Source organism: Pseudohaliea sp. (assembly GCF_054552115.1).
In genome coordinates, this window is record NZ_JBTOLW010000007.1 from 54524 (window position 1) to 110245 (window position 55722).

Genomic DNA, 55722 nt, shown 5'->3' on the forward strand with positions numbered 1-55722 from the left:
CAGCCTCGCCCTGGCCCTGGCCCGGCAGCTGCCCGAAGCGGTCGAACTCGTGCTCGTTGAGGGTTTTCCGCTGCCGGAAGGCGGTGCCGGCACCTACCACCCTTCCTTCGACGCCCGCTCCACGGCGCTCAGCTACAGCACGCGGCGGGTGTTCGAGACCCTGGACGCCTGGGGCCCGCTCGCTCCCGGTGCCTGCCCCATCGAGCATATCCATGTATCCAGCCGCGGCCACTTCGGCTCCTCCCGCCTGCACTCCGCGGAGCAGGGCTGGCCCGCGCTGGGCTGGGTGGTGGAGAACGCCTGGCTCGGCCGGGTACTCGCCGAGCGTCTGCGGGCCACGCCCCGGGTGCGCGTGCTCTCGCCGGCCCGCTGCCTCGGCGCGCGGCCGGATGGCGGCGGGCTGCGGGTCAGCCTCGAGAGCGAGGGGGAGTCCGAGCTCGCGGCCGACCTGCTGGTGATCGCCGACGGTGCCCGCTCGGGCCTGCGCGATGCCCTTGGCCTCGGCGCCACGGAAAAGCGCTACGGCCAGGATGCGCTGGTCGCCAACGTGGCCTTCGCCGAGGACCCGGCCGGCCGCGCCTTCGAACGCTTCACGGCCAGCGGCCCCCTCGCCCTGCTGCCCCTGCTCCCGGCGGAGGGCACCCACCGGGCCGCCCTGGTCTGGACCCTGCCCCCGGCGCGCGCCGCCGACTTGCTGGCGGCCCCTGCCGGGGCCTTTCTCGCGGCCCTGCGGGATGCCTTCGGCTACCGCCTGGGCCGCCCCCTGGCCGTGGGTGAACGGCACAGCTACCCGCTGGCGCTCGTCGAGGCCCGGGAGACGGTGCGCCGGCACGTGGTGGTGGTCGGCAATGCCGCCCACGCCCTGCACCCGGTGGCCGGCCAGGGCTTCAACCTCGCCCTGCGCGACGTGCATGCGCTCGCGGACGAGATCGCCCGCGGGGTGGCGGCGGGGGCCGGCCCCGGGGACCTCGCGGTCCTCGAAGCCTATCGGGACCGGCAGGCCGGCGACCAGCAGCGCACGATCGCCGCCAGTGACCTCCTGCCGGGCCTGTTCATGCAGGCGGACCCGCTGATCGGCATCGCCCGGGATTTCGCCCTTGCCGGCCTGGATGTCGCACGCACGCTCAAGGACAGCTTCGTGCGCCACGCCGCGGGCATGGCCGCCCTGGAGACCCCCCGTGGCTGAGCACACCGTCGATATCACCATCGTCGGCGCCGGCATTGCCGGTTCCGCCCTCGCCGCCGCGCTCACCGGCCACGGTCTGTCCATCGCGCTGGTGGAGGCCCGGCCGCTGCCCGCGGGGCGGAGCGAACCGGCGCCGGGGCTCGACGGCTTCGACCCCCGGGTCAGCGCCCTGACGCCGCGGTCCCAGGCCTTCCTCGAGCGCCTCGACGCCTGGGCCGGCGTGACCGCCGTGCGCGCCTGCCCCTACCGGCACATGAGCGTCTGGGACGCGGAGGGCACGGGCGCCATCGAGTTCGACGTCGACGAGGTCGGCGCGCCGGCCCTGGGCACGATCGTCGAGAACCGGGTGCTGGTGGAGGCGCTGGTGGAGCGCTTCGCCGGTGCCCCCGATGTCACCGTTCGCGCCCCCGAGAGCGTGGAGCGGGTACTCCGTGAAGGCAGCCAGGTTGCCCTGGGGCTGGCCGGCGGCGACACGCTGCGCTCGAAGCTCGTGGTGGCGGCCGACGGGGCCCTCTCGCCACTGCGCGAGGCGCTGGGCTTTCGCACCCGCGAGTGGGATTACGGCCACCGCGCCATCGTGGCGACCGTGCAGCTGGAGCGTCCGCACGCTGCCACGGCCTGGCAGCGCTTCCTGCCCACGGGTCCGCTGGCGCTGCTGCCGCTCCCCGATGGCGAGGATGGCAGCCATCGCTGTTCCATCGTCTGGTCCATCGAGGAGGCGCAGGCGGAGGCGCTGCTGGCTCTCGATGACGCGGGCTTCTGCGCGGCGCTCGGCGCTGCGTCCGAGCACCGGCTCGGGGCCGTGCTGGCCAGCACCCGGCGCCTGGCCTTTCCCCTGCGGCAGCGCCACGCCGTCGATTACATCGCCCCGGGCGTCGCCCTGGTTGCCGACGCGGCGCATACCATTCATCCCCTCGCGGGCCAGGGCATCAACCTGGGCCTCGCGGACGTCGAGGTGCTGGCGGCGGAGGTACTGCGTGCGGCCGGGCGCGGCCTCGATCCGGGCCGCCTCGATGTCCTGCGGCGCTACCAGCGTGAGCGCAAGGGCGACAACCTGCTGATGATGGCGGCCATGGAGGGTTTCAAACGCCTGTTCGGCGCCCGCGCCCTGCCGGTCCGCTGGCTGCGCAACAGCGGCCTGCGCCTGGTCGACGGCGCGGTGCCGCTGAAGCGGGAGCTGATCCGCCAGGCGATGGGGGTCGCGCGCTGAATGCTTGTGCCCCTTTCCGGGGCGCCGCTACAATCGCGGTTTTCCGACCTTATCCAGGAGCGCCGATGAGCCAGGCACCCGAGGAACTCAAGTACGCGAAGAGCCACGAATGGGCGCGCCTCGAGGAGGATGGCACCGTCACCGTCGGCATCAGTGACCACGCGCAGGATGCGCTCGGCGACGTGGTTTTCGTCGAACTGCCGGAAGAGGGAGCCGAACTCGCCGCCGGCGACGAGGCCGGTGTAGTCGAGTCAGTGAAGGCCGCCTCGGACATCTATGCACCCGTGGGCGGCACGGTGATCGCCGTCAACGGCGAGCTCGAGGAAACCCCGGAAACGGTCAACAGCGACCCCTACAACGACGGCTGGTTCTTCAGGCTCAAGCCCGCGGGCAACGACGACCTGGCGCAGCTGCTCGACGCCGAGGCCTACCGGCAGCACTGCAGCGAAGACGGCTGAGAAGGCGTTTGACGGGCCCTAGCCGCGCAGGCTGATGATCTGCCAGCCCGCGGCCGCGGCCCGGGCGGCGAGTTCCGGGTCCGGGTCCACCGCGACCGGGTAATCCACGCGCTTCAGCAGCGGCAGATCGTTGTGCGAGTCGCTGTAGAAGGTGGCTCCGGCCAGCGTTTCATCGGGCCGCGCCTCGAGCCAGGCGTGCAGCCGGTCCACCTTGCCCTCGCGGTAGCTCGGCACCCCCAGCGGCTCGCCGGTGTAGACCCCGTCCACCACTTCCACGCCGCAGCCGATGAGGTGCTCCACGCCGAGGGCATCGGCGATCGGCCGGGTGACCACCTCGTTGGTCGCGGTGATCACCAGGAGCGTGTCGCCATTGGCGCGGTGTCCGCCGATCAGCGCCTGTGCCGCAGGCAGCATGATCGGTGCGATGCAGTCGGCGAGGAAGCGCTGCTGCCAACCGGCCACCTCCGAAACGCTGCGCCCGCGCAGGGGCGCCAGGGCGAAGGCGAGGTAGGCGTGAATGTCCAGCGTGCCGGCGCGGTAGTCGGCATAGAATTGCGCGTTCCGGTCGGCGAAAGTCCCGGCGTCGACGATGCCCTCGGCGCACAGCCACTCGCCCCAGAGGTGGTCGCTGTCGCCGGCGATGAGGGTGTTGTCCAGGTCGAAGATCGCCAGTGCCATGGGGAGTGCTGCCTGCCTCGGGGACCGCTCGGGAAAAGGGCCGCCAGCTTAGCGGCAGCCGGCCCGGGGTACAATTTCTCAGCCTGCATAAAGTGTGGAACAATGGCCGGTCCGCCAGCAAGGCAGCACTGTCATGGCAGCAGGGGCATGATCGACGCACAGGGATTCCGGCCGAATGTCGGCATCGTGATCGCCAACGATCACGGGCAGCTCCTGTGGGCCCGGCGTGTCGGCGGCCGTGATGCCTGGCAGTTTCCCCAGGGCGGTATCAACCGCGGCGAGAAGCCGGAACAGGCCCTCTACCGGGAACTCGAGGAGGAGGTGGGTCTCGGGCCGGAGGCCGTGGAGATCATGGCCTGCACCCGCGGCTGGCTCCGCTACCGGCTGCCGAAGCGTTTCATCCGCAAGCACCAGGACCCGGTCTGCATCGGCCAGAAGCAGAAGTGGTACCTGCTGCGGCTGGTCGCCGACGAGAGCGCCATCCGCCTCGACCACAATGCCAGGCCGGAGTTCGACCACTGGCAGTGGGTGAGCTACTGGTATCCGCTCGGCCAGGTGGTGTACTTCAAGCGCGATGTCTATCGCCGCGCCCTCCACGAGCTCGCGCCGACCCTGGGTGAGCGGCTGCCGCCGGACGGGGAGCTTGCGGCCGATGCTTGAAGTCCTGCGCGGCATCGTCCAGGAGGTCAACGCCGCCGAGAGCCTCGACGACGCGCTCGGGATCATCGTCAGCCGCGTGCGCGCCGCCCTCGGCACGGAGGTCTGCAGCGTCTACATGCGGGACCGGGGCGGCGAACGCTACGTGTTCCGCGCCACCGAGGGCCTGAACCCGGCCCAGGTCGGCCGGGTGAGCCTGGGCCTGGGCGAGGGCCTCGTGGGGCTGGTCGCCGAGCGCGAGGAGCCGGTCAACCTCGACAGTGCCGAGACGCATCCCAATTTCCGCTTCCTGCCGGACATCGGCGAGGAGCCTTTCCATTCCTTCCTGGGCGTCCCCATCATTCACCAGCGCGCCGTGCTCGGCGTGCTGATCGTGCAGCAGAAGGCGCGGCGGCGCTTCGACGAGAGCGAGGAGGCCTTCCTGGTGACGATGTCGGCGCAGCTCGCCGGCGCGATCGCCCACGCCCAGGTCACCGGCGACGTGCCCCACGCCGCCGTGCCCGGCCTGTCCACCAAGATCACCGGCGTTCCCGGCGCGCCGGGCATCGCCATCGGCGCCGTGCGCGTGGTGTCGCCGGTCGCCGACCTGTACACGGTACCGCGCCGGGCGGCCCGGGACCGGCGCGCCGAGCTGCGCGCCTTCAAGCGCGCCCTCGACCAGGTGCGCCAGGATGTGCGGGCCGTGGCCGACAACCTCCGCGACGAACTCTCGGCGGAGGACCACGCCCTCTTCGATGTCTACCTCGGTATCCTCGACGACTCCACCATCGGCGGCGAGGTGGCGGCGCGCATCAAGGCCGGCGAGTGGGCCCAGGGTGCCCTCAGCCAGGTCATGATCGAGCACATCCGCCACTTCGAGCGCATGGAGCACAGCTACCTCCGGGAACGCGCGGTCGACGTGAAGGACCTGGGTACGCGCGTCCTTGCCTACCTGCAGGCGGAGGGCCGGGAGGAGGCGGAGTATCCGGAGCAGACGGTGCTGGTGAGCGAGGAACTCACCGCCTCCATGCTCGGCGAGATCCCCCGCAAGCGCCTCGCCGGGCTGGTGTCCGTGCGCGGTTCCAGCAACTCCCATGTGGCCATCCTCGCCCGCGCCATGGGCGTGCCCACGGTGATGGGAGCGGTGGACCTGCCCTACACGCGCCTGCGCGACATGCAGGCGATCGTCGACGGCTACAGCGGTGTGGTGCACCTGAACCCCTCCGAGGAGCTGATCGAGCGCTACCAGGACCTCGCCGAGCAGGATGTCGCGCTGAACCGGGACCTGGAGGCGCTGCGCGACGAGCCCTGCGAGACCCTCGACGGTCACCGCCTGGCGCTCTGGGTGAACACGGGGCTCATGGCCGACGTTTCCCGCTCCCTCGAGCGGGGCGCCGAGGGCGTGGGCCTGTATCGCACGGAAGTGCCGTTCCTCCTCGGCGAGCGTTTTCCAAGCGAGGAGGAGCAGCGGCGAATCTACCGCGACCAGCTCGAGGCCTTTGCGCCGAAGCCGGTCACCATGCGCACCCTCGACGTGGGCGGCGACAAGGCGCTGCCCTACTTCCCCATCGAAGAGGAGAACCCCTTCCTCGGCTGGCGCGGCATCCGCGTCACCCTGGATCACCCGGAGATTCTCCTCGCGCAGGTGCGCGCGATGCTCAAGGCCAATGCGGGCCTCGGCAACCTGCGCATCATGCTGCCCATGGTGACCAACGTGGCAGAGCTCGACGAGGCCCTGGGGCTGATGCGCCGCAGCCAGCGGGAGGTAGAGCAGGAGGGCCTCGAGTCGCCCATGCCGCCGGTGGGGGTCATGGTGGAGGTGCCGGCGGCGGTCTACCAGGCCGCGGCGCTTGCCCGGCGCGTCGATTTCCTCTCCGTCGGCAGCAACGACCTGACCCAGTACCTGCTCGCCGTGGATCGCAATAATCCCCGGGTCTCGGACCTCTACCACGCCCTGCATCCGGCGGTGCTGGCCGCGCTGGAGGCGGTGGTGCACGGTGGCCACAGCGAGGGCAAGCAGGTCAGCATCTGCGGCGAGCTCGCCGGCGATCCGCTGGCGGCGCTGCTGCTGCTCGGCATGGGCTTCGACGTACTCTCCATGAACGCCACCAGCCTGCCCCGGGTCAAGAAGGCCCTGCGCAGCGTGACCCGGGCCGAGGCCGAGGCGCTGGTGAACGAGGTGCGCGGCCTCGATGACAGCCGCCAGGTCCGGCAGCGCCTGGAGTGTCTGCTGAATGATCGCGGGCTCGGCCAGTTCGTTCCTCCGCCCCTGGAGTAGTGCCGTGCTCAGCTATCCCGAGATCGACCCGGTGGCCATCGCCATCGGCCCGCTCAAGGTCCACTGGTACGGCCTCGCCTACCTCGCCGGCCTAGGCTTCGCCTGGTGGCTCGCGCTCCGGCGCAGCCGCGCGCCGGGTGCGCCGCTCGACCGGCGCCAGGTCGACGACCTCATCTTCTTCGGCGCCCTCGGCGTCGTTCTCGGCGGGCGCATCGGCTACGCGCTCTTCTACGGCGGCGAGCGCCTGGCCGAGGACCCGACCTGGCTCCTTCGCGTCTGGGAGGGGGGCATGGCCTTCCACGGCGGCTTCCTCGGCGTGGTCCTCGCCGGCTGGTTCCTGGCCCGCCGCGAGCAGATTGCCTTCGGCCGCGTGCTCGACTTCGTCGCGCCGCTGGCGCCGCTGGGGCTCGCTCTCGGGCGCCTTGGCAATTTCATCGGCCAGGAACTCTGGGGCCGGCCGGCGGACGTACCCTGGGCCATGGTGTTCCCGAACGATCCGCTGCAGCTTCCCCGGCACCCCTCGCAGCTCTACCAGTTCGCCCTCGAGGGCATGCTCCTGTTCGCGGTGCTGCTCTGGTTCACGCGCCGGCCGCGCCCGACCTGGGCCGCCTCGGGCGTCTTCGCGCTGGGCTATGGCCTCCTGCGCAGCTTCGCCGAGTTCTTCCGCGAGCCGGATGCGCACCTCGGCTTCCAGGCCTTCGGCTGGGTGACCCGCGGCCAGCTGCTCTGCCTGCCCATGATCGCCGTGGGCCTTTTCCTGCTGTGGCTGGCCTACGGCCGCGGCCGCGCGGCGGAGGGCGCGCTCCGATGAAACCCTACCTCGAGCTGCTCCGCGACATCCTCGACAACGGTGTCGAGAAGGGCGACCGCACCGGCACCGGGACTCTCTCGGTCTTCGGGCGCCAGTACCGGCACGACCTGGCCGACGGCTTCCCGCTGCTCACGACCAAGAAGCTGCATTTCCGCAGCATTGCCAATGAGCTTCTCTGGTTCCTCCGCGGCGACACCAACACCCGCTGGCTGAACGACAACGGCGTCAGCATCTGGGACGAGTGGGCGACGGAAGCAGGGGACCTCGGCCCGATCTACGGGGCCCAGTGGACGGCCTGGCCTACGGAGCAGGGCCCGGTGAACCAGGTCGACTACGTGGTCGATACGCTGCGCAACAACCCCGACAGCCGCCGCATTCTCTTCCACGGCTGGAACGTGGGCTACCTGCCGGACGAATCCAGGAGCCCCCAGGAGAACGTGCGCGCCGGGCGCATGGCGCTGCCGCCCTGCCACCTGCTGTACCAGTTCTACGTCGCCGGCGGGCGCCTGTCCTCGCAGCTGTACATCCGCTCGTCGGACAGCTTCCTGGGCCTGCCCTACAATACCGCCAGCCTCGCGCTGCTCACGCACATGCTGGCCCAGCAGTGCGACCTCGAGCCCGGAGAGATCATCGTCACCACCGGGGACTCGCACATCTACCTGAACCACCTCGAGCAGGTGCGCACGCAGCTCGCCCGCGAGCCGCGGCCCCTGCCGACGCTGCATATCGCGCGGCGCCCGCCGACGATCTACGACTACCGCTTCGAGGATTTCGAGGTGCGCGGCTACGATCCGCACCCGCACATCCCGGCGCCGGTGGCCGTCTGATGGCGCGCCTCGCCATGATCGTCGCCGCTGCACAGAATGACGTGATCGGCCGCGACAACGCCCTGCCCTGGCGGCTGCCGGAAGATCTTCGCTATTTCCGCCGGGTCACCATGGGCAAGCCCGTCATCATGGGCCGGCGCACCTTCGACAGCATCGGCCGGCCCCTGCCGGGCCGCTGCAATATCGTGGTCACGACCAACCCGGCCTTCGAGGCCGAGGGCGTGCGCGTCGTCCACGGTCTCGAAGAGGCGCTTGCCGTCGCCGCGGAAGTGGCCGAAGCCGATGGCGTCGAGGAGGTGATGCTCATCGGCGGCGCCCGGCTCTACGCGCTGGCGTTGCCGCGGGTCGAGCGGATCTACCTCACCCGCGTTCACGGCGACATCCCCGGGGACGTCGTCCTGCCGCCCGTGGACTGGGCACAGTTCCGGGAGGTGGCCCGGGAGGAGCACGCGGCCTGCGGGGAGAATCCCTGGGCCTACAGTTTCCTGGTTTACGATCGCGAGGGCGTTACGGATGGAGCTGGGCGTGTGTAGAAACGTAACACTCCCGTTCACACTGCGGCCCATGATCCCCTCCTTTTTGAAGAGGTTTGAAATTGAGAGACGTATCTGCTTAGATTCGACGCTCACACAGAAGACGCTGTCTGTTTCTACTAAAAGCGCAACCGGGTCTCTCCCCCATCAGTTCAGAAACTTATGTTGGCTATAGGAAGCACTATTCCCATGAATACCTATCGACTGAAGAATGTGCTGCTGCCGCTGCTGACCGCTTCCGCCCTGCTGGGTGGTGCCGTCATCGCGCAGTCGGCGACGCTTGAAGAGGTCCTCGACGTCAGCGAGGAAAAGAACGAAGCAGCCCGCCAGTCGCAGGCGAAGATCGACCGCCTTGCGGAAGAGACCCGGGACCTGCTCGAAGACTACAAGGCGGTCAACAAGCAGATTGACGGCCTCAAGGTCTACAACGACCGGCTGCGGCGCCAGATCTCCAACCAGGAGAAGCGCATCGCCGACATCGAGTCGTCCATTGACGAGGTCCAGATCACCCAGCGGCAGATGCCGGCCCTGGTGGTGCGCATGATCGACGGCCTCGAGCAGTTCGTCGAGATGGACGTGCCGTTCAACCTCGACGAGCGCCAGCGGCGCATCGAGTTCCTGCGTGACAACGTCGACCGCTCCGACCTGACCGTCGCCGAGAAATTCCGCCAGGTTCTCGAGGCCTACAACATCGAGCTGCAGTACGGCCGCGGCTTTGAGACCTACAGCGATACGATCGAGCTGAACGGCGTCACCCGCGACGTCGACTTCCTGCGCATCGGCCGCATCGCGCTCGTTTATCAGACCACCGACGGCTCCGAAGCCGGCGTCTGGAACAACGAAACCCGTGCCTGGGACCCGCTCCCGGCCGGTGAATACGGCAATGCCATCCGCAAGGGCGTTCGCATCGCCAAGAAGCAGGCTGCCATCGAACTCCTCAACATGCCCGTCGCTGCACCGGAGGCTGAATAATGGATCTGTTCAACAAGCTGATTACCGCCGTTGCCCTCGGCGGTTTCATCACCGTGGCCGGTGTCGCCAACGCCCAGGATGACGCGGCGGCCGGTGAAGCCCCGGTTGAGCCGGCAGTCGACAAGCGCGCCGAAGCCGCCAAGAGCCTGGAAGAACTCCTCGAGTTCGTGAAGCGCGGCCAGGTCGCCGAGCAGCAGGAGAACCGCGAGCGCGAACAGCGCTTCGCCCGGGACAAGGCCAACCAGGCGCAGCTGCTGAAGGAAGCCGAAGCCGAGCGCGCCCGCCAGGAGCGCATCTCCGCGCAGCTCGAGGACCAGTTTGAAGAGAACGAGCTGCTCATCGCCGACAAGCAGGCCCAGCTCAAGGAGCGCCTCGGCGCCCTCACCGAGCTGTTCGGTCACCTGACCGCCGCCGCCGGCGACCTGAAGTCCAACCTGGAAGTGTCCCTGGTCTCGGCCCAGTACCCGAACCGCGGCGACTTCCTGACCGATCTCATCGACAAGATGAGCACGTCCGATACGCTGCCGAAGATCTCCGAGATCGAGCGCGTCTGGTACGAGATGCTGCGCGAGATCAGCGAGACCGGCAACGTCGTTCGCTTTAACACGGAAGTGGCGACGGCCAGCGGCGAGCGCGCCGAGCGTGAAGTGGTCCGGATCGGCGCCTTCAACGTCGTCGACATGGATGGCAACTACCTGTCCTACAACAACGATCACCTGAGCGTGCTGCCGCGGCAGCCCGGTGGCGGCTACAACAGCTGGGCGAAGGAGCTCGCCAACGCCAGCAGCGGCTTCCACAAGTTCGGTATCGACCCGACCGGCCCGACCGGCGGCTCCTTCCTGGCGGCGATCATCGACAGCCCGACCATCGAGGAGCGCTGGCACCAGGGCGGCTACGTGGGCTACGCGATCACCGCGATCGGTGTCTTCGCACTGCTGCTTGCCATCTTCCGCCTGATCGTGCTCTCGGCCACCAGCGCCAAGGTCAGCAGCCAGCTGAAGAGCTCCAGCGCCAACACCAACAACCCGCTGGGCCGCGTTCTCAAGATTCACGAGGACAACCCGAGCATGGATCCGGAAACCCTGGAGCTTAAGATGGCCGAGGGCGTGATGCGCGAGACGCCGAAGCTCGAGTCCGGCCTCACGCTGCTCAAGATCATCGCCGCCGTCGCCCCGCTCATGGGTCTGCTCGGTACGGTGACGGGTATGATCATCACCTTCCAGGCCATCACCATCTTCGGTGCCGGCGATCCGAAGGCCATGGCCGGCGGTATCTCCAGCGCCCTGGTGACCACGGTACTGGGCCTGCTGGTGGCGATCCCGACGGTGCTCCTGCATACGGTCGTGAACGGCCGCGCCCAGCGCATCATCCATGTGCTGAACGAGCAGGCGACGGGCATCGTCGCCGAGCACTCGGAAGGCGGCAGCAAGGCCTAGGAGGATCACCATGTCGGGAGGATTCTTTGAAACCATTCTCGCCTTCATGGACAAGGGCGGGAACGTGCTCTGGCTGATCGCGATCCTCGTCTTCGTGATGTGGACCCTGATCTTCGAGCGGATCTGGTTCTTCAAGCTCGCCTGGCGCAAGGAGGTCTACCAGGTCATCAGTGCCTGGGAAGGCCGCTCCGAGCGCAAGTCGTGGAACGCGAAGCAGATCCGCATGCGCCTGCTCTCCCAGGCGAAGGAGCACATCAACGCGAACCTCCCCCTCATCACCACCCTGGTGGCCCTTTGCCCCCTGCTGGGGCTGCTGGGCACGGTGACGGGGATGATCGAAGTGTTCAACGTGATGGCGGTCACCGGTGGCGGTGATGCCAAGTCCATGGCGGGTGGCGTCGAGCGCGCCACCATCCCGACCATGGCGGGCATGGTGGCGGCCCTCTCGGGCCTGTTCGCCAACACCTACCTCACGCGGATCGCCAACCGGGAGCAGGAGTACCTGCAGGATCAGCTGACCTCTGACCACTGATCCAGAGCACTCTGATCCCAAGCACAGGGTAAACAGCTAATGCGCAGACTTGGCAAGAACCAGGAAGCGGACGAGCAGGCGGATATCGACCTCACGCCCATGCTGGACGTGGTCTTTATCATGCTCATCTTCTTCATCGTCGTCGCCTCCTTCATCAAGGAGGCGGGGATTGAAGTCAACCGGCCGGACAAGAACCAGTCGGACCCGTCGGACGCGACCAGTATCCTGGTGAACATCCACGCCAACGACCAGATCTGGATGGAAAACCGTCGCGTCGACGCCCGCGCCGTGCGCGCCAATATCCAGCGTCTCCTCGCCTCGGACCCGGAGCAGGCCGTGACGATCAAGGTGGAGAAGGGCGCCACGGCCAACAGCGTCGTCGACGTGGCAGATGCCGCGCGCGAGGCGGGCGCCATGGCGGTGAACTGGGCCAGCGCGGGGAATCGCTGACATGAGCATGAGAGAAGCCGCGGCCAAGAAGGCCGCCGAAGAGGAAGCCGGCCAGATCGACCTGACGCCCATGCTGGACGTCGTGTTCATCATGCTGATCTTCTTCATCGTCACCTCGTCCTTCGTCAAGGAGCCCGGTGTCGAGCTGTTCAAGCCGCAGGCGACGACGCAGGAAGAGTGCCCCCGGGGGACCATCATCTTCGCGGTTGATGGCCGCGGGGATATCCACTACAACAAGAACAAGGTACCGCTGGAGCGGGTGGCCCGCCTCACGGAGGTCGCCAAGAAGGAAGCGCCGCAGGCGAACCTGGTCATCCAGGTCGACCGCGAAACGCCGGCCTTCGTTGTCGAGCAGGTCTATGACGAGGTGCGTCCCCTGCTGACGTCGCCGCCCTGTATTTCAACGGATGACGAGGTATAAGCGAGATGGGCAACAGTCTAGTCAGGTCCCTGGTTGGTGCTTTGGTGGCCGTGCCCGTCGCCCTGGGCCTGTTTTTCCTCATGCAGGCCCTCATCGACCGGGAATACCAGCAGGAAGACGTCAAGAACCGCAAGATCGCCGATATCGTGGTGCCCGAGCGGGAAATCGACATCAATGTGAAGGAAACCAAGCCGGAGAAGGTCGAGGATCCGGAAGAGCCGCCGCCGGAAATGGAGCCGATGGAGGTTGATTTCGATACCGACCTCAACGTGGCGAACGTTGCCCCCGGTGCGAGCGTGGACGTGTCCATCAGCTCCTCGGGGATGTCCGCCGGCGACGGCGAGTATCTGCCCATCGTGAAAGTGGCGCCGATCTACCCGCGGCGGGCACAGACGCGGGGGATCACCGGCTACTGCATCGTCGAGTACACGGTGACCAAGTCCGGCTCCATCCGCGACCCGCGGCCCGTGGACTGCGAGCCCTCGGGTGTCTTCGAGCGCGCCTCCGTCAAGGCCGCGGAGAAGTTCAAGTACAAGCCGCGCGTCGTCGACGGCGAGGCCATCGAGGTGGCCGGGGTCCAGAACAAGTTCACCTATGAGCTGGAGAACTAGGCCGATGAGCAAGGCAAACGTCATCTTCCGCGCCGGGCTGCTGGCCGTACCGGCGCTGGCCCTCCAGGTCGGCCTGACGCAGCTGCAGCAGAGCGCCGGCTACCAGGCCTTCGGCACCGCCGCCGCGCAGGAAGAGAAGGAAGAGCAGGAAACGCGCCGTACCCCGGCGCTCCGCAACAAGGTGTATGAGAAGCTCGCCGAGGCCCAGGCCTTCGCCGAGGAGAAGCAGCTCGGCGAGGCGGCGAAGGTTCTCGACGGTATGCTGAAGCGCTCGAGCGGCAAGAACGAGCTCAACAGCTACGAGCTGGCCAACGTCTACAACCTGTACGCGTTCATCCACTACTCCAACGAAGACTACGACAAGGCCCTGCAGGCCTACGAGAACGTGGTCCGGCAGCCGGAAATTCCGCTGGCCATGGAGATCAACACCCGCTACACCATTGCCCAGCTGTACTTCGTGCAGGAGCGCTGGCGCGAGGGCATTGCCGCCCTCAAGGAGTGGTTCGAGCTCACCGATACGCCGAACGCGAACGCCTACGTGCTGCTGTCCCAGGGCTACTACCAGCTCAAGGACTACGATGAGGCGCTCAGGAACATCGAGACGGCCATCGCCATGTACCGGGACAAGAACAAGATTCCGAAGGAGCAGTGGTTCAACCTCGCCCGTTTCCTGTACATGGAGAAGAACCAGCTCGACAATGCCCAGGCGATGCTCGAGGAACTGCTCTTCTTCTACCCGAAGAAGCAGTACTGGGTGCAGCTCAGCTACATCTACTCCGAGCGGCAGAACGAGTCGCGGCAGCTGGCGGCCATGGAGACGGCCTACGACCTGGACCTGCTGGAGAAGGATGGCGAGTATCGCAACGTCGCCTCCCTGTTTCTGGCGCAGAGTGTCCCCTACAAGGCCGGCAAGGTACTCCGCGAGGGTCTCAAGGAAGAGATCGTCGAGGACAAGTCCAAGAACTGGGAGCTCCTCGCCGGTGCCTGGCGCCAGGCGCAGGAGATCGACTGGGCGATCCCCGCGATGGAGAAGGCCGCGGCCAAGTCCGACTCCGGTGACCTCTACGCGCGCCTCGGCAGCATCTACCTCGACGGCGAGCAGTACGACAAGGCGATCGAGTCGATCAACAAGGGCCTGCAGCGCGGGGGCGTCAAGCGACCGGATAACGCGCGGCTGGTGCTCGGCATGGCGTACTTCAACACCAACCAGTACGAGAAGGCCCGGGATGCCTTCCGGGCGGCCGGGCGCGACGAGCGCTCCAAGCAATACGCCCGCCAATGGATCAAGTACATGAACTCGGAGATCGACCGCCAGAAAAAACTCGCCGAGGGCTGACCCGCTCGGCGCTGGCAGACGGAGCAACAAAAACCGGCGAAACAAAAAAAGGGAGCCTCTAGGCTCCCTTTTTTTCTCCCCGGCGACGCCGCGTCAGAGCGCGACGACGTTCTCGGCCTGGGGACCCTTCTGGCCGTTAGCGACGGTGAACTCGACCTTCTGGCCGTCGCTCAGCGTGCGGAAGCCATCACCCTTGATTGCACTGAAGTGGACGAACACGTCCGGGCCGCCTTCCTGCTCGATGAAGCCGTAGCCCTTGGTCTCGTTAAACCACTTAACGGTGCCGGTTACTGTAGACATACTGAATTACCTTTCTGAAACCCGGTGGCTAGCCCACCGGAAAATCCAATTGAACACTTATGGGTAACGAACCGAGGAACTGGAAGGATCTTCGACCGTGCGCATAAACGTGCCGGGCACCCCGGCATTTTTAGTGTAGCAGTTGATTGTTGCTTCGGCCGCAACATGCAACGGCGAAATGGGAATATTCACATTTCGGGTCCTTGCGCCGTTTCGCCTCCGCTCAGGGGACCGGTAGTACCGTCAGCAGGTTGGTACCGCCCTGCTTCCCGAGGACCTGTCCGCGGGTGAGCAGCAGTTCGTCGCCCCGGCCCAGGTAGCCGCGGGACAGCAGGAACTCGACAGCCCGCTCTTCGACAGCATCCGGGGCCGTACCCGTGAAGGCCGAGGCGTCGAAGTACAGCGGGATGACGCCCCGGCAGAGGCTGAGGCGCTGCAATGTCCGGTCGCGGCTGGAAAGCGCGAAGATCGGCAGCCCGGAACTCAGCCGGGACATGAGCAGCGGCGTGGTGCCCGACTCGGTGAGACAGGCGATGCCGCGGACGCGACGGTAGTGGTTGGCGGCATAGATGGCCGCCATGGCGGTCGTTTCCTGGGCGCTGCCGAACTCGCGCTCGAGGCGGTAGCGCGAAGTCCGCGCCACCGGGTGCCGCTCCGCGCCCATGGCTGCATCGGCCATGGCGCCGACCACCTCGACCGGGTAGCGGCCCACGGCCGTCTCGGCGGAGAGCATCACCGCGTCCGTGCCGTCGAGCACGGCATTGGCCACATCGAAAACCTCCGCGCGGGTCGGCATGGGGCTCTCGATCATCGACTCCATCATCTGGGTGGCCGTGATCACCACCCGGTCGCTCTTGCGGGCGCGGGAGATGAGGTCCTTCTGGATGCCGATCAGCTCGGCGTCGCCGACCTCCACGCCCAGGTCGCCCCGGGCCACCATGATGCCGTCCGATGCCTTCAGGATCGAGTTCAACACCTGCTCGTTGCCGACGACTTCGGCCCGTTCGATCTTGGCCACGAGCGCCGGTGCCAGGCCGCGCTCCTCGAGCAGTTCGCGGGCCAGGCGGATGTCCTCGGTACTTGAGACAAAGGAAACGGCAACGAAGTCGGGCTGTACCGCATCGAGGCTGCGGATGTCGGCGATGTCCTTCCCGGTGAGCGCCGGCGCCGCGATGCCGCCGCCCAGGCGGTTGATGCCCTTGCGCGCCGCCAGCGTGCCGCCGAGTTCGACGGTGCAGTCGATGGCGGACCCGGTGATATCGTCCACCCGCAGGCGCAGCCGGCCGTCATCGAGGAGCAGCGTATCGCCGGGGGCGAGGTACTGCGGCAGTTCCCGGAAGCCATAGCCCACGGCTCGCGCCGTGCCGTCTTCCTCGCCGAGACTGCCGTCGAGGCGGAAACTGTCGCCGCTTTCGAGCGTGACATGGCCGTCGCGGAAGCCGGCGATACGGATCTTCGGCCCCTGCAGGTCGGCCAGGATACCCACGTAGCGGCCGGCGCGACGCGCTTCCTCGCGCACCCGCCGGGCCACCTCGGCGTGGTGCCCCGGGGTGCCGTGGCTGAAATTCAGGCGGAAGACATCGACGCCGGCGCGGACGAGGCGGCCGAGCATGGCCTCGCTTTCGCTCCCGGGGCCGATGGTAGCAACGATCTTGGTTCGGCGATGGACGGGCTGGGTCACTGGCTCCCCTGGAGATAGGCGCGGGCGCGGTCCGGGAAATCCGTGAACAGGCCGTCGACGCCCAGCCGGTCCACGAAGAGCGCAAGAAGCGCGTCGAAGCTGTCGATGCCTGCGGGCAGGGCGTCGCTGCGGAAGGTGTAGGGATGCACGAGCAGCCCGGCGCCGTGCGCGCGTTCCACCAGGCCCGTGACGATCGCCTTGCCGCCCGCATCGCGCCCGCGGTAGAGCTGCCCGATCCAGGGGCCGATCCCGGCCGCATAACGGGCCACCTCGGCGAGCCCCTCGTCGGTGATCAGCCGCTCGTAGTCCACGCCCGGCACTTCGCCCCAGTCGTTCTCGGCGATCAGCTGGATGCGCGGCAGCGGCGAGCGGAATTCGTCTGCCAGGCGCCGGAGCGTCGCCGGATCGAAACTCTGCAGGAACACGGGGCTTTCCGCCGTGTGGTAGCCCGCGGCGTCGAGCACCCGCAGCACGGCGGCGGGCAGGTCCCTGCCCTCGGCCCGGTGGAAATGGTCGCCCTTGAGTTCGAGGTAGAGGCCGGCGCGCCGGTCCCGGCTGCGGTTCAGGCCGTCGATGAGGGCAATTTCCTCGGCGAGGGTGGGAACGGTGAAAAGGGGACGATCGGCGGGGAAGCGCTGCGGAAAGGCCGGTTCGCCGTCGGCGCCGCGGCGCTCGCCGGCCGCCAGGGTGCGGATCTCCGCCAGGGTGAAGTCGATCGCGTACCAGTGGCCGTCGGCGCGCGCCCGGTTCGGAAAGCGCCGCGCCACATCCGTCGTGCCGTCGAGATGTATGTCGTGGAGAACGATCGGCACACCGTCGGCAGTGAGCACCACGTCCTGCTCGATGTAGTCCGCGCCCATGCCGTGCGCCAGCGCCTTCGCCGCGAGCGTGTGCTCCGGCAGGTACCCGCTGGCGCCCCGGTGGGCGATGACCAGGGGATCAGCCACGGCGGCTGCGCCCGCTGCCGCCAGCAGGAGGGCGAGCGCCGGAAGAAGCCCGGGGATCGCGGCGGGACGGAAGAACGGCTGCCACCGCGTCACCGATGGCCTACTTCTTTACCTGCATCTTGATGGTCTTCTCCGTCGCCGGACCGTAGGGCGGCAGCATCCCGCCGATTTTCGCCACGTTGAGCTTCGACTGGCGGTAGATGGACTTGGCGTGGCTGAACGTGCGGAAGCCCGCCTCGCCGTGGTAGGCGCCCATGCCGGCGGGGCCGACCCCGCCGAAGGGCAGCTCTTCCTGCATGACGTGCATGATCACGTCGTTGATGCAGGCACCGCCGGACGTCGTTCGGGTCAGCACTGCTTCCTCCTCGGCCGGGTCGGTGCCGAAGTAGTAGGCCGCGAGCGGGCGCGGCTGGCTGTTCACGTAGCGGATGGTTTCCTCGAAGTCCCCGTAGGTCCGGATCGGCAGGAGCGGGCCGAAGATCTCCTCTTCCATGACCTTGCTGCCCTCCGGCGGCTCGGGGATCAGCGTCGGCGGGAGCTTGCGGCTGCCGGCCTGGGCCCCGAAGTCCTCGTCGGCCGGATTCAGGGCGATGACCCGCGCGCCGCGCTCGGCGAGCTCGTCGAGGTAGCCGGAAAGGCGCTGGTGGTGCCGGTCGTTGACGATCGCGGTGTACTCCGGGTTGCCCAGGAGCTTCGGGTACATGCGCTTCACCGCGTCCGCGGCGGCGCTGATCACGTCCTCGAGCTTTTCTTCCGGTACCAGCAGGTAGTCCGGGGCGAGGCAGATCTGGCCCGCGTTCAGTGTCTTGCCGAGCATGACCCGCTCAAGGGCGACCTCGAGGTCCGCGCTCCGGGAGATGATCACCGGGGACTTGCCGCCGAGCTCCAGGGTCACGGGCACGAGGTTTCGTGCCGCGGCGGTCATGATGTGCCGGGCCACGGAGGTCGCGCCGGTGAACAGCAGGTGGTCGAAGGGCAGGGCGGAAAAGGCCTGGCCCACCTCCGGGCCGCCGGTGAACAGGGCGACTTCCTTCGGCTCGAAGGCCTCGGCGACCATCTCCGCCATGACCTCGGAGGTTGCCGGGGTGAACTCCGAGGGCTTGATCATGGCCCGGTTGCCGGCAGCGAGGATGCCCGCCAGCGGGCCGAAGGTGAGGTTCACCGGGAAGTTCCAGGGGGAGATCACGCCGACCACGCCCAGGGGCTGGTACTCGATGCGCGAGCGGCCGCCGAGCAGGTTCAGCGGGAAGTTGGTCGGCCGCTTCTCGCCCCGCATCCACTGGCGCAGGTGCTTCTTCGCGTGCTTGAGGGGCTGCACCGAGGCGGCCACGTCCGTGAGCAGGGTGACCTGCCGGGCGCGGCAGCTGAAGTCGCTGTCCAGGGCCTCGCAGAGCCGGTCCTGGTGCTTGAGAACGGCGTCCATGGCGCGATCGATACGGTCGATGCGGGTTTCGGCGCTCACCGCCCCCTCGCGGAGGAAGTCCTCGCGCTGGGCCTCGAGGGTTTCCTGCATGCGGGTCTCGGTGTCGCCGGCCTGGCTGACGGTCTGCGGTGCGTTCATGGGGTGCTCCTCGCCGGAGGCGGTTGCTGTCTTTATGGTTCGTGGGCCATCCAGTATATGAGGGCGCAGGCACAAATGCTAAGGACGCCGCTTGCGCAGCCCGGGTGGAGTTGCTAGAACACCGGCCATGGCCAAGGAGCCCCCCAGCCCCGACCCCCGCACGCCGTCGCCGCCCTTCGGCTACTCGCGCACCTGTCCCTACGACCGCGACAAGCAGGTGGCGATCGTCGCCGAGTTCCACGCGCACCGGATCCGTCCCGCCCGCATCGCCTACCGGGTCGGCATCGACATCGCCTTCATCGAGGCGCTGATCGCCGGTGAGGAAGAGCCCGAACGTTTTCCCGCCCTCGTGGCGCACTACCGCCGGCAGCGCTACCGCGACCGCCTCCGCGCCAGCGAGGCCCAGCGGGGGACCGCGCGCTACGAACGCCAGCAGCGGGCGGCCCGCGAGTTCGAGGAAGAGACCGGCCTCTAGCTGTGGTTAAATGGCGCTCTTGCCTGGCGCAGGAAGCGCCAGCATGCCTTTCCTGGACGATGTCCCAAACACGACAAAAGAGGTAACCGATGCTCCTGCAACGCACGATCCTCCCCCTGTTCCTTGCCGGCTTCCTGGGTGCCGGCGCTCTTGCCGGCGAGCACGACGCCGCGGCGGCCGCTGAGGCCTCCGAGGCTGAAAAGGCGATCCCGGAACCGCTGCACTTCGAGAGTGACGGTTCGGTGCGCATCGATGGCAAGACGATCGACTACAGGGCCACCGCCGGCACGCTGGTCATGAAGAATGACGACGGCGACCCCATCGCCCATTTCGGCTACACGGCCTACGAGAAGAAGGGCGGCGACGCGTCGAAGCGGCCCATCCTCTTCGCCTACAACGGCGGGCCCGGCTCGGCCTCCATGTGGCTGCACATGGGCATCCTCGGGCCGCAGCGCACCGTGGTAGAGGACGTGAGCTTCAATACCACCGGGCCCTTCGAGCGCGTGAACAACGAGTTCAGCGTCCTCGACAAGGCCGACCTGGTCATGATCGATCCGGTAGGCACCGGCTTTTCCCGCGCCGTCGGCGAGGCCACGGGTGAGGACTTCTGGGGCGTGGACAACGACATCGAGTCGGTGGCCAACTTCATCGCCCGCTACCTCTCCGAGCACGGCCGCTGGGCCAGCCCGAAGTACCTCCTCGGCGAGAGCTACGGCGGTATCCGCTCCGGCGGTGTCGCCTATGAACTGCTCACCAAGCACACCATCTCCCTCGATGGCGTGATCCTGGTTTCCCCCTACATGGACTTCATCGCCGGCAACAATGGTGCGGAGAACGACCTCGCCAACGTGAACACCTTCACGACCTTCGCCGCCACGGCCTGGTACCACGAGGCCGTCGACGAGCGGCCGGACGATCTGCGCGCCTTCCTGGCCGAGGCCGAGACCTTCGCCCACGAGACCTATGCGCCGGTGCTCCTGAAGGGCAGCCGCGCCACGGCCGAGGAGCGTGCCGAGGTGCTCGCGGGCCTCGAGCGCTTCACGGGCATCAGTGCGGACTACTGGGACCGGGCCAACCTGCGCATGGACGAGTCGCGCTTCGCCAAGGAAGTGCTCCGCGACCGGCGCAAGACCGTGGGCCGGATCGACTCGCGCTTCGCCGGCGAGGCGATCAACCACATCGCCGAGACCTTCCGCTACGATCCCTTCTTCCCGGCGATCGGCCCGGCCTTCGTGGCCTCCTTCAACGACTACTACCGCGAGGCACTGGGCGTGAAGACGGACCGCAGCTACGTCACCTCCGCGGGCCTGTACCGCGATTGGGACTGGCGCCACGAGCAGCCCGGCGCCTGGGGTACGCAGCCGGTGTCAAATACCGCCGTGGACCTCGCCTACGCCATGGCCCAGAACCCGAACATGCGGGTGCTGGTACAGCAGGGCTACTTCGACCTCGCCACGCCCTACGGCGCAACCGAGTACGTCATCGCCCACATGGACCTGCCGGAGGCGGTGCGCAAGAACCTGGTCCTCAGGCACTACGAGGCCGGGCACATGATGTACGTGCACCCGGAATCCATGGCCCGCTTCAAGGCGGACCTGGGGGCCTTCATTGACGGTCGCTGACGACGGCTGACGCCGTCGCGGCGCGCTCAGGAGTTCGTCTGCTCGAGCTCCAGCCGGGCGCGCCGCGCCTCCCGCCTTTCCCGATCCGCTTTCTGCCGGGCCTCCAGCCGTTCACCGAAACGCAGGCCGCGCATCCAGGCACGGGCGAAGAGGCCGACGCCGACAATCGTGAGTGCGTTGAGCAGCAGGACAAGACCGATGTTCATGGGATTCCTTGGCGGACGTAAGTGGAGTGGGGGCATTTCGCCGGGCCGCTATTCTAGCGACTTCTGCGGGGTGCTAAGCCCCGGGTGACTCAGTGGCCGCGTTCGCCGCAGACTTCCCGGAATCCCGCGGCCACGAAGGGAATCATGTGGTCGTAGGCGGCCTGCAGGTCTTCCGAGCGGCAGAGACCGCCGGAGAGATTGTCGATGCGCCTCGTCTGCGCCAGGGTCAGCGTCAGCGCCCCGGACAGGTTGTGGTAGCACCAGTACAGGTCTTCCCGGCGCGCGCCGGGGAGGGCCTTCGCCAGCGCCGCGATGAATTCCTGCACCAGCGCATCGAAGAGGTGCGACATCATCTTCGGGCCCCAGTAGGGGCTGTTGTTGATATAGGCGATGAGCGCGAGGTAGTGGCGCCAGCCCGCGTCACCGGTCTCCTGGGCCAGTTCCAGCGGGCGCAGGAAGGCCTCGATGATCTGCTCGAGGGTCGGCCCCGCCTCGCCCGCTTCAGCGGCCTCGCGCTGGCAGCGGTGCAGGGCGTCGCGGCGGGCCTGGTTCAGGTAGGCGGCGCGGCGCTCGAACACGGCCTGGAACAGGTCCATCTTCTTGCCGAAATGGTAGTTCGCGAGGGCGACGTCCACCCCTGCGCGCCGGGCGATCTGGCGCAGGGTGACGCCGTCATAGCCGTGCAGCGCGAACAGTTCCTCGGCGGCGTCGAGGATGCGCTCCGGGCGGGAGCGGGTCCGGTCATCCATGGGCGTCTCGGTTGTCTCGGGCATTCAACGATTGTTGAGTAGCGCGCCGCCCGGCGCAAGAGCCAGCTCCCTTGATCGGGATCATGGCAGCCGGGCCGCTGCGACGGGAGCATGCGAGGCACAGTGTCGACCCGCCCGTCCAGGAGGGTTTGCGATGGGATTTTCCCGCAGTTCCCGGCGCCGGCCGGGGGCATCAGTCATCGGAGCCGGCACGTTGCTGCTTGCCGCTCTCGCGCTCGCCGAGCTCCCCGCGCCGGAAAACGGTCATCGGCCCCTGCGCGGCAACCCCGTGACCGACGCGCCGGATCCGGCGCCGCCGGCCCCCTTCGACGGCTACGTGAACGCGCCCGCCTTCGAGGTCGTGCCGCGCCAGGGGGAACTGAAGTTCTACCCCTGCGCGGCCTGCCACGACCAGATGACGCCGAACCGCGAGCGGCGCAAGCTGTTTTCGCCGCACCCGGCGGCCCTGGACCACGGCGACGGCCGGTTGTGGTGCCTCGACTGCCACGCCGGCGAGGGCCGCAACGAACTGCACACCCTGGCCGGCGAACGCGTGAGCTTCAACCGCGCGGACCGGGTCTGTGCCCAGTGCCACTACACCCCGCACCGGGACTGGGTCTTCGGTGCCCACGGCAAGCGGGTGGCCGACTGGCAGGGCGATCGGCGCATCTACAGCTGCGCCCATTGCCACGATCCGCACGCACCGGCGGTGCGCCCGCGGGCCCCGGAGCCGCCGCCGCCGGTGCGCGCCGGCCTTTCCCGTCCCGAGCTCGACGCCGACGCCCATGGCGCGCCCTGGGCCGTCGCCAAGGAGGAGGACCATGAGCCAGCAGAAGGACAGTGATGGCATCGATGCAGGCCGCCGCCGCTTTCTCGGCGCCGCCGGAGCGGCGGTCGCGGGCGGGACGGCCGCCGGCCCGGCCTGGGGCGGCAGCACCTTCCTGGACGCCATGGGCAGCTTCTTCCAGGACCATTACCAGCGCATGAGCGACGAGGAGATCGCCGACGCCCTGGACCGCATCGAGCGGCGGGCGAAGCGGCGCTACGGCGTCGACATCACCTGCCGGGATACGCCGCCGCAGGACGGCGTGGTCTTCGGCTACGCCCTCAACATCAGCAAGTGCAAGGGCTACCGGGACTGCGTGTCGGCCTGCGTGCGCGAGAACAACCAGGACCGCGGCTCGCAGATGCAGTACATCCGTGTGCTGGAAATGCCCGAGGGCACGCGGGAACTGGAGGCGGCGGAGCACTATTACGACCCCGAGACGGTGCCCGTGGACGGCCACTACTACCTGCCGGTGCAGTGCATGCAGTGCGACGATCCGCCCTGCGTGAAGGCCTGCCCGGTGGAGGCGACCTGGATGGAGCCGGACGGCATTGTCGTGGTCGACTACGACTGGTGCATCGGCTGCCGCTACTGCATGACCGCCTGCCCCTACTGGGCGCGCCACTTCAACTGGCGCGAGCCGCAGATTCCCGCCGAGGAGATCAACCCGGATACGAACTACCTCGGCAACCGGCCGCGGCCGAAAGGCGTGGTGGAGAAGTGCCACTTCTGCACCCAGCGGACCCGCGAGGGGCGCCAGCCGGCCTGCCAGGAAGCCTGCCCCACGGGCGCGCGCATCTTCGGCAACCTCCTGGACCCGAACAGCGAGATCCGCTACGTGCTCGCCAACAAGCCGGTGTTCCGGCTGAAGGAAGAGCTCGGCACGGAGCCGAAGTTCTGGTACTTCACGGACTGAGGGGGTGAGCATGCTCGGATTCATCCGCGATGCGCTGGGTGCCATGGCCGGCGGCGGCCGCGGCTACCGCCTCTGGGTTGCCTTTCTCGCCCTGCTGGTGCTGGCCGGTGCCGGCGCCTGGGCGGTACAGCTCAGCCAGGGGCTCATCGTCACCGGTATGAGCGACCAGGTGTCCTGGGGTTTTTACATCGCCAACTTCGCCTTCCTCGTCGGCATCGCGGCGGCGGCGGTGCTGCTGGTGATCCCGGCCTACGTGTTCCACCGGCAGGACATCAAGGCGGTGGTGCTCATCGGCGAGGGCCTGGCGGTGGCCGCGGTGCTCTCGGCCATGCTCTTCGTGGTCGTGGACCTGGGCCGGCCGGACCGCGCCCTGCACCTGCTGCCGCTCATCGGCCGCATGCACTGGCCCGAGTCGCTGCTGGCCTGGGACGTGGTCGTGCTCAGCGGCTACCTGCTGCTGAACCTGGCCATTCCCTTCTACGTGCACTACTGCCACTACCGGGGCCGGGAGCCGCACTTTCGCGCCTACTTCCCCTGGGTGGTGCTGGCCATGTTCTGGGCCATCTCCATCCACACGGTGACGGCTTTCCTTTTCGCCGCCAGCAGCGCCCGGCCGTTCTGGAGCGTGTCTCTCCTGGGGCCACGTTTCATCGCGACCGCCTTCGTCTCCGGGCCGGCGCTCATCATCCTCGTGCTCCAGGCCGTGCGGCGCTTCACCCGCTACCCGGTGGCCGACAGCGTGATCGATACGCTGGCGCTGATCATGGCCGTGGCGCTCCAGGTCTCGCTGTTCTTCGTCGGTGTCGAGCTGTTCACGGACTTCTACAACGAGGGCAGCCATGCGGCCTCGATCCGCTACCTCTACTTCGGGCTGGAAGGCGCCAACAGCCTGGTGCCCTGGGTGTGGTCGGCCCTGGCCCTGCTGGTCGTGGCGGTGGTGATCCTGACCATCAATCCGCTGCGGCGGCAGCGGCGGCTGCTCAACGTCGCCTGCGTGCTGGCCTTCGTCGGTATCTGGATCGACAAGGGCATGGGCTTCGTCGTCCCGGGCTTCGTTCCGACGCCCCTGGGCGAGGTCTTCGAGTACAGTGTCACGGCCGTGGAATTGACGCTAGCCCTCGGCATCTGGGCCTTCGGCGCCCTGGTCTTCACGCTGCTGGCCCGGGCCAGCATCGCCATCGAGCTCGGCGAGGTGCGTGCCGGCGCGCCGCGGCTCCTGTCGCGGATCGCCCCTAGCGGCTGAGTATCCAGTCGATCACGCGGGCGAGTTCGGCATCGCCCAGCTTCTCTTTCGGGGTGGGCATCATCATCGCCTCGCCCCAGACCCCCTGGCTGCCCTCGCGAACGCGTTGCGCAAGAAGCCCGGCGGCGCCTTCATCCCCGGCATAGCGCTCGGCGATGGCCTGCCAGGACGGGCCGAGCATGGCCTGCTCCGCGTGGTGGCACATGCCGCAGCCGGCGCTGTCGGCGAGAGCGGCCGGGTCCTCACCGGCGGATGCAGCGGCGCTGCCCGCGACCCAGGCGATAGCAAGCAGTTGGCGGGCTGTTCCCATGGTTGTCGCTCCTCTTTGGCGGTGCAGGTGCCCCAAAGATAGCACCGGACGGCTTCGCCCGCGCAAGGCCCGGCTTGCAAATTCAACAACCGTTGAATACGCTGCCGCGACGATAAGTACAAGGATCGGCGGCCCATGACCCCGGAACTCTTCAAGTACCTCGTGGTGGGCGCCTACGCGCTGCTCGTCTACGGCCTCTCCGTCGTCGGCATGCGTCGTACCGCCAGCGTCGCCGGCTTCTCCATTGGCAACAAGGACATGCACCCGGTGGTGGTGGGTATCACGCTGGCGGCCTCCATCGCGTCCACGGCGACCTTCGTCATCAACCCGGGGTTCGTCTACCGGCACGGGCTGTCCGCCTACCTGCATTTCGGCGTCGCCGGCTCCCTCGGTATCCTCACCGCCTTCCTGGTGCTCACCCGCGGCTTCCTCCGCCTCGGCGAGAGCCACGCGGCGCTGACCATCCCCCAGTGGATCTTCTACCGCTACAATCACCGCGGCTTCAGTCTCTTCTTCGCCTTCATCAACCTGCTGTCGATCACCTTCGTGGTGCTGATCCTCGTTGGCTGCAGCCTGCTGGTGACCGGGCTCTTCCCCGTGGACCAGAAGACCGCGCTGGTGGCGGTGCTGCTGTTCGTCTTTTCCTACGTGCTCATGGGCGGCACCTACGCCCACGCCTACACCAACACGCTGCAGGGCGTGATGATGCTGGGCGTCACCGTGCTGCTGTTCGTGCAGGGCTACAAGTATTTCGGCGGTGACATCGGCGGCGCGCTGGCGCGCGTCGGCGCGGACTACGCGGCGGCCTACAATGCCTCGAGCAGCCTCTACTTCGATTTCTTCTCGGTGTTCGTGAGCGGCTTCGTCATCACCTTCGCCCTCATGCTGCAACCGCATATCCTCACCAAGGTGCTCTACCTGCGCAGCGAGCGGGACATCAGCCTGTTCATCGGCACGACGGTGGTGGTGGGCGCGCTGTTCACGCTAATGCTCATGATCGGCTTCTACGCCCGCCTGGCGGGGCTGGAGATCGACGCCCAGGACACGGTGGTGCGCGAGTACCTGCTGCATGAGTTCGGCAGTTCCCCCTGGGGCGAGTACGTGCTGGTCTTTATCTTCATCACGCTGCTCGCCGCGGGCATGAGCACCCTCGACGGCATCCTTGTGTCCCTCTCGGCGATGGTGGTGACGGACATCGTCCGCCCGCTTACCGGGTCGGAGAAAAGCGGGCTGGCGCTCTCGCGCTGGGTGCTCGTGGCCGTCGGCGCCCTCGGCCTCGCCCTCGCCTGGGAGCCGCCGCCGCTCATCGGCCTGTTCGCCCAGAAAGGTGTTTATGGCCTCGCCGCCGCCTCCCTGGTGCCGGTGCTTTTCGGCGTGCTGGTGCGCCGTCACATCCCGCTCTGGGTGGTCGTCGGCGCCGCCGCCATCGGCCTCGGCGGGCACCTGCTGCTCAACCTTGCGTTCGGCGTGGAGAACCCGGCCGTGTCGGCAACCTGGGCGATCTTTGCGGCGCTGGCTTTCGGCCTCGCGGGGCTCATCGCCACTCGTCCTTCGGAGTTTCCTTGACAATTCAACACCTGTTGAATACCTTCAGGGAATTCAACGCGCGTTGAAAAGCGCCACCCCACGGTGACGCCCGATAATTCATAACGAAGGAAAAGGTGCCCGCCATGAAACGTAACCACGTTCGCCATCCCCTTGTTGCCGCCATCGCCGCCGGTTCGGCGCTGGCCTTCCCGGGCCTGTCGGCCGTTGCCCAGGAGAAATCCCTCGCGCTCGAGGAGGTCGTCGTGACCGCCCGGCGGCGGGAGGAGAGCCTGCAGGACGTGCCCATCGCCGTCACCGCGCTCACCGGCCAGGAGCTGGCCCTGCGCGGCACGTCGGATATCTCCGAGCTCGCCCAGTCCGTGCCCAGCGTCACCCTGGAGCCGTCCCGGGCCACCAACACCACGCTCACCGCCTTCATCCGCGGTGTCGGCCAGCAGGACCCGCTCGCCGGCTTCGAGCAGGGTGTCGCTCTCTACCTCGACGACGTCTACCTCGCCCGTCCCCAGGGCGCCATGCTCGATATCTACGACGTCGAGCGCATCGAGGTGCTGCGCGGCCCCCAGGGCACGCTCTACGGCCGCAACGCCGTCGGCGGGGCGATCAAGTACGTCACCCGCCGCCTCTCCGACGAGTTCGAGGGCCGGGTGCGGGCCTCCTATGGCGCCTACGACCAGATGGACTTCGTCGGCACCGTATCGGTGCCGGTGAGCGACAGCTTCCGCATCGGCGGTACCGTCGCCTCCTTCCAGCGCGACGGCTTCGGTGACAACCTGACCACCGGCGAGGACCAGTACAACAAGGATATCGTGGGCTACCGTCTCTCGGCCGAGTGGGAGCCGAGTGAGCAGCTCCTGGTCCGCCTCGCCTATGACAAGACCGAGGACGACTCCAACCCCGTCGCCGGCTGGCGTCCCTTCCCGGGTGCGGTCAGCGGCGCACCGGTGCTCGATGACGTCTTCGACAGCACCGCCGGCGCCGCGGACCTGCCGACCACCGCCGGTATCGACGGCAACAACACGGTCGAGAACGAAGGCTGGATGGTCTCCGTGGACTGGCACGTCACCGACACCCTCACGCTGCGCTCCATTACGGCGGACCGGGAGGACTACACGGAGTCGGTGATCGACTTCGACAGTCTCGCCGTGCCGGACTTCGACGCGCCGGTGATCTACGACAACGAGCAGTTCAGCCAGGAGTTCCAGCTGCTCTGGAACACGGACAAGGTCAGCGCTGTGCTCGGCTATTACTACCTCGACGCCGAGGCGGCCAACGACTTCGACGTGGTCCTCGGGCAGATCGGGCCCGTGACGGCCTACACCGGTGGCGTGGTCGAGACCGAGGCCTGGTCCGTGTTCGGCGACCTGACCTACAACCTCACCGACCGCCTGTCCGTGGCCGTCGGCGTGCGCTACACGGAGGACGAACGCCGGGCGGATATCTTCCGCGCCAACTACCTGGGCACCGGCTCGCCGTTCCTCGGCAACGACGCCGCCCTGCTGCTCGCGGTGACCTCCGACTACGAGGCCGACCAGACCTACGACGATACGTCGCCGCGCTTCAACGTGAGTTACAAGCTGACGGAAGACGCCACGGTCTACGCCGGCTACAGCAAGGGCTGGAAAGCGGGCAGCTTCGACCCCCGCGGCGCCAACTTCCTGACCCCGGCCGTGGAAGAGGGCTTCGACGCCGAGGAGCTTGACTCCTGGGAGGCCGGCCTCAAGGCCACCTGGTGGGAAGGCCGCGCGCTCACCAACATAGCCGTGTTCTACAGTGAATACACGGACATGCAGATCCCCGGCTCCGTGGGCGTCGACAGCGACGGCGACGGCGTCAACGACAGCTTCGTCGGCACGGTCACCAACGCCGGCGAGTCGGAGATCAGCGGCATCGAGGTCGAGGGCAGCTTCCTGTTCACGGAGAACTTCAGCGCCCAGTACGCGCTGAGCCTGCTCGACGCCGAGATCAAGGAGTGGTTCGTCGGCGGCGTCAACGTGGCCGACCAGCGCGAGATCCAGAACACGCCGGAGGAGATGGCCTTCGTCGCCCTCAACTACGATGTGCCCCTGGCCGGCGGTGACCTGCGCGTCTCCGCGAACTGGTCCTACAAGGGCGACATCACCCAGTTCGAGGTGGCCAACGCCTTCATCGACCAGGAGGCCTACAGCCTCTACAACGCCAGCATCACCTGGCTGTCTTCGGACGAGGACTGGCTCGTGGGCCTGCACGGCAAGAACCTCGGGGACGAGGAGTACCGCACCGCCGGCTACTGCTTCGGTGCCTCCGCCGGCTGCCCGTCGGCCCTCGGTCTCGAGGACAACACCACGGTGTTCTTTGCGCCGCCGCGGACCTGGACGGCCACCGTCGAGTACCGCTTCTAGGCGATAAAGATGGACCGTTTTCCGTCCCCGGCACCGCTGTTGCCGGAAATCCTCGCCCTGCACGGTAAGTGGCGGGCCCCGAATGCGGCGGTCTGCTGCGCGGGGGATACCCTCGACTGGGCTGCCTTCTGCGCCGCCAATCACCGCTTCGCCCACGGGCTCCTGAGCCGGGGCGTCGCCCCCGGCGACCGCGTAGGCGTGGTCATGAGCAACGGCCTGCCCATGCTGCAGGCCCTTTTCGGGACGCTCGCCGCCGGCGCGGTCTCGGTGCCCCTGAACCTGTCCGTGAACGACGACGCGGTCGTCGCCATGCTCACGGATGCGGACATCCGCGCACTCGTCGTCAGTGCAGACCAGCAACCGCGGCTCGCCGCGCTTCGCGACCGGCTGCCGGCGGGCCTGTCGCTGTGGCTCACCAGCGGCCCGGCGGATGACGGCTGGGACAGTCTCGACGACCTCTGCGCGGGCCAGCCGGAAACGCTGCCGGCCCAGGCGCTGGCCCTCGATCCCGAGGCGCCGCTCAATATCATCTACAGTTCCGGTACGACGGGGCTGCCCAAGGGCATCCTGCACACGCACCGCGGGCGCCGCGACTGGGCCTACGACCTTGCCATTGCCCTGCGCTATCACGGCGCGGCACGGACGCTGCTCACCATCGGCCTCTACTCGAACATCTCCTGGGTGGCCATGCTGACCACCTTGCTGGCCGGTGGCACGCTGGTTGTGCACGAGCGCTTCGACGCCGGCGCCTTCCTCGACGCCGTCGAGGAGGACGGCATCACGCACACGGCCATGGTCCCCATCCAGTTCCAGCGCGTGATCGCCGAGCAGCGCGAGCGCCCGCGGGACCTGTCGGGCATGCACGCGATGATGAGCTGCGGTTCGCCCCTGCGCGAGGGCCTGAAGCGCGATATCTTCGCGGCCTTTCCCTGCGGCATCGTCGAGCTCTACGGCCTCACCGAGGGCATCATCACCACCCTCGAACCCGAGGACGCGGAGGGGCGCTGGGATTCCGTCGGCCGCCCGCTCATCGGCACGGACATCGCCATCGTCGGTGACGACGACCGGCCCTGCGCCCCCGGCGACGCCGGGGAGATCGTTTCCCGCGGGCGCATCACCATGCCCGGCTACTGGAACCGGCCGGAGGCAAACGCGGAGGCGCGCTACATCGACGACCACGGTGAAGTCTGGCTGCGTTCCGGCGACGTCGGCCTCATCGACGGCGAGGGCTTCCTGTACATCGTCGACCGCAAGAAGGATATGATCCTGTCCGGCGGGCAGAACATCTACCCGCAGGACATCGAGGCGGTGCTGGTCACGCACCCGGCCATCGAGGACGCGGGCGTCATCGCCGCCCCCAGCGAGCGCTGGGGCGAGACGCCGCTGGCCCTGGTGGTACCCGCGGACCCCGCCGCCGATGCCGGCGAGCTGCTGGCCTGGGCCAACGGCGAGCTCGGCAGGCAGCAGCGCCTCGCCGATCTCCTGCTGGTGGAGGAACTGCCACGCAACCCGAACGGCAAGATGCTCAAGCGCGAACTGCGCGAGCGCTACGGAGACCGACGCTATGCCTGACCTTCACGAGCCCGGCTTTCGCGATCACTGGTACGACAGCGCCGACGGCCTGCGCCTCTACGCGCGCGTTTACCCCGGCCCCGGCGGTGACGCGCTGCCCGTGCTGTGCATGCACGGCCTGTCGCGCAATTCCGCCGATTTCGCCGGCCTCGCGGATCACCTGGCGCCGTCGCGGCGGGTGATCGTCGCCGAGCAGCGCGGCCGCGGCCGCTCCGCCTGGGACCCGGCCCCCGCCAACTACACGCCGCTGACCTACGTGCAGGACATGTTCAAGCTCCTCGATGAACTGGGCCTTGACCGGGTGGTGCTGATCGGCACCTCCATGGGCGGCCTGATGAGCTTCCTCATGGCCGCCCAGGCCCCGGAGCGCTTCGCCGGCATGGTCATCAACGACATCGGCCCGGAGATCGACCCGGCGGGCCTGGCGCGTATCCAGCGCTACGTCGGCAAGAACCCGCCGGTTGCGAGCTGGGACGAGGCGGTGGCGAAGACCCGGGAGATCAACGAGGTTGCGTTCCCGGACTACAGCGACGACGATTGGCTCGCCTTCACCCGCAACCTCTACGTGGAGGAGGACGGCGTGCCCGTGCTCGCCTATGACCCGGCCATTGGCGAGGGCATGGCGGACCCGGAGGAGACGGGGGCGGTGCCGCCGGATCTCTGGCCCGTCTTCGACGCAGCGGCCGCCGTGCCGATGCTGGTGATCCGCGGCGAGCTTTCGGACATTCTCGCGGCGGATTGCGTGAGGCGCATGGGCGAGCGCGACCCGGACCTCGAGGCGGTGGAAGTGCCGCGGGTGGGCCATGCGCCGATGCTCACGGAGCCGGAGGCGCTGCGCGCCATCGACGCTTTCCTGGCCCGTCTTTCCTGAAGCCCCGGGCGGGTCTCATTTGAGCTCGCGCGGGCCCTGTGCCATGCTTGCGCGCTGTTTCCCGCAGGCGCACAGCGATGCAGGTACTCTCCACATGGCATGAGCTTCTCGAGGCGCGGGACCCGTCCCGGCTCGGGGAAATTCTCGCCGAGGACTGCGTGTTCCACTCACCGGTGGTGCACACGCCGCAGGCCGGCCGTGAGCTCACGGCGCTCTACCTCACCGGCGCCATGCACGTCTTCAACGACAGCTTCCGCTACCTGAAGGAGGTCATCGACGCGCCGCACGCGGTGCTCGAGTTCAGCTGCACCGTGGACGGCATCGACATCAACGGTGTGGACATCATTACCGTGAACGCAGAAGGCCTCATCAGTGAGTTCAAGGTCATGGTGCGCCCGCTCAAGGCGGTGAACCTGCTCCACGAGCGCATGCGAGCGATGCTGGAGCAGCTGGGTGGCTGAGGGTCCGCAGCGCCTCATCGTCGGCATCAGCGGCGCCTCCGGCATCGCCCTGGGCGTGCGCGCGCTGGAGCTTCTGCGCGCCGCCGGCGTGGAGACGCACCTGGTCATGAGCAAGTCGGCGGAGCTGACGCTCCAGTCCGAGCTCGACCTCAGCGCGAAGGAGGTGCAGGCGCTGGCCGATGTCTGCTACCCGGTGAAGAACGTGGGCGCCGCCATCGCCAGCGGCTCTTTCCTCACGGCGGGGATGCTGGTCGCCCCCTGTTCCATCCGCAGCATGTCCGAGATCGGCAGCGGCGTCACCTCGACGCTGCTGACCCGCGCCGCCGACGTGGTGCTGAAGGAGCGGCGCCGGCTGGTGCTCATGGTGCGCGAGACGCCCCTGCACCTCGGCCACCTCAAGACCATGACCCGCCTCGCGGAAATGGGCGCAGTGATCGCGCCGCCCGTGCCCGCCTTCTACTCGCGCCCTGGCAGCGTGGACGAGATCGTGACCCAGAGCGCCGGCCGCGCCCTGGATCTCTTCGGGCTGCACAGCGACGAGGTCCGGCGCTGGGCCGGTGACTGAGCCGGGGGCGCGCTGAGTGCCGCTGCTCTTCGGAGTCGTTCTCCTCGACATGATCGGTTTCGGGATCGTCATTCCGATCCTGCCGTTCCTGTCGCCCACGCTCGGCGCCGACAAGCTCGATATCGCCATGATCATCGCCAGCTACGCGGTCTGCGCCGGGCTCTGCGGCCCCTTCTGGGGTCGCCTGTCGGACCGTATCGGCCGCAAGCCGGTGATCATGATCTGCATGACCGGGGCCGCCGCCTGCTACGGTCTCCTCGCCATGGCGAGCGAGCTGTGGATGATCTATGCCGCCCGGGCCGGCGCCGGGCTCATGGCCGGGAACCTGGGCGTCGCCTCGGCGATGATGGCGGACCTCACCGGCAGCGGCGAGCGCGCCCGCGGTATGGGCCTGATCGGCGCGGCCTTCGGTCTCGGGCTGGTGCTCGGGCCGGTGATCGGCGGCCTGCTCTCGGCCGACGGCAGCTTCCTGGTGCCCTGTCTGTTCGCCGGCGGCATGTCGCTGCTCGCCGTGGCTGCCGCAGCGTTCTTTCTGCGCGAAAGCCTGCCGCCGGCGCACCGCGCCGAGCAGCGCGCTGAGCGGGACGCCGCGCCGGCGGAGAGCACCTGGGCCCTGCTGCGGCGCACCCGAAGCCGCCTGCTGCTGGCCCAGTTCGTGCTGCACACGTCGAGTGTCAGCGCCTTCACCTACCTGTTCCCGCTCTGGGTCGGCGACCTGCTCGCCTGGGGCCCGCACGAGGTGGGCATCGTTTTCGGCATCCAGGGTGCGATCATGGCCACGAGCCAGGGCCTGCTCATGGGCCCCCTGGTGCGCCTCGCCGGGGAGATTCCCCTGCTGCGCGCCTGCGTCGGCCTTTTCCTCGCGGGCCTGGGCATTGCCGTGGCCGCAAACGGCATGGTCGGCATGCTCGCCTCGGTCTTCGTGGGGCTGACCGGGGCGACCCTGTGCATGCCTGTACTGCAGTCGCTGACCAGCCGGCGAACCCCGGCGGCGCTGCGCGGGCGCATGATGGGCGCGGCCGCCTCCGCCTCGGCCTGGGGCCGGGTGCTCGGCCCGCTGCTGGCCGGTGTGCTGCTCACCCATTTCGGCTACCGCACGGCGTGGCTATGCTTCGCGGTGGTGGTGGCGGTGTATTTCTCCTGGGCCGTCGTGCAGCCGCGCGAGGCCGACCACCCGCATCCCGCATGACCTGACAAGAGGAGCGTTTCATCCATGGCTACCCACCTTTTCGACCTCGACGGCAAGATCGCCTTCGTCAGCGGCGCCAGCCGCGGTATCGGCGAGGCCATCGCCCGGCTGCTCGCGGAGCAGGGCGCCCACGTCATCGTGTCCAGCCGCAAGGAACCCGATTGCGAGGCGGTGGCCGCGAGCATCCGCGAGGCCGGCGGCAGCGCCGAGGCCATGGCCTGCCACGTCGGCAGCATGGACGACATCCACGCCACCATGACGCGGATCCGCGAGGGCCACGGCCGCCTGGATATACTCGTCAACAACGCCGCGACGAACCCCTACTTCGGGCATGTGCTCGACACGGACCTGGGCGCTTTCCAGAAGACCGTCGACGTGAATATCCGCGGCTACTTCTTCATGTCCGTCGAGGCCGGCAAGCTGATGAAGGAGCAGGGTGGCGGTGCGATCGTGAACACCGCGTCCATCAATGCAATCCAGCCCGGCCCCCTGCAGGGCATCTACTCCATCACCAAGGCCGCCGTGGTCAACATGACCCGGGTCTTCGCCAAGGAGTGCGGGCCCCTGGGCATCCGCTGCAACGCGCTCCTGCCCGGCCTCACGAAGACGAAGTTCGCCGGCGCGCTGTTCGAGCACGAGGAGATCTACCAGCGTGCGATGGAGCAGATCCCCCTGGGCCGCCATGCGGAGCCGCAGGAAATGGCGGGTACGGTACTGCTCCTCGTTTCCGAGGCGGGCAGCTACATCAACGGCGAAACCATCCTCGTGGACGGCGGCATCACGATTTAGCGTGGCTGGCGGGGTGGCCGGCCCGGCTCAGGCGGCCTCGCGCAGATAGGCGAAGCCGCCCTCCTTGATGTAGAGCTCACAGTACTCGCCGCCGGTGGGCGTGAGCACACCGCCGGGGGGAATGCGCAGCCAGCTCCAGCGGCGATAGGTACCGTGCTCGTCGGCGAAGGCGCCGGCGAGGACCAGCAGCTCGGCCCCGGCAGGGAAGGTCAGGGTGCCGAGGGAGGCCGGGTCTTCCCAGCGCTCGAGGCGCGCCGAGTCGGCGTAGGGCTCCTGGGCGTAGAGCTTCTTCCAGGCGACGCCCTTGCGGACGCTGCCGCGCCAGGGCTGGCCGGCTGTCTGCACGGCGACCTTTTCCCGGTCGTTCCCCGGGTACTGGCGCAGCTTCACGAACAGCGTGCAGCCCTCTTCGGAGTAGGGGGCATGGGAATAGCCCTCCGGGTTCAGCAGGTAGGTGCCCGCCGGCCAGTGGCCGCGGTCGTCGGAAAACACGCCCTCGAGGACGAGGATCTCCTCCCCCTCCGGGTGGTCGTGGCGCGGAAAGCGCGCGCCGGGCGCGTAGCGCACGAGGGACGTGACCTGGCCCGCTTCGGCGCGGCCGACGAGGTGCAGGCGCTTGCGCTGCACGTGGCCCCCGGGGCTCTCGGTCCAGGGCAGGTCCTGGGTGTCGATGGCCAGGCGCTGGCGGAAGTCGCCGTTCAGCACCTTGAGTTCCTCGCACATGGTATGTTCACCGTTTCGTTCGAATTACTCTTCATTACTGTATTACGCTTCTCAACCTTGTTTGGACAGCCGCCTCCGGCGCGGGTTCCAGGGCGGCGGACCACGGGAGAATCCCTTGCCGCAGCCCTCTTTGTCTCACGTTTATGTTACGCACAGGCTGCCGGGCGAGCGCATTGCGGAACTTGGCCAGCACTGCGACATGGCTTGCTGGCCGGGCCCGGGCCTCCTGCCCGCCGACGCGCTGCGCGCGGCGGTGTCGGAGGCGGACGGCCTCGTCTGCCTGCTCACGGACCGCATCGACGCCGGGTTGCTGGCATCGGCCCCGCGGCTGCGCTTCATCAGCAGCCTCTCCGTGGGCCTCGACCACGTGGACCTGGCGGCGGCGACGGCGCGGGGCATAGCCGTCGGTCACACCCCCGGTGTGCTGGTGGATGCCACCGCCGACACGGCCTTCGCGCTCCTCCTGGCTGCGGCGCGGCGCATCGCCGAGGCCGATGCCTTCGTGCGTGCCGGAGACTGGCGCCCTGAGAACGCCTGGTCGCCGGACTTCTTCCTCGGCCGGGACCTCGCCGGCGCGACCCTCGGCCTGGTCGGCCTCGGTGCCATCGCCCGGGCCGTGGCCCGGCGCGCGGCGGCCTTCGGCATGCGCGTCGTCGGCTGGAACCGCAGCCCGCGCGACGTCCCCGGGGTGGAGCAACTGCCGCTGGACGATGTACTGGCCGAGAGCGACTTCGTCAGCGTGCACGTGGCGCTGGCGCCGGAGACCCGGGGTCTCCTCGATGGCGAACGCCTTGCCCGCCTGCGCCGCGGCGCGGTGCTCATCAATACCGCGCGGGGCGGTATCGTCGACGAGGTGGCGCTCGCCGAGGCACTGGCGAGCGGCCGGCTGGGCGCCGCCGGCCTCGACGTCTACGAGCGGGAGCCGCTGGCTGCCGGCAGCCCGCTGCTGTCCGCGCCGAACACGGTGCTCACGCCGCACATCGGCAGCGCCACCGCCCTGACGCGCCGGCGCATGGCGGACCTCGCAGCGGCCAACGCCCTCGCCGCCCTGCGCGGTGAGCGCATGCCGCACTGCGCCAACCCGGAAGTCTACGGCTAGCGGCTCTCGCGGAGGCCGTCAGGGCGCCTCCGGCAGGGCGCGCAGCCCCTGGCGGATGGCCCGCCGGGCCAGGTCTTCGTTGACCCGGTTGCGGTCCTCGATGATCTTGCTGATACGCACGTTCCAGACCGCGTCCTCGGTCGCCGCGTCGAAGAGAATGACCGCGATGTTGGCCGTCTCCCGCACGGCGCCGAGCGCGTAGGCGTTGTCGATGGACGCCTGGTCGACATTGCGGTTGGGGACGGCGGCGGGCCGGTAGCTCACGTTGTCGGCGCTGCGGCTGACCGCGCCGTCGACCAGCCCCGTCGCCGCCACATAGTCGACCAGGAAGTCCGGGTTGTCCGCGACGCGCCGGTAGCCTTTCCCGGCCAGGGTTTCGTCCACCGCGGCACGCAGCACCGGGTCGAGCCGGTAGATGCTGTCGGCGCCGGAGCCCTTCACCGGCAGCGCGGGCCGGCGCCAGGCGTAGGTCTGGTAGTTGCCCGCAGCGAAACCTGCCGTGTCGGCCGGGTCGGTCTGGATGCCGGCGGTGCAGCCGGCCAGCAGCGTGCTAAGCAGCAGCGTGGTGAGCAGCAGGGTGGTCAGGGCGCGCATCGGGAGCCTCGCTTGCGGTGTGCTGCCTTCAAGTGTAGCAGAGAAGCTGTTGCTCTCGGCGGCAACGTGGCAGATCGGATGGCTATCTGCGGCGAAAAACCCTCAACTTGCAGGGATATTGTCCTGCGGGCTCAGGTGCCGCCGTCGCTGCGCGGCGCTTCCAGGGGCCGCAGCCAGGCCTCCAGCCCCGGCAGCGCCGCCCGCGCGGACTCGCCGGCCGCTCGCGTGGCATAGCGGCCGTACAGGACCAGGTAACGGGCCGCGCCGCCGCTGTCCCCGCGCTGCAGCCATGCCGCCTCTGCCAGCCGGTGTTCGCTGATGAAGCGCTGCGCCGCCGTCCGGGTACTGAAGGCGCCGAGCTGCAGCGTGAACTGCTGCGCAGCGGTGCCCGCGCCCGAGGGCGGGCCGCCCGTCGCAGCGCGGCCGCTGAGGTTGCCGCCAAGGCAGCGCGACACGGCGAGCTCGTTGCCCGCCGACACCTGCCGGTACTTTTCCCGGAAGGCCTTGTCGACCTTCCTGCCGTAGGCGGAAGCGTTCGCGTTGCGGTAGCGGGTGAGCCGGCTGGGGCCGCCGTTGTAGGCCGAGTAGCTCGCCCGGGCGAGGTTCTCGATACCGCCCGGCTGCCGGTGTTCCCCCTTGCGCAGGGCGTAGCGCACCAGGTAGTCCAGCAGTACCTCCGTCCCTGCAGTCCCGTTGTAGGCGATGTCCCAGCGCAGGCGCTGCTGGTCGTAGAAGCCGCGCCAGACCCGCTCGTTGACCTGCATCAGGCCCACATCGCCGGTGCCCGAGCGCAGCGGCACCAGCTTGCGGTCCTCGCTGACCACGTAGTGGCGCCAGCAGCTTTCCTGCCAGGCCGTGGCCAGCACGAGGTGACGGAAGAGGGTACGGTAGTCGGGCGCGAGCTCCCGGCCGTCCAGCGCCTCGCCGATCGCGGTCTCCAGCAGCGCCGCGACCTCCGGCAGATACTCCGCGAGGTCGTCCCGCTGTGGGGCCCAGCGGTTGAGCCGGTCTGCCGGCGCGGCGACGGCGCTCGGGAAGGGTGACAGGTCCAGGCGCCAGCCGGCGGCCAGCGGGCCCTCGAGGTGCGCCCGGAACAGGCGCTCCAGGACCGGGTCCAGCTCGCTGCTGTAGCGCAGGAGCGCGTCGCCGTCCTCGCCACCGAGGAGGCGTGCCAGGCGGCGCAGGCCGTCCGCGGAGATGTCGAGCCCGACGCCCGGGCCGAGCTCGTCGAGGGCGGCCAGTGCGTCGGCGGCGGCGAGCGCGCTGAACAGCAGTAGCGGCTCCTCCCCCGGCTGCTCGAGGGCGATGCGGCGCAGGACCGGTGCCAGGGCCTGCCAGCTGTCGAGGAACCAGGCTCGCACGGGGTCTGCTGCGCCCACGGCGGTCGACGCCAGCATGTCGTCGAGCCGGTAGCGGCTCTCGATAAGGACCTCCAGGAGCGCTTCGCGCAGCGCCTCGAGCTGCGTCGCCGCGGCGTAGTGCTTTACCGCCAGTACCAGCAGCGCGTCCATCTGCTGCCAGCGGGCCTGCCAGCGGTCGCGCTCCGCGGCGGAAAGGGGGGCCGCCGGCGGTGCCGGCTCCCCGGCGGGTTCCACCGTGAAGCGCACGTCGGCGCCGACGCCCTCGCCATCGACGCGCAGGGCCGTCAAGCGCAGGCTGTCGAGCAACGCGTCGATCTGCGCCCGGGACTGGCGGGGCAGGACCTCCGGCAACAGCGCGCTCATCGCCTCGAGCTGCGGCCGGAGGTCGACGCGATAGTCCGCGAAGAAGGCCCTGGCGCCGTTTTCTGCCAGCTGCTGCAGCCGGTGGTCCGCCGGCAGCGGCTCGCCATTGCTGTCCAGGAGCCGGGTTCGCGCCGGTTCAAAGCCGACTGCCGTCCCCGCTTCGCGCAGCGCCGGCATGCCCGTGAGGTCGAGCCTGCCCCGCCAGCGCAGCAGGGTTGTGCAGGCACCGCTCGCGCCCACCCCCAGCCGCGCCTGCATCCTGGCAACAAGGCCGAGCTGACCCGCCTGCGGAGTCAGCGAGGGCTCGCTCAGGATAAGCTGGCTGCAGTTCACGCGGCCGCCGAGCAGGTCGTGCGTGCCCGCCGGCCCGCTGAACAGCTGCCTTTCCAGCAGCCGCTGCAGGAGGGCGGCGTCGAGATGCAGGGGAACGGTGACGCTGCGGGCGTTGTCCGGCGGAACGGGCGCTGCCCCCGCCTGGCTGGCGGCCAGGGCGAGAAGCAGGGCGCCGGCGGCCCGGCGCAGGGGCCGGGGTGGACGCCGTGGGCTGTGGCGACGGTATGCGCTGATCACCCGTGCAGCATACCTCATGGGCGCGGGCTCAGCGCCGCACCGAGGCGCGGTAGGCGCGCGGTGACAGCCCGACCACGCTCTTGAAAGCACGGGAGAAGTAGAGCGCGTCCGTGTAGCCCAGGGTGGCGCTCACCGCCTTTACACTGCGGCCCGGCTCGTCCAGGAGCCGGCAGGCGGCCTCCATTTTCATCTGCAGGAAGTGGCGTATCGGCGGCACGCCTGTGAGGGCGCGGTAGCGGTTGACGAAGTGGTAGCGGGAGAGGTTGGCCACGCCGGCGAGCTCGTCGAGGCTGAGCTGACCGTCGAGACGGCTGCGCATGTGGGCCTGGACCGCCGCGAGGTCGAGCTCGCCCGGGCGCCCGGTGCGCCGCTGGCGCACGGCCAGGGCGAAGCGGGTCATGAGGTGGCGCAGGTGGTTGGCGGCATCGACATAGGCCAGCAGGTTATAGCCGGTGCTGCGCACCGCCAGCAGGCTGTCGAAGCTCGCCGCCAGCGCGGGGCTGGCGCCGGCGTGCTGCACCGCCCGGCCCCGCTGGAAGCCGAGGCGCTCGATGAAGCTGTCGCTCGCGGCCCCGCGGAAGTGAACCCAGTAGAGGGTCCAGGGGTTGCGCCGGTCAGCGCCGTAGCCGTGGGAAGCACCGGCGGGAAGCAGCACCAGGTCGCCGGCGCGGACGGACTGGCGCCCTTCCAGCTCCAGCCAGCCGCCGCCGGCCGTGCAGTAGAGCAGCAGGTTGTCGTCCGGTGCCTGGCGGCGCATACGGTGGTCCCGGGCCCGCGGGTAGTAGCCCATGGCCGTCGGGTAGCAATCGCGGGTAAGCGGGTCCGTTTCCAGGGACGCCAGCACGAACGCCGGCGTCAGCAACCTGACGCCATCTTTTGGGAGAGGCCAGTCGGACGGTCGGCTCAAGGCCCGTGTGGCAGTATTTCCATCACCGCAATATAGTCCATGTCATTCACAATTTCGTCAATAGCAGCGGCGCGCCCCGGGTGCTAGGGTGGTGGGCCCGTTTAATAACAGATCACGAGGTTCACGATGCCTGCCCAGGTTCCGCTGTACATCAATGGTGAGTTCACCCAGAGCAGCAGCACAGAGTGGCTGCCCGTGCTCGATCCGGCCACCCAGTCCGTGCTTGCGGAAGTGCCCCTGGCCACCGCCGACGAGATCGATGTCGCTGTCGCCACGGCAAAGGACGCCTTCCAGCGCTGGCGCGAGGTGCCGGTGCCGGAGCGCGCCCGGCTCATGCTGCGTTACCAGGCCCTGCTCAAGGAACACCACGACGAGCTCGGCGAGCTCCTCGCCCGCGACACGGGCAAGACTTTCGAGGACGCCAAGGGCGATGTCTGGCGCGGTATCGAGGTGGTCGAGCACGCGGCGAACATCCCCTCCCTGCTCATGGGGGAGACCGTCGAGAACGTCGCCGGCGGTATCGACAGCTACAGCGTGACCCAGCCCCTGGGCGTATGCCTCGGCATCACGCCGTTCAACTTCCCGGCGATGCTGCCCCTGTGGATGTTCCCGCTGGCCATCGCCTGCGGCAACACCTTCGTCCTCAAGCCCTCGGAGCAGGTGCCCCTGACGCCCATGCGCCTGGCGGAGCTGTTCGCCGAGGCCGGCGCGCCGAAAGGTATCCTGAACATTGTCCACGGCGCTGTGCCGCAGGTGGACCAGCTGCTCGCGCACCCGGATATCCAGGCCGTGTCCTTCGTCGGCTCTTCCCGGGTCGGCGACATCATCTACCGCCAGAGCGCGGCGGCGGGCAAGCGCGTGCAGTGCATGATGGGCGCGAAGAACCACATGGTGATCATGCCCGACGCCGACAAGGACAGCGTTCTCAATGCCCTGGTCGGAGCCTCCGTGGGCGCCGCGGGGCAGCGCTGCATGGCTATCTCCGTCGCGCTGTTCGTCGGCGAAGCGGCCGAGTGGATCCCGGAACTCGCCGAGCGCGTGGGCAAGGCCCGCCCCGGTGCCTGGGACGACGCCGGCGCGGCCTACGGCCCGCTCATCTCCACTGCGGCCCGGGACCGCGTCCTCGGCCTCATCGCCAAGGGCAAGGAAGAGGGCGCCACCTGCCTGCTCGACGGCTCCGACTGCGTCGTCGACGGCTTCCCGGACGGCAACTGGGTGGGCCCGACGATCTTCAGCGACGTCACGCCGGACATGACGATCTACAAGGAAGAGATCTTCGGTCCGGTGCTGTGCTGCATGCAGGCCGACACGCTCGAGGCCGCGATCGCGCAGATCAACGCCCTCGAGGTGGGCAACGGCACCTCGATTTTCACCGCTTCCGGCGGCGCGGCGCGCAAGTTCCAGCACGAGGTGGCCGTGGGTAACGTGGGCATCAACATCCCCATCCCGGTGCCCCTGCCCTTCTTCAACTTCAGCGGCTGGCGCGGTTCCTTCCGCGGCGATCTGCACCCCTATGGCAAGCAGGCAGTGCGCTTCTACACCGAGACCAAGACAGTGACCGCCCGCTGGCGTCACGCCGAACCGGAGGCCGCCGGCAGCCAGCCGAACATGAGCATCAACCTGCGCTAGGCCGGCATCCGCCAGGAGGACAGCCATGGACTTCACCCTGTCTGCAGAGCAGCAGGCCTTCATGGACAGTGCGCGTGCGTTCGCCGGGGATGTCCTCGCCCCGAACGCGGCGCGCTGGGACGCGGAGGCGATCTTCCCCAAGGACGCCCTGGCCGCCGCCGGCGAGCTGGGCTTCATGGGCATGTACACCCCGGAGGCCGCCGGTGGCCTCGGCATGGGACGGCTCGACGCCAGTCTCATCGTCGAGGAGCTGGCCCGCGGCTGCACGACCACCACGGCCTTCCTGACCATCCACAACATGGCCACGAGCATGATCGGCAGGTACTGCCGGGAGGCGGTCATCGAGGCGTGGTGCCCGGAGCTGGTGGCCGGCACGAAGCTCGCGTCCTACTGCCTGACCGAGCCCGGTGCGGGCTCGGACGCCGCCTCGCTGCGCACGCGTGCCGAGCGCGACGGCGATGACTACGTCATCAACGGTGCCAAGGTATTCATCTCCGGCGCCGGTGACACGGACGTGCTCGTGGTCATGCTGCGAACGGGCGACGCCGGCCCGAAGGGCATTTCGGCGCTGCTGGTGCCGGCGGATACGCCCGGTATCAGCTATGGCAAGAAGGAAGAGAAGATGGGCTGGAACGCCCAGCCCACGCGCATGGTCAGCTTCGACAACGTGCGCGTGCCGGTGGAAAACCGGCTCGGCGAGGAGGGGCAGGGCTTCTCCATCGCCATGGAGGGCCTGGACGGCGGCCGCATCAACATCGCCACCTGCAGTGTCGGCACGGCGCAGCAGGCGCTGAACGATGCCGCGGCCTACGTGCAGGAGCGGCAGCAGTTCGGCAACGCGATCGCCGATTTCCAGGCCACGCAGTTCAAGCTCGCCGACATGCTCACGGAGCTGGTGGCCGCTCGACAGATGATCCGCCTCGCCGCCAGCAGGCTCGACGCCGGCGACCCGCAGGCGACGACCTACTGCGCCATGGCCAAGCGCTTCGCCACGGATGCGGGCTTTTCGGTCTGCAATGATGCGCTGCAGCTCTTCGGCGGCTACGGCTACATCCGCGAGTACCCCCTCGAGCGCTACGTGCGCGACACGCGCGTGCACCAGATCCTCGAGGGCACGAACGAAATCATGCGCGTGATCGTCGCGCGACGGCTACTCATGGAAGGTGCACTGGAGGTAATCCGATGATCAGCAGCACATCTGACAAGATCAAGGTGGAGCTGCGCGGCCACACCGCGCTGGTCACCATCGACAACCCCGCCGCGAATACCTGGGACACGGAAAGCCTGCCGGCGCTGCGCGACCTGGTCGCGGAGCTGAACGCCGCAGACTCCGTGTTCGCCCTCGTGCTCACCGGCGCCGGGGATAAGTTCTTCTCCGCCGGCGCCGATCTCAAGCTCTTCGCCGACGGCGACACGGCTGTCGCCGGGGAGATGGGGCGCCTCTTCGGCGAGGCCTTCGAGGCGCTGGCCGATTTCCGCGGTGTCTCCATCGCCGCGGTGAACGGCTTCGCCATGGGGGGCGGCCTCGAGGTCGCCCTCGCCTGCGACCTGCGGGTGGTGGCCGAGAACGCGAAGCTGGCCCTGCCGGAAGCGCGGGTGGGGCTGCTGCCCTGCGCCGGTGGCACGCAGCGCCTGGCCTGGCTCGTGGGCGAGGGCTGGGCCAAGCGCATGATCCTGTGCAACGAGCGCATCGACGCGGCGACCGCCGAGCGCATCGGCCTCGCCGAGGAAGTGGTCCCGGCCGGGGAGGCGCTGGACCGCGCCCTGGCCCTCGCCGAGCAGGCCGCGCAGCAGAGCCCGACCTCCGTGGCGCACTGCAAGCAGCTCATCCACTCGGCCCGTGACAAGGCGCTGGCCGATGGGCTCGTGGGCGAGCGCGAGCGCTTCGTCGAGCTCTTCTCCACCGAGGACCAGCGCGAGGGGGTCAACGCCTTCCTCGAGAAGCGGGAACCGGCCTGGAAAAACCGCTAGGAGGTAGCATGAGCGACGACGCACCGGTCATCGTCTCGGAGCAGCCCGCGGCCAATGGCGCCGTGGGCATGGTCACGCTGAACGTACCGAAGACCCTGAACTCCCTGACCCTGGAAATGGTCGACCTGCTGCAGGAGGCGCTCGACCGCTGGCGTGAGGACCACAGCATCCGCGCCGTGTTCATCGCCGGTGCCGGGGAGAAGGCCTTCTGTGCCGGCGGTGATGTCCAGGCCCTGCACGCCTCGGCGGTGAAGAACCCCGGCGGCCCCTGCGACTACGCGGAGGCGTTCTTCGCCCGCGAGTACCGCATGAATTACACGCTGCACACCTATCCCAAGCCGATCATCTGCTGGGGCCACGGCATCGTCATGGGCGGCGGCCTCGGCATCATGGCCGGTTGCCGCCACCGGGTCGTGACGGCGTCCACCCGCATCGCCATGCCGGAAGTCACCATCGCGCTCTTCCCGGACGTGGGCGGCAGCTGGTTCCTGAACCACATGCCTGGCGGCGCCGGCCGCTTTCTCGCGCTCACGGCGGCGAACATCAACGCCACCGATGCGCTGTTCCTGGGCCTCGCCGACCGCTTCATCAGCGCCGACAAGTGCGATGCGGTGGTCGAGCGGCTGCTGGCCCAGCCCTGGAGCGAGGACCCGGCCGCCAACCACGGCCTCGTCCGCCACCTGTTGCGCGAGTTCGAGGAGAGCGCCGACGCCCTGCCGCCGGCGCAGGTGCAGCCGCACCTCGAGACCATCCGCCGGCTCACGGACGGCGACGACATCCACCAGGTGATCGACAACATCCTCGCCCTGGATACGGACGACAAGTGGCTCGCGAAGGCCCGGGACGCCCTGGCCAATGGCTCGCCGCTCGCCGCGCGCTGGATCGACCGGCAGCTGGAGCGCACGCGGCACAGCTCCCTGCGCGAGGTGTTCCAGGCCGAGGTGGTGCTGGCCACCCGCATCGTCCGTCACCCGGAGTTTGCCGAGGGCGTGCGCGCGCTGCTCATCGACAAGGACCGGCAGCCGGCCTGGCAGTACGAGCACTCCCGGGCGGTACCCGGGGAGGTTCTCGACGGCTTCTTCCTGCCGCCCTGGCCACAGAACCCCCTCGCCGACCTATAACGAACACAGGAGTCACACCATGGCACATGTCGCCTTCATCGGCCTCGGCAACATGGGAGGGCCCATGGCGGGCAACCTCCTCACCGCGGGTCACTCGGTCACCGTTTTCGACCTGGTTCCGGAAGCCTGCGCGGCGCTCGCCGGGCAGGGCGCTGCCGTGGCCGACTCGGGGCAGGCGGCCATCGAGGGTGCCGAGTACGTCATTTCCATGCTGCCGGCGGGCAAGCACGTCAAGGGCCTCTACCTTGGCGAGGATAAGGGCGAGGACAAGGGCGAGGGCGGCCTGCTCGCGCGCCTGGACGGGAGCGTGACCGTCCTCGACTGCAGCACCATCGACGCGCCCACGGCGCGGGAGGTCGGCGAGGCCGCCGCCGCCGCGGGCATCGGCTTCATGGACGCGCCGGTTTCCGGCGGGGTCGCGGCGGCGAAGGCGGGTACGCTGGCCTTCATGTGCGGCGGTGACGCCATGACCTTCGAGAAGGCCCGTGTCGTGCTCTCGGCCATGGGCAAGAACATCTTCCACGCCGGCCCCGCGGGGGCCGGGCAGGTTGCCAAGGGCTGCAACAACATGCTGCTGGCCATCCACATGATCGGCACCTGCGAGGCGCTGGAGATGGGCGCGCGCAACGGCCTCGACCCGAAGGTGCTGTCCGAGATCATGCTCGCCAGCTCCGGCCGCAACTGGTCCCTGGAGGTGTACAACCCCTACCCGGGCGTCATGGACGGTGTGCCGGCCAGCAACGATTACCAGCCGGGCTTCATGGTCGACCTGATGGTCAAGGACCTGGGCCTGGCCATGGACATCGCCGGCCAGGCGGGGGTCGACAACCAGATGGGCCAGCTGGCCCGCAAGCTCTACGAGGCCCACCAGGCCGGCGGCAACGGGCCCCGGGATTTCTCCTCGATCCTGGAGCGCTTGAAGGGCTGAGCCCGGGGGCCCTGCCGGGCCCGGTCAGTGACCCGCCGCGATGCCGGTCCACGCCGCTAGGGCGTGGCGGCTTCCGCCGCGGCCGCTTCGACTTTTTCTTCCGTTTCCCCGGCGCTGTCGCCGCCACCCGCCAGCGCCTCCAGGCTGTCCACGATGCGGTCGTGGTCGTAGCGGCTGATCGTGAACCACGGCGCCCAGGTGCTGGATTTCAGGAAGCGCGCCTCGTCGCCGGCGAGGAGCGACAGCTCGATCGTCTCTTCGCCGGTATCGACGATGAGGGTCCGGGTGGTGGCGGCCTCAGCCGGTGCCTCGGCGACGGCCATGACCTGCAGCCCCTCCAGGGCGCGCACGAGGTCGTCGGCCGCGCCGTCTTCCACCGCCGCGCCGTCGAGGCGCCAGCCCTCGTCACCGCGCTCCAGCCGGTGCCCGTCCCAGCGCACCGCCGACGGGACAGGGATGGCGGCCAGGCCGCGGTCCAGCCAGCCGCTGTCATCCGCCGGCGCGTCGTAGGCGTTGAAAGCGATACTGTAGATGGCCTCGCTGTCTGCTGCGCGCGCGTGTACCTGGCGGAAACCCGGGGCGGAGCCGAGGAAGACCGTGGCGAGAACGGTATCGCCTTCGAGGAACTCCAGCCGCCGCTCGAAGGTCTCTTCGGCCACCGCGAAGCGCTCCCGGGCCGAGCGGCTCTGTGCCACCGGCCAGCCGGGGTTTGCCTCCAGGGCGCCAAGCAGCGTGGCCACGCGCCCCGGCGCCACGGGCAGAGCGCTTGCGGCGAGCGTCCAGCCGTCATCAGCGCGCACGAGGCGGGCAGACGCGCCCTCGCTATCGCTGACCCGCAGCGCGTCCGCACGGTCCGCCAGGCCGGCGTCCAGCAGCGGCTGCGCCACCGCGTCGCCAGCGTCTGTGCCGGGCCGGTAGACCGCCGCCGTCACCAGCAACTGTGCGGCCAGCAGGGCGCCAAGTACCGGTATCAGGGAGCGGTTCATGCAAGGATCCTCCGGTAACGGTTGCGGCGCTGCCGCTGGCGCAGCTGGTGCACGAGGGCGATCAGGCCGAGGAGTGCCAGGGCGAGGCCGTAGTTCAGGTACTCGATGCGCGCCTGCGCGCCTTCCTCCAGCGGCGGCAGGGTGCGGTTGAAGTGGGCCCGGGAGCGGATCTCCAGCAGGCTGCCATCGGCGAGGGCCCAGTCCACCGCGCCGAGCAGCAGCTCCACGGGGCTCAGGTACTGGGTGCCGCTGGCGGCCACCAGCCCCGAGAGCACCTGGTCGCTGGCGAAATCATTGGAGCCGATCACCAGCAGCCGTGCGGAAGCGGGCGAGCGGCGCAGCAGTCCGCCGAAGTCTTCCCCCGCGTCCGTGGCGCCGGCCTCTTCTTCTCCGGCGTCAGCCGGTTCCGGGACTGGCGGTGGCTCATCGAAGGCGCTGGCGAAGCGTCCCTCGACCAGTACCCCCAGGGTCTCCCGCGCGAGGGGGGCATCGCCGGGTGAAAGGAGCTTGCCGCCCGCCGGGTCTACGCCCGGCATGACGTCCCGGGCATCGGAGCGCCAGCTCTCCGGGGAACTGACGAGCAGGGGCGTTACGGTCCTGTCCTCACCGCCGCTCGCGTCCACCGGCGAGGCCCAGGCCAGGGTCAGGTTCGGCAGCCCCGCGGTGACCGGGTGTTCGCCGTTCAGGCCGGGCTCGCGCAGGTCGAGGAAGTAGGGGTAGTCCACGAACTGCATGTCGCGGAACTCGTAGCCGCCGATGCGGCGCACCACCGGTACGGGGAAAGCCCCGTGCTGCCGGTCCAGCACCAGCGTGTCGGCGATGCGGATGCCCTGCGCCTCCAGCCAGGCGCGCAGCCCGCTGTCGACCTCGCGCATGCGCAGGCGCTCGCCGCTGAGCTCCACGGAGTAGTTCGAGCTGGCGACGATCACCGTGCCGCCGCGCATGAGGTACTGGTCAACGGCGAACACGGCGCGCTCGTCGAGGTCCTCCGGCGCCATGAGCACCAGCAGGTCGGCGGACGGGGCGACGCTGCCGTCGGAGAGATCCTCGCGCAGGATGCTGTATTCCCGGGTCACCCCCTGCTCGAGGGTGTCGAAGCTGTGCCCCGACGGCGGCATGCCCGGAAACTGCGGGCCGCCGTCGGGCAGCGCCAGCGCGACGGTCTTGGTGAAGCCGCTGGCGAAGCGCTTGATGCCGGCCTCGAGGCTGGTGAGGAAGCTGCCCGGATCGAAGTTGCCCGTGGGCAGCTGCACGACCTGGTGGTCGTCTTCCAGGGTGAGGTAGAAGAAGAACTCCCGCGGGTCGTCGAGGGAGGCGAGCATGGGCTGGAAACCCCACTCGTCCATGATGCGCCTGGCGACGGCGCCGTCACCGGCCTCGGGCTCGATGAACTCCACGCGGAACTTGCCGCCGCTCTTCGCGACCTGTTCGTCGAGCGTCGTGCGGATCGCGTCGCGGTAGTCCCGGAGCAGCTTCGGCAGCAGCTCGTCACGGGAGACATAGGCGGTAAAGGTGATTGGCGACTCGACCTGCTCGAAGAGGTTGCCGCCGGCCTGGTAGGCGTAGAGCACGTCGCGCACGGCGCGGGTGAGGTCGAACTCCGGGTTGCGCAGTACCACCTCGGGCTGGCCGCCGGTGCCGGTCTTCACCTCGATGAGGTCGCCGAAGGAGAGCGTCTCGTGTTCACCCCCGTACTGCACGAGCACGTCGAAGTAGGCGTTCACCAGCGCGGACTGGTAGCGGTCCGCAACCTGGAAGGGCTTGGCATTGATGCCGTATTCCTCGTTGGCCTCCTGCTCCTTTTCCGGGTCCCGGGCCGGGTCCACGAATTCGACCCGCACCCGGTCGCCGCCAGCGATCGCATATTCGCGCAGCAGGTCCTTGAGCTGCGGCACGAGCGGGGCCAGCAGCGGGTGCGTGCGCTCGCTGAAATAGCCGCGGATGAGCAGCGGCTCCTGCAGCCGGGCAAGCACGTCGTGGGTCGGCGCCGAGATGGAGTACAGCCGGCCCTCGGTGACATCGGCGCGCAGCATGGGCAGCTGCTGCAGCCAGACGGCGCCGAGCAGGAGGTTGGCCACCACCAGTCCCGTGGCGATGCGCCAGCGGCGGTGCCGCGGGTGCCCGCCGGCGGCCCAGCGCTCGCTCTCCAGCGTGTACACATTGAGTACCAGGAACACGCCGCAGACCGCGAGGTAGTAGTAGAGGTCACGGGCGTCGATCACCCCGCGGGTGATGCTGTCAAAGCGCGATCCCGAGCCGAGCAGGCGCAGCAAGCCGCCCACATCATCGCCGAAGAACCCGGTGAGCAGCGGGCTGCCGAGCATGTACAGGAGCCCGGCGAGCAATACGCTGCCCATGAGGCTGACCATGGCGTTGTCGGTGCGCGCCGAGACGAACAGGCCGATGCTCAGGTAGGCGGCGCCTAGGAGCGCGGTGGCGAGGTAGCCGGCCAGTACCGGGCCCCAGTCGAGGTTGCCGAGCCAGGCCACGGTCAGTGGCAGCGGCAGCGTCGTCGCCAGGGCCAGCAGGAGCAGGGTCACGCAGGCGAGGAACTTGCCGGCGACGAATTGCCACAGCGGCACGGGCTGCGTCAGTACGTGCTCCAGGGTGCCGTTCCGCCGCTCCTCGCTCCACATGCGCATGGTCAGTGCTGCGGCGAGGAAAATCAGCAGCAGCGGCAGCCACTCGAAGAGCGGGCGCACGTCGGCGATGTTGCGGGCGAAGAAGGCCTCCACCCAGAAAAAGACGAACAGGGTCACGGCGCTGAAACTGCCAAGGAAAAACCACGCCACCGGCGAGGCAAAAAACAGGCGCAGTTCCTTCTGCGCGACCCGCAGGACGGTGTTGTCAGTCATGGTGGGCCCCTCCTTGCGCGGTCAGTTCGCGGAAGACGCTGTCGAGGTCCCGGAGTCGCGGTGCGAGCTGGTAGAGGCGCGCGCCGCTGTCGAGCACGCAGCGCGCGATATTGCCGGCGGCGGTATCGCGCTCCGTGCCCGGGTGCAGGGCGACGGTGAAGCGCTGCTCGGCCTCGCCGCCCGCGGCGGTCACCTCGAGCACCTGTGGCAGGCGGGCGAGGGCGCCGGCAAGATCGCCGGCCTCTGCGCTGGCGCGCAGCATGAGCGTATTGTCGTCGCGCAGCCGGGCGAGGTGCTCGTCGAGCACAAGGCGCCCCCCGGCGAGGACGAGCACGCGCTCACAGAGCGCCTCGACCTCCTGCATGATGTGCGTGGACAGGATGACCGTGGCGCCGGCGGCGAGTTCGCGGATCAGCGAGCGCATCTGCGCGGTCTGCGCCGGGTCGAGGCCGTTCGTCGGTTCGTCGAGGATCAGCAGCGAGGGCTCGCCGAGGATCGCCTGGGCAACGCCCACCCGCTGCCGGTAGCCGCGGGACAGTTTGCCGATCGGATCGAGGAACCGGTCGCCGAGGCTGGTGGCGTCGATGGCCCGGCGCAGCGCCCGGGGACGGTCGCCGCGGCCGATGCCCTTGAGCGCGGCGGCGTAGTCGAGGTAGTCCGCGACCAGCATGTCCGGGTAGACCGGGAGGTTCTCGGGCAGGTAGCCGAGGCCGCGCTGGACCGCGGTGGCATCGTCGGCGAGCGCGTGCCCGCCGATGTGGATGCTGCCGGCCGAGGGCTCGAGATAGCCGCTCAGCATCTTCATCATGGTGGTTTTCCCGGCCCCGTTGTGGCCGAGCAGACCGATGATCGCCTGGTCACGGATAGTGAAGGAGACGTCGTCCACGGCGGTCGTCGTGCCGTAGCGACGCGACAAGCGCTGCACGTCGATCATGGCGTTTCCGTTTCTTCTGTTGGCTTGTTCGGGGCGGGCGCCCGGGAGCGGGGCCCGCGCGGCGCCGGATTCTAGCAGGCCCCCGCCCGGGAGCAACGCCCGGCGTTTCCGCCGGCCGGCGACCGATCCTTCGACCGGGCTGCCGCGGGCAAGTTCCCGCGGCGGGCGCCCGTCGCCCGGCTAGTCCTCGCCCCAGGGCTCGCGCATGGTGACGAACTCCTCGGCGGCCGTTGGATGGATGCCGATGGTGCCGTCGAAGGTCGCCTTGGTGGCGCCGGCCTTCAGCGCGATGGCAATGCCCTGGATGATCTCCCCCGCATCCGGGCCCATCATGTGCACACCGACGACCCGGTCCGTGGCGTCGTCGACGATCAGCTTCATGAAGGTGCGCTCGTCGCGGCCGGTGATCGTGTGCTTCATGGGCCGGAAATCGGCCTTGTACAGGGTGATCTCGCCGAACTCGAGTTCGGCCTGCTCCTCCGTGAAGCCGACGGTGCCGATGTTGGGCTGGCAGAACACGGCAGTGGGTATGAAGTCATAGTCCACGGGGACCTTCGGATCACCGAACTCGTGGCGGGCGAAGGCCATGCCCTCGGCCAGGGCGACGGGCGTCAGCTCCATGCCGCCGATCACGTCGCCGAGGGCGAAGATGCTGTGCTCGGTGGTACGGAAGTGCTCGTCCACGGCAATGGTGCCGTGCGCTGTGAGCTCCACATTGACGTTTTCCAGGCCCAGGCCCTCGAGGTGGGGCTTGCGGCCCGTGGCGTAGAGCACGGCGTCGGCCTCGAGGAAGCTGCCGTCGTTGAGCAGCAGCCGGTAACCGCCCGCGGTGGTCTCGATGGCCTCGACGTTGGTTTCAAAGCGCAGGTCCACGCCGGTCTTGCGGATCTCCTGTGCCGCGTGGGCGCGGATGTCGGCATCAAAGCCGCGCAGGAACATCGGGCCGCGGTAGAGCTGGGTCACCTTCGAGCCGAGGCCGTTGAAGATGCCGGCGAACTCCACGGCGATGTAGCCGCCGCCGACGACGACGAGGCGCTCGGGGAATTCCTCGAGGTCGAAGATCTCGTTGGAGGTCAGGGCATGTTCACGGCCGGGAATGTCCGGCACTGACGGCCAGCCGCCGGTGGCGATGAGGATCCGTGCGGCGGTGTAATGGTCGTCGCCCACGGCAACGGTATTGGCATTGATGATCCGCGCGCGGCCGTCGATGAGCGTCGCCTCGACGCCGCGGAGCATGTTGCGGTAGACCGCGTTCAGGCGGGCGATCTCGTTCTTCTTGTTATCCCTCAGCGTGTGCCAGTCGAAGCCCTCGACCGTGCTCTGCCAGCCGAACTCCCGTGCGTCGTCGAAGCCCTTGCCGTACTCGGAGGCATAGACGTAGAGCTTCTTGGGCACACAGCCGACGTTGACGCAGGTGCCGCCGAGGTAGCGGTCCTCGGCGATGGCGACGCGGGCGCCGAAGCCGGCAGCCATGCGGGCGGCGCGAACGCCGCCGCTGCCGGCGCCGATCACGAAGAGGTCGAAATCGAGGTCACTCATGGGGGGTCTCCTGTGGTCGCGCCATGGTAACAGCTATCGGTAACAGCTATCCGCAACAGCTAGCCGCGACAGCTATTCGTAACAGCTATCCGTAGCGGCTTGCCGGGGACGGTCAGTCGGCAGCCGCAGGCCGGTGCCGGGTAGCAGTGGCGCGGCAAGTTCAAAGGGCTATGATCGAGGGTAAGGGAGATGGGGGTGCCGATGGGAAAGATCAAGGCCGCGGCGGGGTTCGGCCTCGCGGGCGTGCTCGCCTGGACCGGCTGGCAGGGCATGGATGCCGCGGAGGTGGCCACGGGCTACAGCGCCAAGCAGCTGTGCTCGGGCGTCTTTGTCGCCGGCCTGCCCGCCCGTTTCGTGATTGAGCGTGACATCCTGCCGCGTATGGCGCTCCTCGGTCCCGCCCGGGGGCTCCTCGACCTCACGGTGGATGCGGAGGGCGGTGAGGCACGGGCCAGCCTCCTCGGCGTCCGTGCCCGGGCCGGTGTGCAGGGCCCCGCGACCGGCTGCAGCCTGCACCGGGACGGACGCGGTGCGCCGCCGGCGCGGCCGGCACCGGTCCGGACCTGGCCCGAGGCAGCCGCGCCGGCAGCCCTCGCGCAGGCCGTGGATGCGGCTTTTGCAGAGCCGGAAGGCGGGGGGCGCAATACCCTCGCCGTGGCCGTCGCCCGCGGCGGGCGCCTGCTGGCCGAGCGCTACCTCGCACCGGTGCATGCCGGGACGCGGCTCCAGGGCTGGTCCATGAACAAGAGCCTGCTCGCCACCTGGGTCGCCCTGCGCAGCGCCGACGGCGAGGGGCTCTCCCTGGGTGACCCGGTCCGCCGGCGTCTCCTTGCCCTCGGTGCCCCGCCGGCAACGACCCGCGACCTCGCCCCGGGGCTGACCCTGGGGCACCTTTTGCAAATGGAATCCGGCCTCGCCTTCGAGGAGCGCTACGCCCCCGGCAGCGACGCGACCACCATGCTCTACCGCCGCGACGCCATGTGGCGGGTGGCGCCCGCCACCGGGCAGGCGCGCCCGCCCGGCGCGCAGTTCAGCTACTCCAGCGGCGACAGCAACCTCGCGGCCTACCTCTGGCAGCAGAGCCTCGGCACGGGCTACGCGGACTGGGTGCGCGAGCAGTTCAGCGAACCGCTGGGCCTGCGCTCCCTCGTGGCCGAGGCCGATGCCAGCGGCACCCAGGTCGGTTCCAGCTACAGTTACATGACGGCCCGGGACTGGCTGCGCGTGGGCCAGCTCTGGCTCGATGCCTGGCACGGTCGTTCGCCGCTCCTGTCCCGCGAGTGGCTGCGCGAGGCGGTCGCACCCAGGGCCTCGGATCCGCTCGGCCGCTACGGCCGCAGCTTCTGGCTCAATACCGGCGGTGTGGCCTTCCCGGGGCAGCCCGAATCGCTGTTCTACGCGGGTGGCAACGCGGGGCAGTACGTGCTGGTCGTGCCGGAGGAGGAGCTGGTCATCGTGCGCCTCGGGCTCACCGACGAGCCCCGGGTCGAGCCCGGCATGGCCGCGCTGCTTGCGGGCGTGCGCCAGGCCCTGGGTAACGCGCCCTGATGGCCGCGCTGCGCCTGGCGGCCATCTACCGCTACCCGCTGAAATCCGCCGCTGGCCTTGCCTGTGAACACGCGAGCCTGGATGACTTCGGCATCGCCGGCGACCGGCGCTGGCTGCTGGTGGACCCGTCCGGTGCGTTCCTGAGCCAGCGCGGGCTGCCCGCGCTGGCCCTGCTGCGCGCCGTGGAGCGTGGCGACGGCCTGTCCCTGGCTTTCGGCGGCGAGCGGCTGACGGTGTCCCGGCCCGGGGCAGTGGCACGCACGGTCACGGTCTGGGGGGACCGGGTGACGGCACTCGACGCCGGTGACGCGGCCGCCCGCTGGCTCCAGGCGCGCCTCGCCACCCCCTGCCGGCTGGTGCACATGCCCGATGACTGCCGGCGGCCGGTGGATCCCGCCTACGCTCCGCCGGGCCGCAGCGTCAGCTTTGCCGACGGCTTCCCGCTGCTGCTGCTGACGCAGGCGTCCCTGGACGGCCTCAACGCTCGGCTGCCGGCGCCGGTCCCCATGGACCGTTTCCGCCCGAACCTGGTCATCGACGGGGCCGCGCCCCATGCCGAGGACGGCTGGCGGCGCCTGCGCATCGGCACCGTGACCGTCGACCTGGTCAAGCCCTGTGCGCGTTGCGCGATCCCGTCCATCGACCAGGCCACAGCCGCGCGGGACCCGCACATCAACCGGGTGCTGGCCAGCTACCGGCGCCGGGACGGGGCGGTGCTCTTCGGTCAGAACGGGCTCCACGACGGCCCGGGGACCCTGGCCGTGGGGGATCCCGTGACCGTGCTCGCGTGATGGCCAGCGCTCTCCCGAGGGACTAGACTCGCGGGTTTTTCACTGCCTGACTCATGTTACTGCGGCGCTGCCGGCGCCGCGACCGAGGAATTCGCCATGACTGCGCTTCGTTTTGCCCTGCCCGGGTCCCTGCTCGCGCTACTGCTCGCCGGCACTGCCCTGGCCGGGCCGGACCGGATCACCCTGAAAAACGGTTCCACGATCCTCGGCTCTGTCACCGATGCCGAGGGCGGCAAGGTGGTGGTGGAGACGGACTTTGCGGGCACCATCAAGATCGCCCAGGACCAGATCGAGGACCTGCGCACGGAAACCCCCATGCGCCTGCAGCTCGCGGACGGCACGGTGCTCGAGTCCTCGCCGATCCGCGTGGAGAACGAGCAGCTGGTGCTGGATGCGCCGGGAGCGGAGGAGAGCTACGCGCTCGCCGACCTCGTGCGGGTGAACCCGGAGCCCTGGGAGCTCGGCGACGGTTATCACTGGACCGGTCTCGCCAGCGCCGGCCTCTCCGTGGAGCAGGGCAACACTGACACCCGGGAGCTCGACTACAAGGTCGAGAGCACCTGGACGGGGCTCCTGGACCGCTACTCCTTCAGCCTCGTCGGCGAGTATGACGAGGCCAACGGCGAGAAGAATGCGGAGAACTGGATCGCGCGTGGCAAGTACGACCGCTTTCTTGAAGACAGTCCCTGGTACTGGGGCGGCAACCTGTCCTTCGAGCACGACGAGTTCGCGGACACGGAACTCCGGACCTACCTCGGCCCCTACCTCGGCCGCAAGATCTTCACGGAGCCTGCGTTCAGGCTCGAGGCCGAGGCCGGTGTGTCCTATGTGTGGGAGAATTTCTATGTGGCCGAGGACAACGACTACCCTGCCGCCACCTGGTCCGTCGACGCCTCGAGCAATTACCTGGGCGAGGGGACGCGGCTCTACTTCAACCAGACGGGCCTGTGGGACCTCTCGAGCACGGCCGACGTGCTCATCAACACCACCGCCGGCCTGTCCTTTCCCCTCCTGCTGAACATCGAGGGCGCCGCCGAGGTGATCTGGAAGTACGACACCGGCGCCGTGGAGGGTGTGCAGGAGCTGGACCAGACCTATCGCTTCCGCCTCGGTTATCGCTGGTAGGAATGCGCCGCGGCCGGGCTGCGTTACAAGGTCTGAAGAAGGCTTTAGCATAGCGGCCCGGGGCAGCGCCGCCCCCCAACGTCCGTTCCGACGT

Annotated in this window: 53 protein-coding genes (1 of these 53 running past the window's edge); 37 read left to right on the top strand and 16 right to left on the bottom strand. The window is 68.9% G+C overall.

All coding sequences use genetic code 11. The features are described 5' to 3' along the window. The 3 genes from ubiH to gcvH all read left to right on the top strand — a co-directional run. A protein-coding gene (gene ubiH, locus ACX93N_RS05490) for a 2-octaprenyl-6-methoxyphenyl hydroxylase (protein WP_459427395.1) crosses the window boundary here: on the top strand, window positions 1-1186 show its 3' portion. Its footprint begins 44 nt before the window's first position; 1186 of the gene's 1230 nt are visible here — the last part of the coding sequence; its start codon lies beyond the left edge, outside the window; the stop codon is at window positions 1184-1186. Beyond that, window positions 1179-2396, top strand: coding sequence for a UbiH/UbiF/VisC/COQ6 family ubiquinone biosynthesis hydroxylase (locus tag ACX93N_RS05495; RefSeq protein ID WP_459427396.1), 1218 nt, complete (start codon window positions 1179-1181; stop codon window positions 2394-2396). Before ubiH ends, ACX93N_RS05495 begins: the two co-directional genes overlap by 8 nt. Window positions 2397-2461: 65 nt before the next feature. Then, window positions 2462-2854 (top strand): glycine cleavage system protein GcvH, encoded by a 393-nt coding sequence (gcvH, locus tag ACX93N_RS05500; RefSeq protein ID WP_459427397.1) that lies wholly within the window; start codon window positions 2462-2464, stop codon window positions 2852-2854. 18 nt (window positions 2855-2872) lie between these two features. Here gcvH and ACX93N_RS05505 read toward each other — a convergent pair whose 3' ends face one another. Beyond that, window positions 2873-3532, bottom strand: a complete 660-nt coding sequence (locus ACX93N_RS05505; RefSeq protein ID WP_459427398.1) for a histidinol-phosphatase — start codon at window positions 3530-3532, stop codon at window positions 2873-2875. Between the two features lie 147 nt (window positions 3533-3679). On the opposite strand from ACX93N_RS05505, the gene ACX93N_RS05510 reads away from it, so the two are divergent. The 12 genes from ACX93N_RS05510 to ACX93N_RS05565 all read left to right on the top strand — a co-directional run bounded on the left by ACX93N_RS05510 (window position 3680) and on the right by ACX93N_RS05565 (window position 14375). Then, a complete protein-coding gene (locus ACX93N_RS05510; protein ID WP_459427399.1) occupies window positions 3680-4192 on the top strand; it encodes an RNA pyrophosphohydrolase in 513 nt (170 codons plus the stop codon). Next, entirely contained in the window at window positions 4185-6446 is a 2262-nt protein-coding gene (ptsP, locus tag ACX93N_RS05515) for a phosphoenolpyruvate--protein phosphotransferase (protein ID WP_459427400.1), read from the top strand. Before ACX93N_RS05510 ends, ptsP begins: the two co-directional genes overlap by 8 nt. A 4-nt stretch (window positions 6447-6450) precedes the next feature. Continuing rightward, on the top strand, window positions 6451-7257 hold the full coding sequence (gene lgt, locus ACX93N_RS05520) for a prolipoprotein diacylglyceryl transferase (protein WP_459427401.1): 807 nt from the start codon (window positions 6451-6453) through the stop codon (window positions 7255-7257). Further along, entirely contained in the window at window positions 7254-8084 is an 831-nt protein-coding gene (locus ACX93N_RS05525; RefSeq protein ID WP_459427402.1) for a thymidylate synthase, read from the top strand. Before lgt ends, ACX93N_RS05525 begins: the two co-directional genes overlap by 4 nt. Beyond that, the gene (locus ACX93N_RS05530; RefSeq protein WP_459427403.1) at window positions 8084-8617 is read left to right on the top strand and encodes a dihydrofolate reductase; all 534 of its coding nucleotides are present in this window, start codon (window positions 8084-8086) and stop codon (window positions 8615-8617) included. Before ACX93N_RS05525 ends, ACX93N_RS05530 begins: the two co-directional genes overlap by 1 nt. Before the next feature lie 189 nt (window positions 8618-8806). Then, window positions 8807-9589, top strand: a complete 783-nt coding sequence (locus ACX93N_RS05535; RefSeq protein WP_459427404.1) for a DUF3450 domain-containing protein — start codon at window positions 8807-8809, stop codon at window positions 9587-9589. Then, window positions 9589-11025, top strand: a complete 1437-nt coding sequence (locus ACX93N_RS05540) for a MotA/TolQ/ExbB proton channel family protein (RefSeq protein WP_459427405.1) — start codon at window positions 9589-9591, stop codon at window positions 11023-11025. The genes ACX93N_RS05535 and ACX93N_RS05540 overlap by 1 nt, the downstream gene beginning before the upstream one ends. 10 nt (window positions 11026-11035) lie before the next feature. Beyond that, window positions 11036-11557, top strand: coding sequence for a MotA/TolQ/ExbB proton channel family protein (locus ACX93N_RS05545; protein WP_459427406.1), 522 nt, complete (start codon window positions 11036-11038; stop codon window positions 11555-11557). Window positions 11558-11596: 39 nt separating this feature from the next. Beyond that, entirely contained in the window at window positions 11597-12007 is a 411-nt protein-coding gene (locus ACX93N_RS05550; RefSeq protein ID WP_459427407.1) for an ExbD/TolR family protein, read from the top strand. 1 nt (window position 12008) lies between these two features. Beyond that, window positions 12009-12428, top strand: a complete 420-nt coding sequence (locus ACX93N_RS05555; RefSeq protein ID WP_350038178.1) for an ExbD/TolR family protein — start codon at window positions 12009-12011, stop codon at window positions 12426-12428. A 5-nt stretch (window positions 12429-12433) separates the two neighbouring features. After that, a complete protein-coding gene (locus tag ACX93N_RS05560) occupies window positions 12434-13039 on the top strand; it encodes an energy transducer TonB (protein ID WP_459427408.1) in 606 nt (201 codons plus the stop codon). A gap of 4 nt (window positions 13040-13043) precedes the next feature. Further along, window positions 13044-14375 carry a tetratricopeptide repeat protein gene (locus tag ACX93N_RS05565; protein ID WP_459427409.1) on the top strand — a complete coding sequence of 444 codons (1332 nt, stop codon included), beginning with the start codon at window positions 13044-13046 and terminating at the stop codon, window positions 14373-14375. Window positions 14376-14468: 93 nt separating this feature from the next. Here ACX93N_RS05565 and ACX93N_RS05570 read toward each other — a convergent pair whose 3' ends face one another. The 4 genes from ACX93N_RS05570 to ACX93N_RS05585 all read right to left on the bottom strand — a co-directional run bounded on the left by ACX93N_RS05570 (window position 14469) and on the right by ACX93N_RS05585 (window position 18864). After that, window positions 14469-14675 (bottom strand): cold-shock protein, encoded by a 207-nt coding sequence (locus tag ACX93N_RS05570; RefSeq protein ID WP_459427410.1) that lies wholly within the window; start codon window positions 14673-14675, stop codon window positions 14469-14471. 223 nt (window positions 14676-14898) lie between these two features. Beyond that, window positions 14899-16356: a pyruvate kinase gene (gene pyk / locus ACX93N_RS05575; RefSeq protein WP_459427411.1), complete on the bottom strand. Its 1458-nt coding sequence runs from the start codon at window positions 16354-16356 to the stop codon at window positions 14899-14901. Next, the gene (glpQ, locus tag ACX93N_RS05580) at window positions 16353-17396 is read right to left on the bottom strand and encodes a glycerophosphodiester phosphodiesterase (RefSeq protein WP_459427412.1); all 1044 of its coding nucleotides are present in this window, start codon (window positions 17394-17396) and stop codon (window positions 16353-16355) included. The genes pyk and glpQ overlap by 4 nt, the downstream gene beginning before the upstream one ends. A 7-nt stretch (window positions 17397-17403) precedes the next feature. Beyond that, window positions 17404-18864 (bottom strand): coniferyl aldehyde dehydrogenase, encoded by a 1461-nt coding sequence (locus tag ACX93N_RS05585; RefSeq protein ID WP_459427413.1) that lies wholly within the window; start codon window positions 18862-18864, stop codon window positions 17404-17406. 127 nt (window positions 18865-18991) lie between these two features. Here ACX93N_RS05585 and ACX93N_RS05590 point away from each other — a divergent pair, with 127 nt between their 5' ends. Both ACX93N_RS05590 and ACX93N_RS05595 read left to right on the top strand, forming a co-directional pair. Next, the gene (locus tag ACX93N_RS05590) at window positions 18992-19339 is read left to right on the top strand and encodes a hypothetical protein (protein WP_459427414.1); all 348 of its coding nucleotides are present in this window, start codon (window positions 18992-18994) and stop codon (window positions 19337-19339) included. An 89-nt stretch (window positions 19340-19428) separates the two neighbouring features. Then, window positions 19429-20961, top strand: a complete 1533-nt coding sequence (locus ACX93N_RS05595; RefSeq protein ID WP_459427415.1) for a S10 family peptidase — start codon at window positions 19429-19431, stop codon at window positions 20959-20961. A gap of 26 nt (window positions 20962-20987) precedes the next feature. Here ACX93N_RS05595 and ACX93N_RS05600 read toward each other — a convergent pair whose 3' ends face one another. Together ACX93N_RS05600 and ACX93N_RS05605 are read right to left on the bottom strand one after the other, a co-directional pair. Then, on the bottom strand, window positions 20988-21167 hold the full coding sequence (locus ACX93N_RS05600; RefSeq protein ID WP_459427416.1) for a hypothetical protein: 180 nt from the start codon (window positions 21165-21167) through the stop codon (window positions 20988-20990). 89 nt (window positions 21168-21256) lie between these two features. After that, window positions 21257-21940 (bottom strand): TetR/AcrR family transcriptional regulator, encoded by a 684-nt coding sequence (locus ACX93N_RS05605; protein ID WP_459427417.1) that lies wholly within the window; start codon window positions 21938-21940, stop codon window positions 21257-21259. Between the two features lie 190 nt (window positions 21941-22130). Between ACX93N_RS05605 and ACX93N_RS05610 the strand changes: the two genes are divergently transcribed. The 3 genes from ACX93N_RS05610 to dsrP are packed head-to-tail and all read left to right on the top strand — an operon-like array spanning window position 22131 to window position 24901. After that, the gene (locus ACX93N_RS05610; protein WP_459427418.1) at window positions 22131-22760 is read left to right on the top strand and encodes a hypothetical protein; all 630 of its coding nucleotides are present in this window, start codon (window positions 22131-22133) and stop codon (window positions 22758-22760) included. After that, window positions 22738-23658, top strand: coding sequence for a 4Fe-4S dicluster domain-containing protein (locus tag ACX93N_RS05615; protein WP_459427419.1), 921 nt, complete (start codon window positions 22738-22740; stop codon window positions 23656-23658). Before ACX93N_RS05610 ends, ACX93N_RS05615 begins: the two co-directional genes overlap by 23 nt. 10 nt (window positions 23659-23668) lie before the next feature. Next, the gene (gene dsrP, locus ACX93N_RS05620; protein ID WP_459427420.1) at window positions 23669-24901 is read left to right on the top strand and encodes a sulfate reduction electron transfer complex DsrMKJOP subunit DsrP; all 1233 of its coding nucleotides are present in this window, start codon (window positions 23669-23671) and stop codon (window positions 24899-24901) included. Here the strand turns inward: dsrP and ACX93N_RS05625 are convergent. Next, on the bottom strand, window positions 24891-25211 hold the full coding sequence (locus ACX93N_RS05625; RefSeq protein WP_459427421.1) for a c-type cytochrome: 321 nt from the start codon (window positions 25209-25211) through the stop codon (window positions 24891-24893). The genes dsrP and ACX93N_RS05625 overlap by 11 nt on opposite strands. 135 nt (window positions 25212-25346) lie before the next feature. On the opposite strand from ACX93N_RS05625, the gene ACX93N_RS05630 reads away from it, so the two are divergent. The 8 genes from ACX93N_RS05630 (at window position 25347) to ACX93N_RS05665 (ending at window position 34584) form a co-directional block, all read left to right on the top strand. Continuing rightward, on the top strand, window positions 25347-26777 hold the full coding sequence (locus ACX93N_RS05630; protein WP_459427422.1) for a sodium:solute symporter family transporter: 1431 nt from the start codon (window positions 25347-25349) through the stop codon (window positions 26775-26777). Between the two features lie 104 nt (window positions 26778-26881). Then, window positions 26882-29137, top strand: coding sequence for a TonB-dependent receptor (locus ACX93N_RS05635; protein WP_459427423.1), 2256 nt, complete (start codon window positions 26882-26884; stop codon window positions 29135-29137). A gap of 9 nt (window positions 29138-29146) precedes the next feature. Then, window positions 29147-30709, top strand: coding sequence for a class I adenylate-forming enzyme family protein (locus tag ACX93N_RS05640; protein ID WP_459427424.1), 1563 nt, complete (start codon window positions 29147-29149; stop codon window positions 30707-30709). Continuing rightward, window positions 30702-31580, top strand: a complete 879-nt coding sequence (locus ACX93N_RS05645; RefSeq protein WP_459427425.1) for an alpha/beta fold hydrolase — start codon at window positions 30702-30704, stop codon at window positions 31578-31580. Before ACX93N_RS05640 ends, ACX93N_RS05645 begins: the two co-directional genes overlap by 8 nt. Window positions 31581-31657: 77 nt before the next feature. After that, the gene (locus ACX93N_RS05650; RefSeq protein WP_459427426.1) at window positions 31658-32041 is read left to right on the top strand and encodes a nuclear transport factor 2 family protein; all 384 of its coding nucleotides are present in this window, start codon (window positions 31658-31660) and stop codon (window positions 32039-32041) included. Further along, window positions 32034-32606, top strand: a complete 573-nt coding sequence (locus ACX93N_RS05655; protein WP_459427427.1) for a UbiX family flavin prenyltransferase — start codon at window positions 32034-32036, stop codon at window positions 32604-32606. Before ACX93N_RS05650 ends, ACX93N_RS05655 begins: the two co-directional genes overlap by 8 nt. 16 nt (window positions 32607-32622) lie before the next feature. Beyond that, entirely contained in the window at window positions 32623-33795 is a 1173-nt protein-coding gene (locus ACX93N_RS05660) for an MFS transporter (protein ID WP_459427428.1), read from the top strand. A 24-nt stretch (window positions 33796-33819) separates the two neighbouring features. After that, entirely contained in the window at window positions 33820-34584 is a 765-nt protein-coding gene (locus ACX93N_RS05665; protein WP_459427429.1) for an SDR family oxidoreductase, read from the top strand. A 27-nt stretch (window positions 34585-34611) separates the two neighbouring features. On the opposite strand, the gene ACX93N_RS05670 is transcribed toward ACX93N_RS05665, so the two are convergent. Then, complete coding sequence (locus ACX93N_RS05670; RefSeq protein WP_459427430.1) at window positions 34612-35307, bottom strand: cupin domain-containing protein; 696 nt, start codon at window positions 35305-35307, stop codon at window positions 34612-34614. A gap of 130 nt (window positions 35308-35437) precedes the next feature. Here ACX93N_RS05670 and ACX93N_RS05675 point away from each other — a divergent pair, with 130 nt between their 5' ends. After that, complete coding sequence (locus tag ACX93N_RS05675) at window positions 35438-36406, top strand: 2-hydroxyacid dehydrogenase (RefSeq protein ID WP_459427467.1); 969 nt, start codon at window positions 35438-35440, stop codon at window positions 36404-36406. Window positions 36407-36424: 18 nt separating this feature from the next. Here the strand turns inward: ACX93N_RS05675 and ACX93N_RS05680 are convergent, their stop codons facing one another. From ACX93N_RS05680 to ACX93N_RS05690, 3 genes are all read right to left on the bottom strand, one after another. Further along, window positions 36425-37000 carry a DUF4136 domain-containing protein gene (locus tag ACX93N_RS05680; protein ID WP_459427431.1) on the bottom strand — a complete coding sequence of 192 codons (576 nt, stop codon included), beginning with the start codon at window positions 36998-37000 and terminating at the stop codon, window positions 36425-36427. A gap of 131 nt (window positions 37001-37131) precedes the next feature. Beyond that, the gene (locus ACX93N_RS05685; RefSeq protein WP_459427432.1) at window positions 37132-39294 is read right to left on the bottom strand and encodes a lytic transglycosylase domain-containing protein; all 2163 of its coding nucleotides are present in this window, start codon (window positions 39292-39294) and stop codon (window positions 37132-37134) included. A 28-nt stretch (window positions 39295-39322) separates the two neighbouring features. Further along, complete coding sequence (locus tag ACX93N_RS05690) at window positions 39323-40156, bottom strand: helix-turn-helix domain-containing protein (RefSeq protein WP_459427433.1); 834 nt, start codon at window positions 40154-40156, stop codon at window positions 39323-39325. A 171-nt stretch (window positions 40157-40327) separates the two neighbouring features. On the opposite strand from ACX93N_RS05690, the gene ACX93N_RS05695 reads away from it, so the two are divergent. Genes ACX93N_RS05695 through mmsB form a run of 5 tightly spaced genes read left to right on the top strand, consistent with a single transcriptional unit; the run spans window position 40328 to window position 45850 of the window. Next, window positions 40328-41830, top strand: a complete 1503-nt coding sequence (locus ACX93N_RS05695) for a CoA-acylating methylmalonate-semialdehyde dehydrogenase (protein ID WP_459427434.1) — start codon at window positions 40328-40330, stop codon at window positions 41828-41830. Window positions 41831-41855: 25 nt separating this feature from the next. Next, window positions 41856-43016: an acyl-CoA dehydrogenase family protein gene (locus ACX93N_RS05700; protein WP_459427435.1), complete on the top strand. Its 1161-nt coding sequence runs from the start codon at window positions 41856-41858 to the stop codon at window positions 43014-43016. Further along, window positions 43013-43801, top strand: a complete 789-nt coding sequence (locus ACX93N_RS05705) for an enoyl-CoA hydratase (protein WP_459427436.1) — start codon at window positions 43013-43015, stop codon at window positions 43799-43801. Before ACX93N_RS05700 ends, ACX93N_RS05705 begins: the two co-directional genes overlap by 4 nt. A gap of 8 nt (window positions 43802-43809) precedes the next feature. Beyond that, window positions 43810-44922, top strand: coding sequence for an enoyl-CoA hydratase/isomerase family protein (locus tag ACX93N_RS05710; RefSeq protein WP_459427437.1), 1113 nt, complete (start codon window positions 43810-43812; stop codon window positions 44920-44922). A gap of 19 nt (window positions 44923-44941) precedes the next feature. Continuing rightward, the gene (gene mmsB, locus ACX93N_RS05715; protein WP_459427438.1) at window positions 44942-45850 is read left to right on the top strand and encodes a 3-hydroxyisobutyrate dehydrogenase; all 909 of its coding nucleotides are present in this window, start codon (window positions 44942-44944) and stop codon (window positions 45848-45850) included. Window positions 45851-45906: 56 nt separating this feature from the next. On the opposite strand, the gene ACX93N_RS05720 is transcribed toward mmsB, so the two are convergent. The 4 genes from ACX93N_RS05720 to gorA form a co-directional block, all read right to left on the bottom strand. Next, entirely contained in the window at window positions 45907-46836 is a 930-nt protein-coding gene (locus tag ACX93N_RS05720) for a hypothetical protein (RefSeq protein WP_459427439.1), read from the bottom strand. Further along, window positions 46833-49691, bottom strand: a complete 2859-nt coding sequence (locus tag ACX93N_RS05725; protein ID WP_459427440.1) for a Gldg family protein — start codon at window positions 49689-49691, stop codon at window positions 46833-46835. The genes ACX93N_RS05720 and ACX93N_RS05725 overlap by 4 nt, the downstream gene beginning before the upstream one ends. Continuing rightward, the gene (locus tag ACX93N_RS05730; RefSeq protein ID WP_459427441.1) at window positions 49684-50625 is read right to left on the bottom strand and encodes an ABC transporter ATP-binding protein; all 942 of its coding nucleotides are present in this window, start codon (window positions 50623-50625) and stop codon (window positions 49684-49686) included. The genes ACX93N_RS05725 and ACX93N_RS05730 overlap by 8 nt, the downstream gene beginning before the upstream one ends. 180 nt (window positions 50626-50805) lie before the next feature. Beyond that, on the bottom strand, window positions 50806-52164 hold the full coding sequence (gorA, locus tag ACX93N_RS05735) for a glutathione-disulfide reductase (RefSeq protein WP_459427442.1): 1359 nt from the start codon (window positions 52162-52164) through the stop codon (window positions 50806-50808). Between the two features lie 201 nt (window positions 52165-52365). Between gorA and ACX93N_RS05740 the strand changes: the two genes are divergently transcribed. The 3 genes from ACX93N_RS05740 to ACX93N_RS05750 all read left to right on the top strand — a co-directional run bounded on the left by ACX93N_RS05740 (window position 52366) and on the right by ACX93N_RS05750 (window position 55628). Beyond that, window positions 52366-53712 (top strand): serine hydrolase domain-containing protein, encoded by a 1347-nt coding sequence (locus ACX93N_RS05740; protein WP_459427443.1) that lies wholly within the window; start codon window positions 52366-52368, stop codon window positions 53710-53712. Next, entirely contained in the window at window positions 53712-54503 is a 792-nt protein-coding gene (locus ACX93N_RS05745) for an MOSC domain-containing protein (RefSeq protein ID WP_459427444.1), read from the top strand. Before ACX93N_RS05740 ends, ACX93N_RS05745 begins: the two co-directional genes overlap by 1 nt. 96 nt (window positions 54504-54599) lie before the next feature. After that, a complete protein-coding gene (locus ACX93N_RS05750) occupies window positions 54600-55628 on the top strand; it encodes a DUF481 domain-containing protein (RefSeq protein WP_459427445.1) in 1029 nt (342 codons plus the stop codon). Window positions 55629-55722: the final 94 nt, after the last annotated feature.

Excerpts from the sequence above, each read along its gene's own strand:
- gcvH (WP_459427397.1), top strand. The coding sequence starts at position 2,462 with ATGAGCCAGGCACCCGAGGAACTCAAGTACGCGAAGAGCCACGAATGG.
- ACX93N_RS05505 (WP_459427398.1), bottom strand. The coding sequence starts at position 3,532 with ATGGCACTGGCGATCTTCGACCTGGACAACACCCTCATCGCCGGCGAC.
- ACX93N_RS05510 (WP_459427399.1), top strand. The coding sequence starts at position 3,680 with ATGATCGACGCACAGGGATTCCGGCCGAATGTCGGCATCGTGATCGCC.
- ptsP (WP_459427400.1), top strand. The coding sequence starts at position 4,185 with ATGCTTGAAGTCCTGCGCGGCATCGTCCAGGAGGTCAACGCCGCCGAG.
- ACX93N_RS05525 (WP_459427402.1), top strand. The coding sequence starts at position 7,254 with ATGAAACCCTACCTCGAGCTGCTCCGCGACATCCTCGACAACGGTGTC.
- ACX93N_RS05530 (WP_459427403.1), top strand. The coding sequence starts at position 8,084 with ATGGCGCGCCTCGCCATGATCGTCGCCGCTGCACAGAATGACGTGATC.
- ACX93N_RS05535 (WP_459427404.1), top strand. The coding sequence starts at position 8,807 with ATGAATACCTATCGACTGAAGAATGTGCTGCTGCCGCTGCTGACCGCT.
- ACX93N_RS05540 (WP_459427405.1), top strand. The coding sequence starts at position 9,589 with ATGGATCTGTTCAACAAGCTGATTACCGCCGTTGCCCTCGGCGGTTTC.
- ACX93N_RS05545 (WP_459427406.1), top strand. The coding sequence starts at position 11,036 with ATGTCGGGAGGATTCTTTGAAACCATTCTCGCCTTCATGGACAAGGGC.
- ACX93N_RS05550 (WP_459427407.1), top strand. The coding sequence starts at position 11,597 with ATGCGCAGACTTGGCAAGAACCAGGAAGCGGACGAGCAGGCGGATATC.
- ACX93N_RS05555 (WP_350038178.1), top strand. The coding sequence starts at position 12,009 with ATGAGCATGAGAGAAGCCGCGGCCAAGAAGGCCGCCGAAGAGGAAGCC.
- ACX93N_RS05560 (WP_459427408.1), top strand. The coding sequence starts at position 12,434 with ATGGGCAACAGTCTAGTCAGGTCCCTGGTTGGTGCTTTGGTGGCCGTG.
- ACX93N_RS05565 (WP_459427409.1), top strand. The coding sequence starts at position 13,044 with ATGAGCAAGGCAAACGTCATCTTCCGCGCCGGGCTGCTGGCCGTACCG.
- ACX93N_RS05570 (WP_459427410.1), bottom strand. The coding sequence starts at position 14,675 with ATGTCTACAGTAACCGGCACCGTTAAGTGGTTTAACGAGACCAAGGGC.
- ACX93N_RS05585 (WP_459427413.1), bottom strand. The coding sequence starts at position 18,864 with ATGAACGCACCGCAGACCGTCAGCCAGGCCGGCGACACCGAGACCCGC.
- ACX93N_RS05590 (WP_459427414.1), top strand. The coding sequence starts at position 18,992 with ATGGCCAAGGAGCCCCCCAGCCCCGACCCCCGCACGCCGTCGCCGCCC.
- ACX93N_RS05595 (WP_459427415.1), top strand. The coding sequence starts at position 19,429 with ATGCTCCTGCAACGCACGATCCTCCCCCTGTTCCTTGCCGGCTTCCTG.
- ACX93N_RS05600 (WP_459427416.1), bottom strand. The coding sequence starts at position 21,167 with ATGAACATCGGTCTTGTCCTGCTGCTCAACGCACTCACGATTGTCGGC.
- ACX93N_RS05605 (WP_459427417.1), bottom strand. The coding sequence starts at position 21,940 with ATGCCCGAGACAACCGAGACGCCCATGGATGACCGGACCCGCTCCCGC.
- ACX93N_RS05615 (WP_459427419.1), top strand. The coding sequence starts at position 22,738 with ATGAGCCAGCAGAAGGACAGTGATGGCATCGATGCAGGCCGCCGCCGC.
- dsrP (WP_459427420.1), top strand. The coding sequence starts at position 23,669 with ATGCTCGGATTCATCCGCGATGCGCTGGGTGCCATGGCCGGCGGCGGC.
- ACX93N_RS05625 (WP_459427421.1), bottom strand. The coding sequence starts at position 25,211 with ATGGGAACAGCCCGCCAACTGCTTGCTATCGCCTGGGTCGCGGGCAGC.
- ACX93N_RS05630 (WP_459427422.1), top strand. The coding sequence starts at position 25,347 with ATGACCCCGGAACTCTTCAAGTACCTCGTGGTGGGCGCCTACGCGCTG.
- ACX93N_RS05635 (WP_459427423.1), top strand. The coding sequence starts at position 26,882 with ATGAAACGTAACCACGTTCGCCATCCCCTTGTTGCCGCCATCGCCGCC.
- ACX93N_RS05640 (WP_459427424.1), top strand. The coding sequence starts at position 29,147 with ATGGACCGTTTTCCGTCCCCGGCACCGCTGTTGCCGGAAATCCTCGCC.
- ACX93N_RS05645 (WP_459427425.1), top strand. The coding sequence starts at position 30,702 with ATGCCTGACCTTCACGAGCCCGGCTTTCGCGATCACTGGTACGACAGC.
- ACX93N_RS05650 (WP_459427426.1), top strand. The coding sequence starts at position 31,658 with ATGCAGGTACTCTCCACATGGCATGAGCTTCTCGAGGCGCGGGACCCG.
- ACX93N_RS05665 (WP_459427429.1), top strand. The coding sequence starts at position 33,820 with ATGGCTACCCACCTTTTCGACCTCGACGGCAAGATCGCCTTCGTCAGC.
- ACX93N_RS05670 (WP_459427430.1), bottom strand. The coding sequence starts at position 35,307 with ATGTGCGAGGAACTCAAGGTGCTGAACGGCGACTTCCGCCAGCGCCTG.
- ACX93N_RS05680 (WP_459427431.1), bottom strand. The coding sequence starts at position 37,000 with ATGCGCGCCCTGACCACCCTGCTGCTCACCACGCTGCTGCTTAGCACG.
- ACX93N_RS05695 (WP_459427434.1), top strand. The coding sequence starts at position 40,328 with ATGCCTGCCCAGGTTCCGCTGTACATCAATGGTGAGTTCACCCAGAGC.
- ACX93N_RS05700 (WP_459427435.1), top strand. The coding sequence starts at position 41,856 with ATGGACTTCACCCTGTCTGCAGAGCAGCAGGCCTTCATGGACAGTGCG.
- ACX93N_RS05705 (WP_459427436.1), top strand. The coding sequence starts at position 43,013 with ATGATCAGCAGCACATCTGACAAGATCAAGGTGGAGCTGCGCGGCCAC.
- ACX93N_RS05710 (WP_459427437.1), top strand. The coding sequence starts at position 43,810 with ATGAGCGACGACGCACCGGTCATCGTCTCGGAGCAGCCCGCGGCCAAT.
- mmsB (WP_459427438.1), top strand. The coding sequence starts at position 44,942 with ATGGCACATGTCGCCTTCATCGGCCTCGGCAACATGGGAGGGCCCATG.
- ACX93N_RS05720 (WP_459427439.1), bottom strand. The coding sequence starts at position 46,836 with ATGAACCGCTCCCTGATACCGGTACTTGGCGCCCTGCTGGCCGCACAG.
- ACX93N_RS05725 (WP_459427440.1), bottom strand. The coding sequence starts at position 49,691 with ATGACTGACAACACCGTCCTGCGGGTCGCGCAGAAGGAACTGCGCCTG.
- ACX93N_RS05730 (WP_459427441.1), bottom strand. The coding sequence starts at position 50,625 with ATGATCGACGTGCAGCGCTTGTCGCGTCGCTACGGCACGACGACCGCC.
- gorA (WP_459427442.1), bottom strand. The coding sequence starts at position 52,164 with ATGAGTGACCTCGATTTCGACCTCTTCGTGATCGGCGCCGGCAGCGGC.
- ACX93N_RS05740 (WP_459427443.1), top strand. The coding sequence starts at position 52,366 with ATGGGAAAGATCAAGGCCGCGGCGGGGTTCGGCCTCGCGGGCGTGCTC.
- ACX93N_RS05745 (WP_459427444.1), top strand. The coding sequence starts at position 53,712 with ATGGCCGCGCTGCGCCTGGCGGCCATCTACCGCTACCCGCTGAAATCC.
- ACX93N_RS05750 (WP_459427445.1), top strand. The coding sequence starts at position 54,600 with ATGACTGCGCTTCGTTTTGCCCTGCCCGGGTCCCTGCTCGCGCTACTG.